The organism is Roseateles aquatilis (assembly GCF_002205645.1).
Lineage (GTDB): Bacteria > Pseudomonadota > Gammaproteobacteria > Burkholderiales > Burkholderiaceae_C > Roseateles > Roseateles aquatilis.
Map to the genome: position 1 here is coordinate 284,483 of NZ_NIOF01000001.1, position 57,671 is coordinate 342,153.

General features: G+C 69.7%; 44 protein-coding genes, 2 tRNA genes and 1 riboswitch (2 of these 47 running past the window's edge). Of the genes, 20 read left to right on the top strand and 26 right to left on the bottom strand.

The annotated features are described in order from the left end of the window. A protein-coding gene (fliF, locus tag CDN99_RS01210) for a flagellar basal-body MS-ring/collar protein FliF (protein ID WP_088382297.1) crosses the window boundary here: on the bottom strand, positions 1-1,432 show its 5' portion. The gene continues 407 nt to the left of window position 1, outside the view; only the first 1,432 of its 1,839 coding nucleotides appear in the window; the start codon lies at positions 1,430-1,432; its stop codon lies off the left edge, out of view. Between the two features lie 19 nt (positions 1,433-1,451). Continuing rightward, positions 1,452-1,691, bottom strand: a complete 240-nt coding sequence (fliE, locus tag CDN99_RS01215; RefSeq protein ID WP_375134412.1) for a flagellar hook-basal body complex protein FliE — start codon at positions 1,689-1,691, stop codon at positions 1,452-1,454. A gap of 663 nt (positions 1,692-2,354) precedes the next feature. Then, positions 2,355-2,459, bottom strand: a riboswitch (cyclic di-GMP riboswitch). A 433-nt stretch (positions 2,460-2,892) separates the two neighbouring features. Between fliE and CDN99_RS01220 the strand changes: the two genes are divergently transcribed. The 8 genes from CDN99_RS01220 (at position 2,893) to garD (ending at position 11,091) form a co-directional block, all read left to right on the top strand. After that, positions 2,893-3,840, top strand: coding sequence for a FliM/FliN family flagellar motor switch protein (locus CDN99_RS01220; protein ID WP_088382299.1), 948 nt, complete (start codon positions 2,893-2,895; stop codon positions 3,838-3,840). Positions 3,841-3,846: 6 nt separating this feature from the next. Then, a complete protein-coding gene (locus CDN99_RS01225; protein WP_088383274.1) occupies positions 3,847-4,191 on the top strand; it encodes a FliM/FliN family flagellar motor switch protein in 345 nt (114 codons plus the stop codon). Next, entirely contained in the window at positions 4,188-4,991 is an 804-nt protein-coding gene (gene fliP / locus CDN99_RS01230) for a flagellar type III secretion system pore protein FliP (RefSeq protein WP_088382300.1), read from the top strand. Before CDN99_RS01225 ends, fliP begins: the two co-directional genes overlap by 4 nt. Next, positions 4,988-5,257 (top strand): flagellar biosynthetic protein FliQ, encoded by a 270-nt coding sequence (locus CDN99_RS01235; protein WP_088382301.1) that lies wholly within the window; start codon positions 4,988-4,990, stop codon positions 5,255-5,257. Before fliP ends, CDN99_RS01235 begins: the two co-directional genes overlap by 4 nt. Before the next feature lie 25 nt (positions 5,258-5,282). Then, positions 5,283-6,080, top strand: coding sequence for a flagellar biosynthetic protein FliR (locus CDN99_RS01240; RefSeq protein WP_088382302.1), 798 nt, complete (start codon positions 5,283-5,285; stop codon positions 6,078-6,080). Beyond that, positions 6,073-7,221: a flagellar type III secretion system protein FlhB gene (gene flhB, locus CDN99_RS01245; protein WP_088382303.1), complete on the top strand. Its 1,149-nt coding sequence runs from the start codon at positions 6,073-6,075 to the stop codon at positions 7,219-7,221. The genes CDN99_RS01240 and flhB overlap by 8 nt, the downstream gene beginning before the upstream one ends. Continuing rightward, on the top strand, positions 7,218-9,347 hold the full coding sequence (locus CDN99_RS01250) for a flagellar biosynthesis protein FlhA (RefSeq protein ID WP_088382304.1): 2,130 nt from the start codon (positions 7,218-7,220) through the stop codon (positions 9,345-9,347). Before flhB ends, CDN99_RS01250 begins: the two co-directional genes overlap by 4 nt. Before the next feature lie 154 nt (positions 9,348-9,501). Next, a complete protein-coding gene (garD, locus tag CDN99_RS01255; RefSeq protein WP_088382305.1) occupies positions 9,502-11,091 on the top strand; it encodes a galactarate dehydratase in 1,590 nt (529 codons plus the stop codon). 63 nt (positions 11,092-11,154) lie between these two features. Here the strand turns inward: garD and CDN99_RS01260 are convergent, their stop codons facing one another. From CDN99_RS01260 to CDN99_RS01275, 4 genes are all read right to left on the bottom strand, one after another. Further along, a complete protein-coding gene (locus CDN99_RS01260) occupies positions 11,155-11,742 on the bottom strand; it encodes a PAS domain-containing protein (RefSeq protein WP_158218723.1) in 588 nt (195 codons plus the stop codon). 143 nt (positions 11,743-11,885) lie between these two features. Beyond that, a complete protein-coding gene (locus CDN99_RS01265) occupies positions 11,886-12,839 on the bottom strand; it encodes a flagellar hook-length control protein FliK (RefSeq protein WP_088382307.1) in 954 nt (317 codons plus the stop codon). A gap of 129 nt (positions 12,840-12,968) precedes the next feature. Then, entirely contained in the window at positions 12,969-13,847 is an 879-nt protein-coding gene (locus CDN99_RS01270; protein ID WP_088382308.1) for a flagellin N-terminal helical domain-containing protein, read from the bottom strand. A 327-nt stretch (positions 13,848-14,174) separates the two neighbouring features. Further along, entirely contained in the window at positions 14,175-15,515 is a 1,341-nt protein-coding gene (locus CDN99_RS01275; protein WP_238139310.1) for a class I SAM-dependent methyltransferase, read from the bottom strand. Between the two features lie 313 nt (positions 15,516-15,828). Here CDN99_RS01275 and acnA point away from each other — a divergent pair, with 313 nt between their 5' ends. Continuing rightward, positions 15,829-18,552 (top strand): aconitate hydratase AcnA, encoded by a 2,724-nt coding sequence (gene acnA / locus CDN99_RS01280; protein ID WP_088382309.1) that lies wholly within the window; start codon positions 15,829-15,831, stop codon positions 18,550-18,552. 178 nt (positions 18,553-18,730) lie between these two features. On the opposite strand, the gene CDN99_RS01285 is transcribed toward acnA, so the two are convergent. The 4 genes from CDN99_RS01285 to CDN99_RS01300 all read right to left on the bottom strand — a co-directional run bounded on the left by CDN99_RS01285 (position 18,731) and on the right by CDN99_RS01300 (position 21,700). Next, positions 18,731-19,714, bottom strand: a complete 984-nt coding sequence (locus tag CDN99_RS01285; protein WP_088382310.1) for a CsgG/HfaB family protein — start codon at positions 19,712-19,714, stop codon at positions 18,731-18,733. A 79-nt stretch (positions 19,715-19,793) separates the two neighbouring features. Then, positions 19,794-20,180: a hypothetical protein gene (locus tag CDN99_RS01290; RefSeq protein ID WP_088382311.1), complete on the bottom strand. Its 387-nt coding sequence runs from the start codon at positions 20,178-20,180 to the stop codon at positions 19,794-19,796. 445 nt (positions 20,181-20,625) lie between these two features. Next, the gene (locus CDN99_RS01295) at positions 20,626-21,315 is read right to left on the bottom strand and encodes a riboflavin synthase subunit alpha (RefSeq protein ID WP_088382312.1); all 690 of its coding nucleotides are present in this window, start codon (positions 21,313-21,315) and stop codon (positions 20,626-20,628) included. Between the two features lie 37 nt (positions 21,316-21,352). Next, positions 21,353-21,700, bottom strand: a complete 348-nt coding sequence (locus CDN99_RS01300; protein ID WP_088382313.1) for an ArsC family reductase — start codon at positions 21,698-21,700, stop codon at positions 21,353-21,355. Between the two features lie 23 nt (positions 21,701-21,723). On the opposite strand from CDN99_RS01300, the gene aat reads away from it, so the two are divergent. From aat to CDN99_RS01320, 4 genes are all read left to right on the top strand, one after another. Continuing rightward, on the top strand, positions 21,724-22,560 hold the full coding sequence (gene aat / locus CDN99_RS01305) for a leucyl/phenylalanyl-tRNA--protein transferase (RefSeq protein WP_088382314.1): 837 nt from the start codon (positions 21,724-21,726) through the stop codon (positions 22,558-22,560). A 2-nt stretch (positions 22,561-22,562) separates the two neighbouring features. Then, positions 22,563-23,288, top strand: coding sequence for an arginyltransferase (locus CDN99_RS01310; protein ID WP_088382315.1), 726 nt, complete (start codon positions 22,563-22,565; stop codon positions 23,286-23,288). 718 nt (positions 23,289-24,006) lie between these two features. Next, positions 24,007-26,616 carry a chitinase C-terminal domain-containing protein gene (locus CDN99_RS01315; RefSeq protein WP_088382316.1) on the top strand — a complete coding sequence of 870 codons (2,610 nt, stop codon included), beginning with the start codon at positions 24,007-24,009 and terminating at the stop codon, positions 26,614-26,616. Positions 26,617-26,663: 47 nt separating this feature from the next. Next, entirely contained in the window at positions 26,664-28,697 is a 2,034-nt protein-coding gene (locus CDN99_RS01320; RefSeq protein WP_202820209.1) for a glycosyl hydrolase family 18 protein, read from the top strand. Positions 28,698-28,886: 189 nt separating this feature from the next. Here CDN99_RS01320 and CDN99_RS01325 read toward each other — a convergent pair whose 3' ends face one another. Next, positions 28,887-30,008: an NAD(P)/FAD-dependent oxidoreductase gene (locus tag CDN99_RS01325; protein ID WP_088382317.1), complete on the bottom strand. Its 1,122-nt coding sequence runs from the start codon at positions 30,006-30,008 to the stop codon at positions 28,887-28,889. Positions 30,009-30,182: 174 nt separating this feature from the next. Further along, entirely contained in the window at positions 30,183-30,950 is a 768-nt protein-coding gene (locus tag CDN99_RS01330) for an NUDIX hydrolase (RefSeq protein WP_158218724.1), read from the bottom strand. A gap of 296 nt (positions 30,951-31,246) precedes the next feature. Between CDN99_RS01330 and CDN99_RS01335 the strand changes: the two genes are divergently transcribed. Then, a complete protein-coding gene (locus CDN99_RS01335; RefSeq protein WP_141100587.1) occupies positions 31,247-31,624 on the top strand; it encodes a hypothetical protein in 378 nt (125 codons plus the stop codon). A 66-nt stretch (positions 31,625-31,690) separates the two neighbouring features. Here CDN99_RS01335 and CDN99_RS01340 read toward each other — a convergent pair whose 3' ends face one another. Genes CDN99_RS01340 through CDN99_RS01355 form a run of 4 tightly spaced genes read right to left on the bottom strand, consistent with a single transcriptional unit; the run spans position 31,691 to position 42,924 of the window. Beyond that, complete coding sequence (locus tag CDN99_RS01340) at positions 31,691-32,338, bottom strand: hypothetical protein (protein ID WP_088382320.1); 648 nt, start codon at positions 32,336-32,338, stop codon at positions 31,691-31,693. Between the two features lie 13 nt (positions 32,339-32,351). Beyond that, positions 32,352-33,053 (bottom strand): hypothetical protein, encoded by a 702-nt coding sequence (locus CDN99_RS01345; protein WP_088382321.1) that lies wholly within the window; start codon positions 33,051-33,053, stop codon positions 32,352-32,354. Next, a complete protein-coding gene (locus CDN99_RS01350; RefSeq protein ID WP_141100588.1) occupies positions 33,050-41,209 on the bottom strand; it encodes a beta strand repeat-containing protein in 8,160 nt (2,719 codons plus the stop codon). The genes CDN99_RS01345 and CDN99_RS01350 overlap by 4 nt, the downstream gene beginning before the upstream one ends. Before the next feature lie 5 nt (positions 41,210-41,214). After that, entirely contained in the window at positions 41,215-42,924 is a 1,710-nt protein-coding gene (locus CDN99_RS01355) for a ShlB/FhaC/HecB family hemolysin secretion/activation protein (RefSeq protein WP_088382323.1), read from the bottom strand. A 141-nt stretch (positions 42,925-43,065) separates the two neighbouring features. Here CDN99_RS01355 and CDN99_RS01360 point away from each other — a divergent pair, with 141 nt between their 5' ends. Next, the gene (locus CDN99_RS01360; protein WP_088382324.1) at positions 43,066-43,791 is read left to right on the top strand and encodes a response regulator transcription factor; all 726 of its coding nucleotides are present in this window, start codon (positions 43,066-43,068) and stop codon (positions 43,789-43,791) included. After that, entirely contained in the window at positions 43,788-45,749 is a 1,962-nt protein-coding gene (locus CDN99_RS01365; protein ID WP_088382325.1) for a sensor histidine kinase, read from the top strand. The genes CDN99_RS01360 and CDN99_RS01365 overlap by 4 nt, the downstream gene beginning before the upstream one ends. A gap of 61 nt (positions 45,750-45,810) precedes the next feature. Here CDN99_RS01365 and CDN99_RS01370 read toward each other — a convergent pair. The 6 genes from CDN99_RS01370 to CDN99_RS01395 all read right to left on the bottom strand — a co-directional run bounded on the left by CDN99_RS01370 (position 45,811) and on the right by CDN99_RS01395 (position 49,891). Continuing rightward, positions 45,811-45,885: transfer RNA gene (locus CDN99_RS01370), tRNA-Val, on the bottom strand. 53 nt (positions 45,886-45,938) lie between these two features. Next, positions 45,939-46,013, bottom strand: a tRNA-Val gene (locus CDN99_RS01375). 114 nt (positions 46,014-46,127) lie between these two features. Continuing rightward, on the bottom strand, positions 46,128-46,865 hold the full coding sequence (gene dnaQ, locus CDN99_RS01380) for a DNA polymerase III subunit epsilon (RefSeq protein ID WP_088382326.1): 738 nt from the start codon (positions 46,863-46,865) through the stop codon (positions 46,128-46,130). Between the two features lie 29 nt (positions 46,866-46,894). Next, complete coding sequence (gene lgt / locus CDN99_RS01385; RefSeq protein ID WP_088382327.1) at positions 46,895-47,710, bottom strand: prolipoprotein diacylglyceryl transferase; 816 nt, start codon at positions 47,708-47,710, stop codon at positions 46,895-46,897. Between the two features lie 102 nt (positions 47,711-47,812). Next, entirely contained in the window at positions 47,813-48,856 is a 1,044-nt protein-coding gene (locus CDN99_RS01390) for a tetratricopeptide repeat protein (protein WP_238139311.1), read from the bottom strand. A 141-nt stretch (positions 48,857-48,997) separates the two neighbouring features. Then, positions 48,998-49,891 carry a LysR family transcriptional regulator gene (locus CDN99_RS01395; RefSeq protein ID WP_088382329.1) on the bottom strand — a complete coding sequence of 298 codons (894 nt, stop codon included), beginning with the start codon at positions 49,889-49,891 and terminating at the stop codon, positions 48,998-49,000. Positions 49,892-49,992: 101 nt separating this feature from the next. Here CDN99_RS01395 and ilvD point away from each other — a divergent pair, with 101 nt between their 5' ends. Further along, positions 49,993-51,690 carry a dihydroxy-acid dehydratase gene (ilvD, locus tag CDN99_RS01400; protein ID WP_088382330.1) on the top strand — a complete coding sequence of 566 codons (1,698 nt, stop codon included), beginning with the start codon at positions 49,993-49,995 and terminating at the stop codon, positions 51,688-51,690. Positions 51,691-51,717: 27 nt separating this feature from the next. Here ilvD and CDN99_RS01405 read toward each other — a convergent pair whose 3' ends face one another. Next, the gene (locus CDN99_RS01405) at positions 51,718-51,966 is read right to left on the bottom strand and encodes a TIGR04438 family Trp-rich protein (RefSeq protein WP_088382331.1); all 249 of its coding nucleotides are present in this window, start codon (positions 51,964-51,966) and stop codon (positions 51,718-51,720) included. A 150-nt stretch (positions 51,967-52,116) separates the two neighbouring features. On the opposite strand from CDN99_RS01405, the gene CDN99_RS01410 reads away from it, so the two are divergent. After that, positions 52,117-52,428, top strand: coding sequence for a c-type cytochrome (locus tag CDN99_RS01410; RefSeq protein WP_088382332.1), 312 nt, complete (start codon positions 52,117-52,119; stop codon positions 52,426-52,428). Between the two features lie 163 nt (positions 52,429-52,591). On the opposite strand, the gene CDN99_RS01415 is transcribed toward CDN99_RS01410, so the two are convergent. Further along, complete coding sequence (locus CDN99_RS01415; RefSeq protein WP_088382333.1) at positions 52,592-53,119, bottom strand: helix-turn-helix transcriptional regulator; 528 nt, start codon at positions 53,117-53,119, stop codon at positions 52,592-52,594. A gap of 277 nt (positions 53,120-53,396) precedes the next feature. Beyond that, positions 53,397-55,367, bottom strand: a complete 1,971-nt coding sequence (acs, locus tag CDN99_RS01420) for an acetate--CoA ligase (protein WP_088382334.1) — start codon at positions 55,365-55,367, stop codon at positions 53,397-53,399. Positions 55,368-55,604: 237 nt separating this feature from the next. Between acs and CDN99_RS01425 the strand changes: the two genes are divergently transcribed. Continuing rightward, positions 55,605-56,213: a TIGR00645 family protein gene (locus tag CDN99_RS01425; protein WP_088382335.1), complete on the top strand. Its 609-nt coding sequence runs from the start codon at positions 55,605-55,607 to the stop codon at positions 56,211-56,213. 72 nt (positions 56,214-56,285) lie between these two features. Here the strand turns inward: CDN99_RS01425 and nhaA are convergent, their stop codons facing one another. Then, positions 56,286-57,452 (bottom strand): Na+/H+ antiporter NhaA, encoded by a 1,167-nt coding sequence (nhaA, locus tag CDN99_RS01430; RefSeq protein ID WP_238139312.1) that lies wholly within the window; start codon positions 57,450-57,452, stop codon positions 56,286-56,288. 218 nt (positions 57,453-57,670) lie between these two features. On the opposite strand from nhaA, the gene CDN99_RS01435 reads away from it, so the two are divergent. Then, a protein-coding gene (locus CDN99_RS01435) for a fumarate hydratase (protein ID WP_088382337.1) crosses the window boundary here: on the top strand, position 57,671 shows a 1-nt sliver of it. Its footprint extends 1,541 nt past the window's final position; only 1 of the gene's 1,542 nt is visible here; its start codon straddles the right edge of the window (only 1 of its three bases is visible, at position 57,671); its stop codon lies off the right edge, out of view.

The following is a 57,671-nucleotide window of genomic DNA, read 5'->3' on the forward strand; positions in this document are numbered from 1 at the left end:
GCAGGTATCCGAGCAACGCGGCCACCGCGTAGGCGCCCCAGCCGCCGAACTCGACGAGCGTGTCGCGCTGCTGGTACCAGGGCTCGGCGACGGGCGCCGTCGGGAACGCGAGCGACGACACGCTGAGCTTGTCGCCGCGCGTGGTGTCCATGCCTAGGCCGCCACCGAGCAGGCGCTCGATCTTGGTCAGGTCCGCGGGCGTCCATTCCTTGGCGCCGCCCGGCGCCGCGGCGGTGTTGAGCAGCACCGCCACGCTCAGGCGCTCCAGGCGGCCACGGCTCTTCTTCACCTGCGTGATGCTGCGGTCGTAGGCGTACTGGCGCGTCGCGGCGTTCTTGCGCGCGGTGCTGTTGTTGCCGCCGGCCGGATCCTCGCCGCGCGCGGCGGAGGCAGCGGCCGCGGCCAGCGCCGCCGGCGGCCGGTTGCTCAGCGAGCCCGGCACGCCCAGCGCGATGCGCTCGCGGTCCTGCTCCTCGCGCATCGCCTCGTTGGTCAGCTTGGGCGCGTCGCCGTACTGCTCGCGCGTTTCCTGCACGCGGTCGTTGTTGACCTCGGCGGTGACGCTGAGCCGGTAGTTCTGCTCGCCCAGCACGGGCGCCAGCAGCTCGTGCACGTTGCGACGCACCTCGTCCTGGATGCGGCGCTGGGCTTCGTTGCCCTGCGCGCCGCCGTCGAAGCCTTCGCTCATGTCGACGCGCGCCGACAGCAGGTTGCCTTGCTGGTCCACCAGGCTGACGCGCGACGGGTCCAGGCTGGCCACCGATCCGGCCACCAGGTTGATCGCGGCGGCGATCTGCTCGTGGTTGAGCGAGCGCCCCGGCTTGAGCGCCAGCACGACCGACGCGGAGCTCTTCTGCCCGTCGTTCAGCACGAAGGAACTGCTCTTGGCGATGGACAGGTGCACGCGCGCCGACTCGACCGCGTCCAGCGTCATCATGCTCTGCGCCAGCTCACCCTCCAGGCCGCGACGGAAGCGGATGTCCTGCACGAACTGGCTCACGCCCAGCGGATCGTTCCGGTCCATCAGCTCCAGGCCGGCCGGCAGCTTGGCGACGACGCCCTTGGCCGCCAGCAGCATGCGGGCGCGGCCCAGGTCGGACTCGGGCACCAGCACCTGGCCGCTCTCGGGATGCAGGCGGTAGGCGATGCGTTCCGCGTCCAGCACCGACAGCACGTCGGCGGTGGGCACATGCTCGCGCTGACCGAAGACGGGCTTGTAGCCGGCCTGGTCGCGCCACAGCAACATCAGCACCAGCGCCGTCACCACGGCGGCCAGCACCAGCAGCGGCGCCGCGCCGCGCAGGCCGGCACCCGCCGCCGGCGCGGCCTTGCCCAGGCCGCTCCATGCGTCGCCCAGGCGCTGGCGCCAACCGGCGGCGCCGGTGGGCGCGCCGTCGGGCCGCGTGGCCGAGAGAGTCTGCAAGTCGTTCATCGCGTGCGTCCCGGCGGCCTCACAGCTGCAGCTTGATCAGCTCGTCCACGGCGCCGGCCACCTTGTTCCTGACCTGCATCAGCATCGAGAACGACAGGCTGGCTTCCTGGCTGGCGAGCATCGCGCCGACGAGGTCGTCGCTCTCCCCGCGCTCGACCGCCTCCATGCGGGCGGCGGCGGCCTGATCGCGGTCGTCCACGCGTCGCAGCATCTGCTCGAAACCCGGCATGGCTGGGTTATCGCCCAGGCCCACTTGCATGGACTGCGCGTCACGCTGCAAGCGCACGGCATCCTGCTTCAACAGCGATTCCATCGCCGACTGGCCGACGGCGGCATTCAGGGTCGTGATCGACATACCTCTGTTCCCTCCAATATCAGGCCCGGCCACGCATGCTCGCGCCGCCGTCCCCGGGACTATTCGTTCACCTTATCCGTCCATCACCCGCGGTGATCGGATCGGCTTCGCTCTTGATTTCCTCCGCCACCCCCGGGGATTCCCCTTGGGACAAATGTCGGAGTTGAGTCAAATCCTCGTCGGGTCGTCTATTCAATTAACGCACTGCGCCGCCGATTTATCACCCGACAGATGTCCTATTGTTTACAGATCGTTTCATTTCGACAATTCAGGACAAGGCAATCCCTCGCACCCGTGCGGCGGCGATATATTTGAATGCGAATGTCGGAAACCCTGGCCAATACCCACGGCTGCGCAGCCGCGCGGATATCCGCTGGCGCCGTCGGAACCACGGCGGCGCCGGCCTGGATCGGGTCAGGGAATGAAAAGCTGTGCGTGAATGACCATGTCCGTCCTCTCTCTGACGGGCACCCCTCGGCGGGAATCGTGCAGGGTCACAACAGGCCCGGATGAGGCCTGGCAGGCGAGCGCCTTTAAACCACGCGTCACGTGGCTCGCAGACTCAGGTCTGGCAACCCCGCTATCTTGATCCGCGCCCTGTATGACGAGCGCCGGACGGTAGACCGGAGGCTTTGCGACCCCGGCTTTCGCTCGGGTGTGCCCTGATGTGTCGGACTGTAGTCGGTGTGTTCGTCCGCAACAAGAACCGTTTGTGCACTGCGTCAAACGAGGTTTGGCGACCGTGAAGTAGTTCACGGCCGACATCGCAAACCCTGATGGTTTATGACAGTCAAAAGTCGGCTTTGTATCGAGACTGATAAATCTGAAAATCAGGATGGCCGTACTTTCCAGCCAGATATGACGACACCTTCGAAGCCGACCTTAAACAGTTGGCGTTCGGCTCGTGCGATTCGCGGTTGTCGGTTTGTGATTTATTCCCTGACCGTGCGATTGAGCCGGTTCAAATGCTGGCTTAAACCGCCGTCGATTCCTAGAATTCGGCGGTTATGGCATGACCATTCATGACAATTGGATTAAATCCGGTCGTCATCCAGGAGAGCCTCTCCTGGGGAATGCCACCCGCCCATTCTTCCTGGATCCACGGATGACCTCCCAGCCCAGTCCCGCCACCGCCCTGGAGCCCCGGCCCGTCGCGCTCGACCCGCGCAGCCTCGGCCGTCCGGTCCACCTGTTGCCGCTGGTGGCGCAGCGCCTGCGCGAGGCGCTACAGCGCACGCTGGTGCAGCCCTGGAACCGCCGCTACCGCAGCCGCTATGAACTGCAGGTGCTGAGCTTGCAGCCGCTCGGCGTCACGGCCATGTCGGCCCGGGTGGACGGCGACGGCGCCGCGGCCGGATGGCTGCGCGCGCAGGGGCCCGCCGGTCCGCTGGCCTGCCGCATCGATCGCGCACTGGTGCTGACGCTGATGGCGCGGCGGCTCGGGCTGGGCGCCGACCCCGTCGACGATGACCACGCCGCGCCGCCGACGGCGACGGAGGAGCGGCTGCGCCATCTGCTCGCCGGCCAGTTCGCCGGCCTGTGCCTGCAATGGCTGGCGCAGCGCGCGGGCCAGGATGACGAGTCCGGGCAAGACCTGGCCCCGCCGGAGGATGTGCCGTCGCTGCGGGCCGGCGCCCTGCCCGCCTTCGGCCCGGATGCGTGGGTGCTGAGCGTGTCCATGCGCGACGTGGCCGGTGGTGGCGCGGAGTCCTCGGACGATGCCGGCACCGCGCCGGACATGACGCTGCGCCTGGCGCTGGACGGCGCCTACCTGCAACCGCTGCTGCGGCGGCTGTCCGGGCAGCACCGGCCGGCGCGCCCCGCCGCGGCGCAGACCCAGCCGCTGGCGCGGCGCCTGACGCTGACGCTGCAGGCCCGGCTGCTGGAGCGCGAGCTGGACCTGGGCACCGTGCTGGACCTGCGGCCCGGCGCGCTGATCCCGATCCGGATGGCCGACGCGACGGTGCTGGTGGATGGCTCGGCGCTGATGAGCGCGGCCGTCGCCGAACACCAGGGCAAGTTGTGCCTGACCTCTTTCCAAGACCTGGAGTGATTGATGATGAGCGATACCGACCTGATCGCGGGCCTGCTGGACGACCACGCGCTGACGCAGGACCTGCCCGTGGCGGACGCCCGGCCCGCCGGCCGCGACCTGCCCGCGCTGATGCGCAAGATCCCCGTGACGCTGACGCTGGAAGTCGGCGAGGCACGCCTGTCGCTGCATGACCTGGCGCAGTTGCAGGCGGACAGCGTCGTCGAGCTCGACACGCTGGCCGGCGCGCCGCTGGTGATCAAGGTCAACGGCACGCCGATCGGCCATGCCGAGGTCGTCGTCAGCGGCGACAGCCACGCGCTGCGCGTGCTGGACCTGGACGGCCTGGACCTGGACCGGCTCGGCTCATGAGCACGCCGGGCATCCTCGATCGCGTCGGCGCCGTCCCGCGGCACCGGGGCGCGAGGATCGCGGCGCTGGCCGGCCTGGCGGCCGTGGGCGTCGCCGCCGTCGTCGCGTCGCCGCCCGCGATGGCGGCGATCCGCATCGCCGGAGCCGGCGCGGGGGGCGGCGACTTCACCTTGAAGACGCAGGTGCTGGTCATCATGACCCTGCTCGGGCTGTTGCCCGTGCTGGTGCTGATGATGACGTGCTTCACGCGCTTCGTGATCGTGCTGTCGCTGCTGCGCCAGGCGCTCGGCCTGCAGCAGGGCCTGCCCAACCGGCTGGTCACCGGCGTGGCGCTGATCCTGACCATCCTCGTGATGCGCCCCATCGGACAGCAGGTCTACGAGCAGGCGCTGCAGCCCTACGACGACGACAAGATCACGCTGGTGCAGGCGCTCAGGATCGCGGAGAAACCGATCTCGCGCTTCATGCTCGCGCAGACCGGCAAGAGCGCGCTGGCGCAGATCGCGCAGCTCGCGGGCGAGACCGACGTCGTCAAGCCCGAGGACCACAGCTTCCCCGTCAAGCTGGCCGCGTTCACGCTGTCGGAACTCAAGACCGCGTTCCAGATCGGCTGCATGCTGTTCATCCCCTTCCTGGTGATCGACCTGGTGGTGTCGTCGGTGCTGATGGCGATGGGCATGATGATGCTGTCGCCACTGGTGATCTCGCTGCCGCTGAAGCTGCTGCTGTTCGTGCTGGTCGACGGCTGGACGCTCACGGTCAACACGCTGGTGTCCAGCGTGCGCGGGGTGGCCGGATGAGCCCCGAGATCGCGACCGACCTGATCGGCGAGAGCCTGCAGCTGACCATGCTGCTGGTGCTGGTGCTGATCCTGCCGGGGCTGATCGTGGGCCTGATGGTGGCGCTGTTCCAGGCCGCCACGCAGATCAACGAGCAGACGCTGGCCTTCCTGCCGCGTCTGCTGGTCACGCTGCTGGTGCTGGGCGTGGCGGGCCGCTGGATGGTGGGCCTGCTGATGGACTTCTGCGTGTCGATCTTCGAGCGCGCCGCCGCCCTCGTCACCTGAGCCGCGGACAGGAAAGCGCGCCGCCGTGGAGCTCGAATTCAGCCAGTTGACCGCCTGGCTCACCGCGTTGTGGTGGCCGTTCTGCCGCGTCATCGCGATGCTGGCGGCGGCCCCGACGATCGGCGACGCGGGCATGCCGGTGTCCGCGCGCGTGCTGCTGTCGCTGGTGCTGGCGGTGGTGCTGATGCCGGTGTCGCAGGCGACGGCCGCACCCATCCCGGTGTTCTCGATGCACGGCCTGCTGGCCGCCGCCGAGCAGGCAGTGCTGGGCCTGGCGATGGGGCTGACCTTTCATCTGGCGATGGCCGTCATCGGCGTGCTGGGCTTCCTGCTGTCGTCGCAGCTGGGCCTGGCGATGGCGGTGCTGAACGACCCGATCAACGGCAGTTCGTCGGACGTCGTGGGCGCGCTGCTGAACGTGCTGTGCGTGCTGGCCTTCTTCGGCATGGACGGCCACCTGCTCTTCACCGCGGTGATCGGCGAGAGCTTCCGCGCCTGGCCGATCGGCGCCGGGCTGTCGCTGCTGACGCTGCAGAACCTGGCCTATAACCTGGCCTGGGTGTTTTCGGCCGCGCTGCTGCTGGCGCTGCCGGTGGTGGCCGCGACGCTGGTGGTGCAGCTGGGCATGGGCTTCCTCAACCGCGTGGCGCCGGCGCTCAACCTGTTCTCGCTGGGCTATTCGCTGGTGACGCTGTTCGGCCTGTTCATGCTGACGCAGGTGCTGGCGCATGTGCCGGCGCACTACCTGCGCATGACGCAGCAGCTGCTGCGATCGCTGGAGCAGGCGATGCGCGCCACCGGCGACGGAGGCCCGAATGGCTGAGTCCGGCACCGGCGACAAGACCGAGAAACCGTCGGAGCAAAAACTCCGCAAGGCGCGCGAGCAGGGCCAGGTCGCGCGCAGCAAGGACATCGGCGCGGCGATCGGCCTGCTGGTCGGGCTGAAGCTGCTGGTGTGGATCGCGCCGGCCTACCTCGAGGATTTCGGCCGCCTGTTCCGGCTCGCGCTCGCGCCGCTGGACGGGCAGGACGCGTTGGCGGGACTCGACGCCCTGTGGGGCGAGGCGGCGCACGAGTCGCTGTGGCTGCTGGCGAAGATGCTGCTGCCGCTGCTGGCCCTGCCGGCGGCGGTGATCGTGTCGGCGCAGTTGAGCGGCGGCCTGGTTTTCGCCACCGACCTGTGGATGCCGCGTTTCTCGCGGCTCAGCCCGCTGTCCAACCTGTCGCGCCTGTTCACCGCCAAGCATTACAGCGAGCTGGCCGCGACGCTGCTCAAGACCTGCGGCGTGCTGGGCGTGCTGTACTGGGTCACGACGAGCTTCGCCACCGAGTACGTCCAGCTCCAGGCCCTGAGCCTGCCCGACGCGCTGGCGCGCGCCGCGGCGCTGGTGATGGACGCGCTGCTGACGCTGGCGGCGGTGCTGATGCTCTACGCGCTGGTGGACGTGCCGCTGCAGCGCCTGCTGTTCCTGCGCGGCCAGCGCATGAGCAAGCAGGAGGTCAAGGACGAGTACAAGCAGAACGAGGGCCGACCCGAGGTCCGGCAGCGCATCCGCCAGTTGCAGCAGCAGCTGGCGCGGCGCAGCGTCCGCAAGGCCGTGCCGGAGGCCGACGTCGTCATCGTCAATCCGGAGCACTACGCCGTCGCGCTGCGCTATGACAGCGCCAAGGCCGAGGCGCCCTACGTCGTGGCCAAGGGCGTGGACGAGATGGCGCTCTACATCCGCTCGCTCGCGCGCGAGCACCAGGTGCAGCTGCTGGAGCTGCCGCCGCTGGCGCGCGCGCTCTACAACACGTCGCAGGTGCAGCAGCAGATCCCGGCCTCGCTGTACCAGGCGGTCGCGCAGGTGCTGAGCTACGTCATGCAGCTCAAGGCCTTCGCCGCCGGCCGCCGCGCCACCGAACCGCGCCTGGCGCCCGACCTGTCGGTGCCACGCCATCTCTCCGACCCGGAATCCCCATGAAGCCGACCCTGCCCCCCTCCTCCACGCCGGATTCCGGCCTGCAGCGCTTCACGCGGCAGATCCGCGACCTGCGCGTGGCGGCGCCGCTGTTCCTGCTGGCGATCCTGGCGATGGTGATCCTGCCGATGCCGCCGGTGCTGCTGGACGTGCTGTTCACGTTCAACATCGTGCTGTCGCTGGTGGTGATCCTGGTCAGCGTCAACAGCCGGCGGCCGCTGGACTTCTCCATCTTCCCCAGCGTGATCCTGGCGACGACGCTGATGCGGCTGTCGCTCAACGTCGCGTCCACGCGCGTGGTGCTGCTGCACGGCCACGAGGGCACGCACGCGGCCGGCAAGGTCATCGAGTCCTTCGGCAACGTCGTCATCGGCGGCAACTTCATCGTCGGGCTGGTGGTCTTCGTGATCCTGATGGTGGTGAACTTCATCGTCGTCACCAAGGGCGCGGAGCGGATCTCGGAGGTCTCGGCGCGCTTCACGCTGGACGCGCTGCCCGGCAAGCAGATGGCGATCGACGCCGACCTCAACGCCGGCCTGATCAACCAGGAGCAGGCGCAGAAGCGGCGCCAGGAGGTCGGCACCGAGGCCGACTTCTACGGCGCCATGGACGGCGCCAGCAAGTTCGTGCGCGGCGACGCGATCGCGTCCATCCTGATCCTGCTGATCAACCTGATCGGCGGCGTCGCGATCGGCGCGTTCATGCACGGCCTGAGCCTGGGCGAGGCGATCCGCCAGTACGGCCTGCTGACCATCGGCGACGGCCTGGTCGCACAGATCCCGGCGCTGCTGCTGTCGGCGGCCGCGGCGATCATCGTCACGCGGGTCAGCGACTCGGGCGAATTCGAGCAGCAGATCAGCGAGCAGATGCTCGCCTCGCCGCAGGTGCTGTACAGCGCGGCGGGCGTGATGGGCGTGCTGGCGGTGATCCCGGGCATGCCGTGGATGGCATTCAGCGCCTTCGCGCTGGCGCTGGCGTATTCGGCATGGCGCATGGGCAACCGCGCGAGCGGCCGCATCCAGCCGGCCGCGCCCATCGAGAGCGCGCTGGTGGCCGGCGCGCCGCCGGAGATCGACTGGCGCGCGCTGCCCGTCGTGGAGCCGGTGTCGGTGAGCCTGGGCTACAAGCTGGTCGGCCTGATCGATCCGGCGCTGGGCGCACCGTTGCAGGCGCGGGTGCGGGGCATGCGGCAATCGATGAGCGAGTCGCTGGGCGTGCTGCTGCCGACGCTCGCGGTGCGGGACGACCTGTCGCTCAAGCCGAGCCAGTACGCGATCTCGCTCAGCGGCGCGGTGGTGGCGCAGGCGGACATCTATCCGGACCGGCTGATGGCCATCGCCTCCGGCCAGGTCTGGGGCGACCTGGACGGCGTGCCGGGTTTCGATCCCGCCTACGCGATGCCGGTGACCTGGATCGCGCCGGAGGACAAGGCGCACGCGCTGGGCCTGGGCTACCAGGTCGTCGACGTGGCCAGCGTCGTGGCGACGCACGTATCCAAGGTACTGCGCGAGCAGTTGCCGGAGCTGCTGAAGTTCGACGACATCGCGGCGCTGCTGGAGCGCCTCAACGCCATCGCGCCCAAGCTCGGCGCGGCGCTGGACAAGTCCTTCGGGCACGCGCAGTTGCTGAAGGTGATGCGGCTGCTGCTGGCCGAGGGCGTCGCGGTGAAGGACATCCAGACCATCGCCTCGACGCTGGTCGAGAACGCGGAGGCGACGAAGGACCCGGTGCTGCTCGCCGCCGAGGTCCGCTGCGCGCTCAAGCGCCAGATCGTGGCGCAGTTGCAGGGGCCGCAAGGCGCGCTCGGCGCGTTGCGGGTCTTCAACCTCGGCAGCGAGCTGGAGAACCATCTGCTCAACGCGCTCAATCAGGCGCGGGCCGGCGGCGCGAAGGTGCAGCTGGACAGCTATCCGGTGGACCCGCAGTTGCTCTCCCAACTGCAGCAGCACATGCCCGGCGCGCGGGACCAGATGAAGCAGCTGGGCACGGCGCCGGCGCTGCTCGTCATGCCGCAGGTGCGGCCGTTGCTGGCCCGGTATGCGCGCCTCTTCGCGCCGGGGCTGGCGGTGCTCTCGTACAACGAGGTGCCGGATCAGAAGGAAATCGCGGTGGTGGGGACGTTGGGGTGACTTGAACCCCGCCGCGCTCCCCGCTACCATCCACGCTGACTTGGTAGCGGTACCATGATGTTCACGCCGCCAGGTTCCCTGGCGGTTTCCGCGTTCCACGACGCGCGGATCACGCCCACCGCTTCCCTTCCCCTCCCCGCATCCAGGCCCTGCCATGACCGCCCCCAAGACCCCGCTGACCATCCAGATGCACGAGGCGGACAACGTCGCCATCGTCGTCAACGAGGGCGGACTGCCCGAGGGCACGGTGCTCGCCTCGGGCGTGGTGCTGAAGGACCTTGTGCCGCAGGGCCACAAGGTGGCGCTGGTCGACCTGCCCGCGAACGCGACGGTGCTGCGCTACAACGTGCCGATCGGCTACGCGGCACAGGACATCGCGGCCGGCAGCTGGGTCCATGAACGCCTGCTGCGCATGCCGCCGGCCCGCGCGCTGGAAGGCCTGCCCATCGCCACCGTCAAGGCCGCGCCGCTGCCGCCGCTGGAGGGCCACACCTTCCAGGGCTACCGCAACGCCGACGGCTCGGTCGGCACGCGCAACATCCTGGCGATCACACAGACGGTGCAATGCGTCGCCGGGGTGGTGGACTTCGCCGTCGAGCGCATCAAGGCGGAGCTGCTGCCGAAGTACCCCAACGTCGACGACGTCGTCGCGCTGTCCCACACCTACGGCTGCGGCGTCGCGATCGACGCGCCCGACGCGGTGATCCCGATCCGCACGGTGCGCAACATCAGCCTCAATCCGAATTTCGGCGGCGAGGTGATGGTCGTGAGCCTGGGCTGCGAGAAGCTGCAGCCCGAGCGGCTGATGCCCCCCGGCGCCATCCCGATCGCGGACCGGCGCGGCGAGCCGACGGTCGGCGACGCCGCCGCGGACAGCGGCCTGGACGTCGTCTGCCTGCAGGACGTCCAGCACGTCGGTTTCATGTCGATGATCGACTCGGTCATGAGGCAGGCCCAGGCCCACCTGGAGCGCCTGAACGCGCGGCGCCGCGAGACGGTGCCGGCGTCGGAGCTGGTGGTGGGCGTGCAGTGCGGCGGCAGCGACGCGTTCTCCGGCGTGACCGCGAATCCGGCGGTGGGTTTTTGCGCCGACCTGCTGGTGCGCGCGGGCGCGACGGTGATGTTCAGCGAGAACACCGAGGTGCGGGACGGCATCGCGCAACTGACCGCCCGCGCCGGCACGCCGGAGGTGGCCGAGGCGATGATCCGCGAGATGGCGTGGTACGACGCCTACCTGCGGCGCGGCAGCGTCGACCGCAGCGCCAACACCACGCCGGGCAACAAGAAGGGCGGCTTGTCCAACATCGTCGAGAAGGCGATGGGCTCGATCGTCAAGAGCGGCAGCGCGGCGATCTCGGGCGTGCTCTCGCCGGGTGAGAAGCTGGCTCGGGACCAGCGCGGCCTGATCTACGCCGCCACGCCGGCCAGCGACTTCATCTGCGGCACCTTGCAGTTGGCGGCGGGCATGAACCTGCATGTCTTCACGACCGGCCGCGGCACGCCCTACGGTCTGGCGGAATGCCCGGTGATCAAGGTCGCGACGCGCAGCGACCTGGCGCGCCGCTGGCACGACCTGATGGACATCAACGCCGGTCAGATCGCCGACGGCGAGAAGTCGATCGCGGAGACGGGATGGGAGATGTTCCGGCTGATGCTCGACGTCGCTTCGGGCCGCAAGACCTGGGCGGAGCAGCACGGGCTGCACAACGCGCTGGTGCTGTTCAATCCGGCGCCGGTGACTTGAGGGCCGGACGCGAAGAGACGGGCGCGCCTCGGCCGCGCATGCCCCGATCGCGCGCCATGCCCTTCAGGCCGTGCTCATCACCTGCTCCAACGACCGCGCCATGATCTCCGCCACCTGATCCAGCAGCTCGGCGGTGTCGTCGTCGGGGATCAGGTCCTGCGCCGGCACGAGCGCGCCGGTCAGGCTCAGCAAGGTGTGGAACGGCGTGCGCCCCCCGGAGCCCAGCGGCGCAACATCGCCCATGAAGCGGTCGTCGAAGGGCGTCACCGGGCGCGCGGTCAGGTCGACCATCGTGCCCAGCATCCGCAGCACGTCGCCGCGATGGTCGCGCTGCACCACGCGGCCGCGCGACAGCACGGTGCGGTAGCCCGAGCCGTTGCTGCGCAGGCGGAAGCGCTGCTCATACCCGTCGGTGAAGCCGTCGAAGTGCGCGCGCAGCGACAGCATCATCGGCTCCAGGTCCTCGGGATGCACCCGGCAGCGCCAGAAGGCGGTGCTGTCCGGCTGATCCGGATGAGGAAAACCGAGGTGCTCCTTCCAGCGCGGCGAGTAGTGCACCACCTCCAGCTGCGGGCTCAGATCCCACACGCCGAAGGCACCGCTCTCGACGGCGCTCCGCCAATTCCTGACTTCATGATGACGGATACCCATGGCGATGCATCTTGCGCGCCGCATCCCGGCCGGTCAACGCCGCCAGCCGCCTTCCGTGCGCGCTTTGCCGCCACACCACACATCGTTCACGAATCATTCATCCGCAAGTCGACCCGGCCCCGCTCGGCGCGGCGCTGCGCGGCTCAGCTCAGCGCCGCAACCAGCTCCGCGGCGGCCGTCAACAGCGCGGGCTCCGACCGCATCGCGGGGAACGGGTCCACCGGCACCCACAGCGGCTGCCGGCGCCACCCCAGGCGCTGCAGCCGGAAGCCCACCCGCACCAGCGCCGCGACCAGCCGCGGCAACTCCGCGCGCAGCGCCGTCAGGATCTGGTCGTTTTCCGCCAGCAGCGTGATCGACAGCGCAGTCCGCGTGCCCTGAAGCTGCACGCCGATCGCCTCGCCGCGCCAGCGCAGCAGCAGGCTCAGCGCGGCGTCCTCGGACACGGCCGCGGGCGCGGGGGCACCCGACCCGGAGGACGCCTCGTCGTCCGGCGCGCCACCGCGCCGGTCCGCGCGAACCCAGTACGGCAGCGGCAACAGCCACAGCGGCTCGCCGCCCGGCCCGACCGGCACCTGCCCATGCGCCAGCGCCAGGGTCCAGGCGGACACCAGCGCCGCCGGGGTCCGCATCGCCGGCTCTGGCACCAGCGTGGTCAGCAGTTGACGGCGCCATTGCGCCAGATCGACCCGCAGCGCGGCAAGCTGCCCCCAGCCGCTGTTGCCGCCGGCGCCCATGTCGGCGCGGCCCGAGCCCGGCCGATCCCATGCGCCGGCTGGCCCGTCGCGGCCGCCGCCGGCGCGCCGCTCGATCACTTCGAGTTCCACGCGCGGCGCCACCGCCCGCACGCGCAGCAGCACCTCGTCGCCCGGCAGCAGGTCGTCCAGCGGCGGCTCGATCAGCGTCATCACCCGGCCGCTGTCCAGCGATTCCAGGCGCCAGCCGGCGCCGGGCCGGTCCGCGCCCGCCAGGCGCAGCACCGCGCCGGGTGCCAGGCCCGGCAAGCCCCCCAGGTCCCGCAGCAGCGGCTGCAGGCGCGACGACGCGGTCACGGCGCCGACCGCGCCGACGTTGCCATTCGATGTCGATCCCGCCATGTCTGCGCCCGATCCTTCGCGGTCCTGAAAGCGACAAGGGCCGGACGTCGCCGCCCGGCCCTTGCCTGTCGCGTGTCGATGCCCCGGGGCGCGCCGCGAAGCGCGCCCCGCGTCATCGACGCGGCGTCATCAGCCCAGCAGGGACATGACCAGGCCGGACATGCTGTTGCTTTGCTTGAGCATGGCGGTGCCCGACTGCATCAGCATCTGCTTCGTGGTCATCGTGGACGACTCGGCGGCGAAGTCCGTGTCCATGATGCGGCCCTTGGCGGCCGACGTGTTGGTGCTCATGTTCTGCAGGTTGTTGTAGACATGGTCCAGGCGGTTGGCCGCGGCGCCGAAGGAAGCGCGCAGTTCGCCGACCTTGTCGATCGCGCCGCCGATGGTCGTCAGCATCGTGTTGGCCGTGGCGGACAGTTCCGCGCCGGCGGCCGGCGTGGCGTTGTACTGCTTGGAGACATTGCCCAGCGCCGTCGCCAGCGCGGTCAGCTGGCCGCTGACGTCCACGCTCATCGATTCACCGGCCGACGCGCCGATCTGGAAACTCATCGCGGTGGACATCTTGCCGCCGGCGCCGGTGATGAGGGCGCCGTCCGAGAACAGCTGCGTGCCGCCGAAGGACGTGTTCTTGATGATGTTGGTCAGCTCGGTGCCCAGCGCGTCGTACTCGCCTTGCATGGCGGTCTTGTCGGTCGCGGTCGACGAGGCCGAGAAGGCTTCCGTGGCCAGGTCCTTCATGCGCAGCAGGATGTTGCTGACTTCGTTCAGCGCGCCTTCCCCGGTCTGCAGCATCGAGATGCCGTTCTGCGTGTTGCGCTGGGCGACGGCCATGCCGCGGGTCTGGGCGTCCAGGCGGGTGGCGATCTGCAGGCCGGCGGCGTCGTCCATCGCGGAATTGACGCGATAGCCGGTACCCAGGCGGGTCATCGAGGTGGCCAGGCTCTTCTGCGACGAGCTCAGCGAGTTCTGGGTCGACAGGGCCGCGGCATTGGTGTGCAGGCTCAACATTTGATTCGCTCCTAGAGAGTGGTCTTGCGCTTGTTGGGTGAGGAGCAATCAACTGCCCTCCCCACCACAGGACGACCCCGCGACGGAACGACTTAAATCCCGCGAGAAAGATTTATTCGCCCCCCCACCACCCCCACGTCAACCACCACGCATCGGCGGCGCGCTGTCACGACGAGCACGCCGAGCCGGGGCCCTTTTCCGGAAGTAGAGAAGGGAATTCGCCACCCGGGAGGGTGGCGAAGGAATGACATGGAGGAAAAGGGCCCCGGCTCGGCGTGCGCGCGCTCGGTCACCGCAGGAATGGAAGAGGACAGCGAGAACGAGCCCTCAGCGCTTCTCGTACATATAGCGCCGGGTCAACGGCACAGGTGCCGGTCCATGATCGCGCTTGCTGGCCAGGATCTGATAGAGCCCGAGCTCTCCGGTCTCGAACTCCAGCGCCGAAGCCGCCATGTACAGACGCCAGATCCGGTAGTGGGCCTCGTCGACGAATGCCAGCGCCTGTTCATGCGCCGCTTCCAGCCGCGCGACCCAGGCCCGCAGCGTGCGGGCGTAATGCATCCGCAGGCCTTCCACGTCGTGCAGTTCGAACTGCTGCTGCTCCATCACCCGCATCACGTTGCTGGCCCGATCGAGCTCCCCATCGGGGAACACGTAGCGGTTGATGAAGCGGGACGACAGCGCCTGCCCCCACCCCTCCTCCTCATGGGTGATGCCGTGGTTCAGGAACAGCCCGCCCGGCTTGAGCAGCCGGTTCACCGCGCCGAAGTAGGTGGGCAGGTTCTTGAGCCCGACGTGCTCGAACATGCCGACGCTGGAGACCTTGTCGAACTGGCCGGTCATGTCGCGGTAGTCGCACAGGCGGACCTCCACCTGGCCCTGCAGTCCGGCGGCGGCGTTGCGTTCCTTCGCCAGTGCGAGCTGTCGCTCCGACAGCGTGATGCCCACCGCCTTCACGCCGTAGTGGCGCGCCGCGTGCATCACCAGCGCGCCCCAGCCGCAGCCGATGTCGAGCAGCTCCTCGCCCGGTTGCAGGTGCAGCTTGCGGCAGATGTGGTCCAGCTTGGACCATTGGGCCTGCGCCAGCGAGGTGTCCTCGGTCTCGTAATAGGCGCAGGAGTAGACCATCGCCGGGTCCAGCCAGAGCGCGTAGAAGTCGTTGGACAGGTCGTAATGGAAAGCGATCGCGGCCTTGTTCTCGGCCCGTGTGTGCTGGCGGACGCCGGCCGAGCGCAACTCTGCGTCGGCGGCGCCCGGCGGGGGCGCGAGCAGCCGCACCGCCAGGCGCAGGCGGTCGCTCCAGGACAGCGTCAGGTCCGGCAAGTGGTCCTTGAGCTGGAGGGCGGCGAAGAAGTCACCCTCGACATCGATCTGCTGGGTGAAATAGGCCTCGGCGAAACGCAGCGGGTCGCGCCCGAGCAGCAGGCGGCGCAGCGCGGTGGGCTCGTTGAGCACCAGCGTGAAGTCCGGCGGCAACTGGCTCTGCTGGCCGAGCCGGGTCGACCAGTTGCCCAGCCGCAGGCCCATGCTGCCCGGGTAGGCCGAGAACAGCCGCTGCAGCAGCGTCAACCCCGCCGGCGGCAGCGGCGGCGTACCCGCCGTGCCGGCGACGACCTGCGCCGCGCGGGCGGCAGCGGGCGACGTGGGGGACAAGAGTTCCTGATCCATGCGATTCCTCGCCCATACAGCCACGAAAGCATGTGGGTCGGCAGCGTCCGAGGGTCAGTTCTTGCCCGACCTGACGCTGACGGCCCATGGTCTTCGGTCGATATTAGCGAATGCCCCACCCCCTTGGGGCCCCCCTGCCCGAGCCACCCCCGCCCGGATTGGGGACATTGGGCGCCTGTCGCCAAAAGCGTCCGTTGCGCCCCCGCACCGGCCGCGCCGGCCTTCGCCCAAAGGAGTCATCACAGCACGGCCCCATCGCGCCACAATCGTCCCCCAACGATCAGCCCGCAAGCAAAAAGCCAAGGAGTGAGCCATGCCGCACGCGTTTGCCAACACCGTCGCCAGCTTCAAGACCGCCTCCGGTAAGAGCGGCAAGTACTACTCGCTGCCCAAGCTGGCGGCGAAGTTTCCGAATGTGAACCGCCTGCCGGTGTCGATCCGGCTGGTGCTGGAATCCGTCCTGCGCAACTGCGACGGCCAACGCGTCACCGCCGCCCACGTCGAGCAGCTCGCCCATTGGCAGCCCAACGCCGCGCGCAACGAGGAGATCCCGTTCGTCGTCGCCCGCGTGGTGCTGCAGGACTTCACCGGCGTGCCGCTGCTGGCCGACCTGGCGGCGATGCGCAACGTCGCCGCCGCCCAGGGCAAGGACCCCAAGACCATCGAGCCGCTGGTGCCGGTGGACCTGGTGGTCGACCACTCGATCATGATCGACCACTTCGGCACCAAGCAGGCGCTGGACCTGAACATGAAGCTGGAGTTCGAGCGCAATCGCGAGCGTTACGAGTTCATGAAGTGGGGCATGCAGGCCTTCGACACCTTCGGCGTCGTCCCGCCCGGCTTCGGCATCGTCCACCAGGTCAACCTGGAGTTCCTGGCCCGCGGCGTGCACAAGGCCGGCGGCGGCGCCGACACGGTCTACTACCCCGACACGCTGGTGGGCACCGACAGCCACACGACGATGATCAACGGCATCGGCGTGGTCGGCTGGGGCGTGGGCGGCATCGAGGCGGAGGCCGGCATGCTGGGCCAGCCGGTGTACTTCCTGACGCCGGACGTGGTCGGCTTCGAGCTGAGCGGGCGCCTGCGCGAGGGCGTCACCGCCACCGACCTGGTGCTGACCGTCACCGAGATCCTGCGCAAGGCCAAGGTGGTGGGCAAGTTCGTCGAGTTCTTCGGCGAGGGCACCGCCTCGCTGTCGGTGCCGGACCGGGCCACCATCGGCAACATGGCGCCCGAGTACGGCGCGACGATGGGCTTCTTCCCGGTCGACGAGCGCACCGTCGATTACTTCAAGGGCACCGGCCGCACGCAGGATGAGATCGAGGCCTTCGAGGCCTACTTCCGCGCGCAGGGCCTGTTCGGCGTGCCGCGCGCCGGGGACATCGAGTACAGCCAGGTGGTGTCGCTGGACCTGGGCACCGTCGTGCCCTCGCTGGCCGGCCCCAAGCGCCCGCAGGACCGCATCGTCATCACCGACCTGGCCAAGACCTTCACCAGCCTGTTCAGCAAGCCGGTGGCGGACAACGGCTTCAACCAGCCGGCTGCCAAGCTGGCCAGGAAGTTCCCGCTGGGCGGCGCGCAGCAGGGCCTGTCCATCGCCAACGGCGACGTGCTGATCGCGGCGATCACCTCCTGCACCAACACCTCCAACCCCAGCGTGCTGCTGGCAGCCGGCCTGCTGGCCAAGAAGGCGGTCGAGGCCGGCCTGACGGTGCAGCCGCACATCAAGACCTCGCTGGCGCCGGGCTCGCGCATCGTCACCGAGTACCTGGAGAAGGCCGGCCTGCTGCCCTATCTGGAGAAGCTGGGCTTCACCGTCGCCGCCTACGGCTGCACGACCTGCATCGGCAACGCCGGCGACCTGACGCCCGAGATCAACGAGGCGATCACCGGCAACGACCTGATCTGCGCGGCGGTGCTGTCCGGCAACCGCAACTTCGAGGCGCGCATCCATCCCAACATCAAGGCCAACTTCCTGGCCAGCCCGCCGCTGGTCGTGGCCTACGCGATCGCCGGCAACGTCACGCGCGACCTGATGACCGAGCCGGTCGGCCACGGCACCGGCGGCAAGCCGGTCTTCCTGGGCGACATCTGGCCCAGCAGCGACGAGATCTACGCGCTGCTGAAGCTGGCGCTCAATCCCGACGCCTTCCGCGCCAACTACGCCAAGGTGAAGTCCGAACCCGGCAAGCTCTGGGAGAAGATCAAGGGCGGCAAGGGCCAGGTCTACGGCTGGCCCAAGAGCACCTACATCGCGCAGCCGCCGTTCTTCGGCCGCTTCACGCAGGTGCCCGGCGCGCTGGAAGCGGGTGTGCAGGGCGCGCGCATCATGGCGCTGTTCGGGGACTCGATCACGACCGATCACATCTCCCCTGCGGGCGCCATCAAGGAAGCCTCTCCGGCCGGCAGCTACCTCAAGGAACAGGGCGTGCTGAAGGCCGACTTCAACAGCTACGGCTCACGCCGCGGCAACCATGAAGTCATGATGCGCGGCACCTTCGCCAACGTCCGGATCAAGAACCTGATGATTCCGGCCAAGCCGGACGGCGCCCGCGAGGAAGGCGGCGTGACGCTGTACCAGCCGGGCGGCGAGCACATGTTCATCTACGACGCCGCGATGCGCTACATCGCGGCCGGCGTGCCGACGGTGATCTTCGCCGGCGAGGAGTACGGCACCGGCTCCAGCCGCGACTGGGCCGCCAAGGGCACGCAGTTGCTGGGCATCAAGGCGGTGGTGGCGAAGAGCTTCGAGCGCATCCACCGCTCCAACCTGGTCGGCATGGGCGTGCTGCCGCTGCAGTTCCGCCCGGGCGATTCCTGGGAAAGCCTGGGGCTCCAGGGCGACGAGGTGATCGACATCGTGCTGGCCGACGAGATCCGTCCGCAGTCCGAGGCGACGCTGGTCATCCGCGCCGCCGACGCCGCGGAGCGCCGCGTGCCGCTGATCCTGCGCATCGACACGCCGATCGAGGTCGAGTACTACCGCCACGGCGGCATCCTGCCGTTCGTGCTGCGGCAGTTGCTGGCGGCCTGACGGCCGTCGTCTTGTCGCGGGCCTGGCGCGGGCCCGCGCCAGGCCAAACAGCCACGGAAAACGCAGAAGGGGCCGACAGTCGCCTGTCGAGCCCCTTCTTCACGTCCAGCGATCGTCGCCGTCCTCCTGGAAAGGTCCATGGACCTTCCCTTGGGGACGCGCGGGAGCCGCTGGCGTTTTACTTCGAGGTGCCGGTCCCGGTGGCCGGGGGCGTGGTCGAGGTGGTGGTCGCCTTCTTGGGTGCCGGCTTGGCAGCGGGCTTGGCGGCCGGCTTCGGCGCGGCGGTGGTCGCGGCGGCGCCGTCGACGTCCTTGGACGCGGCGGTGGAGCCGCCCTGCACGCCCAGTCGGCCGCCGGTGCCCAGACCACCCTTGACGGTTTGCGCCTTGTAGTTGCGCAGCGCCTTGACCATCTGGTTGTACGAGTCCGCGAACGCGGCCGTGATCACCTTGCCGGCCGGCGTCTTGGCATACGCGCCACCGGCGACGGCGCCACCGCCGAAGAAGCTGGCGGCGCCGAAGCCGAAGTCGAAGTTCTTGGCCGTGCCTTCGGCCGCCGAGATCTGCACGCCCGAGCGGTTGTCCACCAGCAGCAGCGTCGTGGACGCTTCGTTCTGGTTGATGTTGGCCGCCACCGCGGTCAGCAGGCCGATGGCGCCGGTCCCGATGCCGCCGCCACCGCCGCCGGTCTTGCCGGAGAACTGGATCTCGGGGCTCATCGTGTAGTCGGCGGCGACCATCTGGCCCTGGCCGAAGTTGCTGCCCGAGCGCACTTCACCGGACTGCATCAGCGCGCGCTCGCGCTCCATGTTGGCGAAGGCCTTGCCGCGCTCGACGATCACGAAGCAGTTGCTCTGCTGCACCATCAGGCGCAGCACCGGCAGGGTCGAGCCGAGCTGGCGGTCGCGCAGTTGCGACCACCACGGGGCGTTGGTGTCCTCGAAGATCGCCAGCGTGCCCAGCGTCTCGTCGCAATGCTCCAGCTTGCTGTTCTGGTTCTCGGCCGTCGCGCCGCCGGCGGCGCCGGAGACGGTGCCCTTGTTCTCGCCCATCGTCGGCGCGGTGGCCAGGCAGCCGGCCAGCAGCAGCGGCGACAGCAGCAAGGTGGACTTCAGGACGGCGCCAACGAGACGACCGGGAGCGAGGGTGGGAGAGGCAAGCATGGAATCCTCCAGTTTTTCTAGGAACGGGCGAGAACAGCCAGGCCGGAGGGATCCGGCACGGTCAGCGGGAAAAGTCGAATCAATCGGCCGGGGTGGCGGGCGCGACGCCGTAATAACCGCCGACCACCTGGCCATGCGGGTTGCCGATCCAGATGCTGGTGCCGAAGACGTCGGTGCAGCCGCCCCAGGCGACCTCGAGCGCGCGGGGCTCCTCGTTGCGGGTTTGCGCGTAGACGGACACGGTGCTGTCGGACGGGCCGATGGTGTAGCAGAGCCGCACCCAGGCCGGGCGGGGGGCGGAGGTCAGCACGGACGCGGCGCCTTCGGTGTTGCCGTCGGAGGCCTTGGCCATCCACTTGGTGCCGCGGGTCGGGCCCGGGTTGTAGGTGAACACGTAAGGCACCTGCGCCAGCGTCGCGATCGACGCAGCCAGCAATCCCGCCGCCATCAGGCCTTTGGCCACCATGTCTTCACTCCCGCTCAAATGTTCTGATCAGATGAATGCGGCGGATTGTTAAGGCTTGGCGTCGAAAAGGCGAGGCCCCCATCGTGGTGGATTCCACGGAACCCCAGTCGTGGGGATGGCGCATCGGGTTGTCCCGGAGCGGTATCGAGCGATGGCCGCACACGTGGTCGTGAGAAACGGTGTACGACACGACCTGACCCCGCGATCGCGCGCATCGGCGCGGGTTGGCCGGCAGCGGCACCGACGGCCGCGAACATCGATGACCAGGGCCTTCGACATCGCTGAGCGGCGCGCGGCGCGGGACTGGCGACCGCTCCCGCGGTCCGGCCGGTGTCTCGCGTCCCCTGCTCCGGCTTCATCCGCCGCGGCGTGCGCTGCACGGATTGACTTTGGTCATGCGGTGTTGCGGCGATGCTGAAGCCATCAGGCCCACATCACAGCCGGCTCACTCGATCCCCAACTCCAACCCCCGCTCCTTCGCGAACATTTTCAACGCCGGCATCAGCGCCCCAATCTTCTCGGCGACCGCGTCGCGGATGGTGTCGACCATCACCTGCGTCTGGCGCTCGATCTCGATGTGCAGCGCAGCGTCGACGCCCTTGTCACCGAAGGTGGTCATGCGCAGCGTCTCCGGGATCAGCCAGACCTCGAACCAGCCGGATCCGTCGGCCTCGCGGCCGGCCTCGGCGACCGTCAGGCTGGCGCCGTTCACCGCGATGTAGCCCTTGGCGAAGATGTAGCGCATCCACGGCGCCGGCACGGCGATGCGGATCACGTGGTTGTTGGCCGGCTGGCGGATCGCGGCCACCGTCGCCATGAAGTCGACGTGGCCCGAGAGCGGATGCCCGCCGATCTCCGCGCCGTCGCGCGCGGCGCGCTCGACGTTGATGCGGCTGCCCGTCCGCAGCTGGCCCAGCGTGGTCAGGTTCAGGCTCTGCAGCATCACGTCGAAGTCGGCCTGCGTGTCGCCCTTGAGCGCGGTGACGGTGAGGCAGACGCCGTCGCAGGCGACACTGGCGCCGATCTCCAGGTCCTTGCAGAACCCGGGCGGGAAGTCGAGGGTGAAGCTGCGCAGGCCTTCCTTGTCGGTGATCTGCGCGACCTGGGCGATGCCTTGCACGATGCCGGTGAACATGTCCGAATCTCCTGTGATCTGTGGGCCGGCCCGCGCGTCAGCGGTGCGACTCGAACAGCTCGGGCGAGAAGCCCAGGCTCAGCCGCCCGTCCGCCCACTCGACGATCGGGCGCTTGATCACGCTGGGCTGCGCCACCATCAGCGCGGCGGCGCTGGCGGCGTCGATCACCGCGGCCTTGGTCGCGTCGTCCAGCTTGCGCCAGGTGGTGCCGGCGCGGTTCAGCACCTTGTCCCATCCCAGCGCGCTCATCCAGCCCGGCAGCTTGCCGGCGGGCACGCCCTGTTTCTTGTAGTCGTGGAACTGGTAAGCCAGGCCGTGTTCGTCGAGCCACGCGCGGGCGCGTTTCACGGTGTCGCAGTTGGGGATGCCGTAGAGGGTGATCATCCCGTCACGCTACCATGAAGCGGATGATCCCCTGGCTAGACGACGACTCCCTGGACTTCCCGCCGACGCAGCGCGCGCTGGGCCCGCGCAGCGACGCGCCGGGACTGCTCGCGGCCGGCGGCGACCTGCGGCCCGCGCGCCTGCGCGCCGCCTACGCGCGAGGGATCTTCCCGTGGTACGGCGAGGGCCAGCCCATCCTCTGGTGGACGACCGACCCGCGCATGGTGCTACGCACCGAGGACTTCAAGGTGTCCCGTTCGCTGCGCAAGACGCTCGCGAAGTTCCGCCGCACGCCCGGCTGCGAGATCCGCGTCGACGCCGCCACCGAGACCGTCCTGAAAGCCTGCGCCAGCACCTCGCGCGACGGCCAGGACGGCACCTGGATCGTCCCCGAGATGCAGCAGGCCTATCTGCAGCTCGCCCGGGAAGGCACCGTCCACAGCGTCGAGACCTGGATCGACGGCGAGCTCGCCGGCGGGCTCTACGGCATCAACCTCGGACGTATGTTCTTCGGCGAATCGATGTTCATGCGCAGGACCGATGCGTCCAAGATCGCCCTCGCCGCGCTGGTGTGCCTGTGCCGCGAGTTCGGCATCCCCTGGATCGACTGCCAGCAGCAGACCGGTCACCTCGCGTCGCTGGGCGCGGCACCGGTCACGCGCGGCGCGTTCGAGGCGCATCTGGCGGCCCATGTCGGCCTGCAAGCCCCCGGGGATTGGACCTATCATCCGCGGCTGTGGGCCCGGCTGGACCCGCATGACAACGCGGACGGCGCCGATGGCGCCGAGAAGGCCGACCCGTCCGCCGCCACCGACGCTCCCGACCCGAACGCACCGCTCGCAACGTCCGACAGGCCCTGACCGTGACGCACCCCAAGGAACTCCCGCTGGCCGAGCTGCAGTTCTACGCGACCGCGCCGTATCCCTGCAGCTATCTCTCGGACCGCCAGGCGCGCTCGCAGGTCGCCACGCCCAGCCACCTGATCCACGCCGACGCCTATTCCAGCCTGGTCGCCGCCGGCTTCCGGCGCAGCGGCATGTTCACTTACCGCCCCTACTGCGACGGCTGCAGGGCCTGCGTGCCGATGCGCATCCCGGCGGCGGAGTTCCGCGCCAACCGCAGCCAGCGCCGCGCCTGGGCGCAGCACGCGGACCTGCAGGCGCGCGTCATGCGGCTGGGCTACAGCGACGAGCATTACCAGCTCTACCTGCGCTACCAGGCCGGCCGGCACAGCGGCGGGGGCATGGACCACGACAGCGTCGACCAGTACACGCAGTTCCTGCTGCAGAGCCGCGTCAACTCGCGGCTGGTGGAGTTCCGCGATGCCGGCGGCGCGCTGAAGATGGTGTCCATCCTGGACATCCTCAGCGACGGCCTGTCCGCCGTGTACACCTTCTACGAGCCCGAGGCCGGCGCCAGCTACGGCACCTACAACGTGTTGTGGCAACTGCGCCAGACCACCGAACTCGGGCTGCCCCACCTGTACCTCGGCTACTGGATCGCCGAGAGCGACAAGATGGCCTACAAGGCCCGCTTCCTGCCGCATGAGCTGCTCCGGGAGGGGCAGTGGTCGCGCGTCGCGCGCTGAGCGCCGGCCGTCGATAAGCAAGCGTCCGCGCGACCGGACGTCCACCCGTGTCTTCGCGGCCCCGCCGCCGGGCCTCGCCACGCCGCGACACAGGAGCGGCATCCCCAGGTCGCCCACTGTCGCGACGCCGCCACCGGCAAAAATTGGTCCCACACTGGTTCTTCCTGCATTGCTGCCATCAGCGGACAGGGAAAGTCTTCAATTCGCCTCAACTGACGCCGGATCACGGTTACAGCGACATCATTACGTCACGTTACTGGATGCCCGAGGGTTAACCTGAGTGATACAGATTCGAGTGGTATCTACATTGCATACCACTATGAGATCACCAGCGGTACCGATCTCCTAGCCGCAGCGGGCGGCGCCCACCAGCGATTGCAGACCAGCGATCGACAGGGACGACACAGCCCGCGGACAGCACGTCGATCGCGAGGAATGACTTCCATGCCTGCACGCGCCCTTCCCCGGACCGCCCTCACCGCGGCGTACCGCGCCCCGCCCCGCTCAGCACCCGAATGGCCGGCGTGACGCTCGCGCGTCCGGCCCCCTTCGCCGGCTGACACCTCCGGCGCCTTTTCTTCCCGAGACCGACTGTTTCCGCCGCGCTGCTCCGGCAGACGCGCGGCGCGGCCGTGCTCATCCCCGCGAACCGCCGTCCCGGTGTCCGCCGCGGCGCTCGCCCCCTCACGAAGTACGACAACAACTCAAGGAGACATTCATGAGACTTCGACCCTGCGCGCACCCCGCCTGGCCCCTGATGCTGCCGTTCGCGCTCGCCGTGTTCGGCGGCGGCGCCTCGGCCTACGACTGCACCGGCGTGGCCGAATGGACCGCGACCGCGGCCTACGGCGGCAACGCGATCGTCAAGCAGACCAACACCGCCTACCAGGCCAAGTGGTGGACCCAGAACAACTCGCCCGCGACCAACTCCGGGCAGTGGGACGTGTGGAAGGTGCTGGGCGCCTGCGACACGGGTGGCGGTGGCACGAACAAGCCGCCCACGGTGTCCCTGAGCTCGCCGGCCCCCGGCGCGAGCCCCACGGCGGGTGACGTGGTCACCCTGTCGGCCAACGCCGCCGACAGCGACGGCAGCGTCGCGAAGGTCGGTTTCTACGTCAACGGCGCGCTGGTCGCCGAGGACACCACCGCGCCCTTCTCCATCAGCTGGACGGCGCGCGCCGGCGTCGCCGACATCGTCGCCCGCGCCACCGACGACAAGGGCGCCACCACCGACAGCGCCGCGGTGCGCATCACCGTGCAGGGCCAGGTCACCGGCGACGAGCGCTGCCGGCCCGAGGGCCTGACCACCAGCGCCGGCACCGCGCCCGCCTACTGCAAGGTCTACGACGACCAGGGCCGCGAAAAGATGGGCGCCGACAAGCCGCGCCGCATCATCGGCTACTTCACCAGCTGGCGCACCGGCAAGACCGGCCAGCCGGCCTACCTCGCGCACCAGATCCCCTGGACGCAGGTGACGCACATCAACTACGCGTTCGCGCACGTCGACAGCGCCAACAAGCTGTCCGTGGGCAACACCGCCGACGCGGCCAATCCCGCCACCGGCCTGACCTGGCCCGGCGTCGCGGGCGCCGAGATGGACCCCGCGTATCCGTACAAGGGCCACTTCAACCTGCTGAACAAGTTCAAGAAGCAGTACCCCAACGTCAAGACGCTGATCTCGGTCGGCGGCTGGGCGGAAACGGGCGGCTTCTACACGATGACCACCAACGCGGACGGGTCGGCCAACACCGCCGGCATCAACGCGTTCGCGGATTCGTCGGTGGCCTTCCTGCGCCAGTACGGCTTCGACGGCGTCGACATCGACTACGAGTACCCCACCAGCATGAAGGACGCCGGCAACCCGGTCGACTTCACGATCTCCAACGCGCGCCGCGCGTCGCTGATGAAGAACTACGTCGTGCTGATGCGCACGCTGCGCGCCAAGCTCGACGCCGCCAGCCAGGCCGACCAGCGCCATTACCTGCTCACGATCGCGGCGCCCTCCTCGGGCTATCTGCTGCGCGGGATGGAAGCGTTCCAGGTCACCCAGTACCTGGATTACGTGAACATCATGAGCTACGACCTGCACGGCGCCTGGAACCAGTTCGTCGGGCCCAACGCCGCGCTCTACGACGATGGCAAGGACGCCGAGCTGACGGCCTGGAACTACTACTCCAGCGCCCAGTACGCCCGCATCGGCTACCTCAACACCGATTGGGCCTACCACTACTTCCGCGGCGCGATGCCGGCCGGCCGCATCAACATCGGCGTGCCGTACTACACCCGCGGCTGGAAGGATGTCGTCGGCGGCACGAACGGGCTGTGGGGCCAGGCACCGCAGGCCGACCAGAGCAAGTGCCCCGCCGGCACCGGCGGCGGCACGGTGCAGAAGTGCGGCGCCGGCGCGGTCGGCATCGACAACCTCTGGCATGACCTCGACGTGTCGGACAAGGAAGTGCCCGCCGGCTCCAACCCGCTGTGGCACACGATGAACCTGGCCTCGGGCCGCCCCGGCAGCTACCTCGCCGCCTACGGCCTGAACCCGGCGACGAACCCGGCCGATCAGCTGGTGGGCAGCTACGTCCGCAACTACGACGCGACGCTGGTGGCGCCGTGGCTGTGGAACGCGCAGAAGAAGGTGTTCCTGAGCATCGAGGACGAGCAGTCCCTGGGCGTGAAGGCGCAGTACGTGGCCGATCGCGGCATCGGCGGCGTGATGTTCTGGGAGCTCGCCGGCGACTACGCCTTCGACACCGCCCGCAACGAGTACTTCATCGGCAACACGCTGACGAACCTGCTCTACACCAAGCTGAAGACGGCGGCGCCCTACGGCAACCGGCTGACGTCGGCGAGCCTGCCGGCGGAGACGCTGGCGATCTCGTACGCGCTGGACGGCTTCGCGCTGGGCGACAGCAACTACCCGATCACGCCCAAGCTCACGCTGACCAACAACAGCACGATCACGCTGCCCGGCGGCACGGAGTTCCAGTTCGACGTGCCCACCGCGATCCCGTCGACGGTGAGCGACCAGAGCGGCTTCGGGCTGACGGTGATCGGCAACGGCTCCAACCCGGCCGGCAACAACGTCGGCGGCCTGCGCAACGACTTCCACCGCGCCAGCTTCAAGCTGCCCGCCTGGCAAAGCCTGGCCCCCGGCGCCAGCGTGACCGTCACCATCAACTACTACCTGCCGATGCCCATGCCCAGCAACTGGACCGTCACCGTGAACGGTCGCAGCTATGCGCTGGCGCAGGAGGCGCGCCGCGGCGCGGTGCCCGCCGCCGCTTCGGCCAGGGCGACCCCGGCCGCCACGGCCGCGCGCAAGTGATGACCCGGACCTCCCGCCCCCACCAACCCCGAACCAAGGAACTCGACATGACGAACCGATTGGCCCGACTGCGCTGGACCGCCCTCGCCGCCGCGATGGCGGCGGGCAGCGCCCACGCCTACGACTGCAGCAACGTGCCCGAGTGGAGCGCCTCGGCGGTCTACACCGCCAACGCGCTGGCGAAGCAGAACAACACGGCCTTCCAGGCCAAGTGGTGGACGCAGAACAACTCGCCGGCCACGAACTCCGGCCAGTGGGACGTGTGGAAGTCCCTGGGCGCGTGCGACGGCGGCGGCACCGACGTCACGCCGCCCAGCGTGCCGTCCGGCCTGAGCTCCAGCAACATCACCACCAGCAGCATCACGGTGAGCTGGTCCGCGTCGACCGACACCGGCAGCGGCGTCAACAACTACGAGGTGCTGCGCGGCGGATCGCTGATCGCGTCGCCGACGGCCACGACCTACACCGACACCGGCCTGACCGCCGCCACGTCGTACAGCTACCAGGTGCGCGCGAAGGACAAGGCCGGCAACGTCTCGGCGCTCAGCGCCGCGCTGCTGACCAGCACCGCCAGCGGCGCCTGCGCCGCGGCGCCCGCGACGCCGGGCGGCCTGACCTCCCCGTCCAAGACCGCCACCAGCATCAACCTGGCCTGGAACGCGGTCGCGGCCGGTCCGAACTGCACCGTGCAATACCGCGTCAACCAGGGCACGGCCCAGGTCGCGCAAGGCCCGGCGACGAACGCCAGCGTGGCCAACCTGTCGGCCGACACGAACTACACCTTCACCGTCTCCGCCTTCAACCAGGCCGGCAGCTCGCAGCCGTCCGCGCCCATCACCGTGCGCACCAACACGCAGACCGGCGGCAGCAAGATGCTGCTGGGCTATTTCGCGCAGTGGGGCATCTACGGTCGCAACTACCAGGTGAAGAACATCGACACCAGCGGGTCGGCGGCGCAGCTCACGCACATCAACTACGCGTTCGGCAACGTCCGCAACAACCGCTGCGAGGTCGGCCTGACCGTGGCCAGCGACCCCAACACCGGGGCCGGCGGCGATGCGTTCGCCGACTACAGCAAGGCCTTCCCGGCCGCGCAGAGCGTCGACAACGTGGCCGACACCTGGGACCAGCCGCTGCGCGGCAACTGGAACCAGCTCAAGAAGCTCAAGGCCAAGTACCCCAACCTGAAGGTGCTGATCTCGCTGGGCGGCTGGACCTGGTCGCGCGGCTTCTCCAGCGCGGCGCGGCCTGAGAACCGCGTGGCCTTCGTGCAGAGCTGCGTCGACGCCTACATCAAGGGCAACCTGCCGGTGACCGACAACGCCGGCGGTCCGGGCGCGGCGGCCGGTGTCTTCGACGGCATCGACATCGACTGGGAGTACCCCAACGCCTGCGGCCTGGCCTGCGGCCAACCGGAAGATCGCGCCAACTTCACCGCCCTGCTGGCCGAGTTCCGCAAGCAGCTCGACGCGGTGCGCCCCGGCCTGCTGCTGTCCATCGCCTCGGCGGCGGGCGTGGACAAGGTGCGGCAGTTCGATCCGGATCAGATCCATCCGTACCTGAACTTCATCAACGTGATGACGTACGACTTCCACGGCGGATGGGACACGATCACCGGCTTCCACTCGGCGCTCTACGGCTCCACCGCGGATCCGTCGACGGGGGACGTGCGCTCGTACAACACCAACGCAGCGATGCAGGCCTTCCTCGACAAGGGCGTGCCGGCGGCCAAGCTCAACGTGGGCATCGGCTTTTATGGCCGCGGTTGGACCAACGTGCCCAACGTCAACAACGGGCTGTACCAGAGCGGCACGCCCGCGCCGGGCACGTACGAGGCCGGCAACGAGGACTACAAGGTCCTCAAGGCGCTGACCGGGTACACCAGCTACACCGACAGCCAGAGCCGCGCGCAGTGGATCTTCAACGGCAGCACCTTCTGGAGCTTCGACACGCCCGCGACGATCGCCGAGAAGATGACCTACGTGAAGTCCAAGGGCTTCGGCGGCGCGTTCTTCTGGGAGTTCTCCGGGGACGACGCGCAAGGCTCGCTGGCCAAGGCCATGGGCAACGGTCTGAAGTAATCCGGCCGACGTCGATCGGCCGAGGGGAATCGACCGGATCCCCCGGCCCGGCCTGACGGGCCGGGGCGACCTGGCCGGCCCCCCGCCCTCGGGCCCCGCCGCCGATCCTCGGCGCGGGGCCCGTTTCATTGGCGCGCTGCCGTCCTCATGCGTCGGAACAACGATCGACCGCCCTCGGCGCGTGGTCCTTCATTGGTGCGATGACAGTTGCGGGAGCCGCGCGAGCGCCTCCTCGGCGATCTCCAGCGCGCTCGTCAGTCCGGGCGATTCGATGCCCATCAGGTTGAGCAGGCCCGGCACGCCGTGCTGCGCCGGACCGTCGATGCGGAAGTCCGGCGCGGGCTGATCGGCCGCATGGATCTTCGGACGCACGCCGCTGTACGCGGGTTGCAGCGCGCCGTCGGGCAACGCGGGCCAGTAACGGCGCACGTCGGCATAGAAGACGTCCGCGCGCGACGGGTCGACCTCGTAGTCGATCTGATCGGGCCGCGTCACCTCGTCCAGCCATTGGGCGTCGGGACCGAAACGCGCCTGCCCGCCGAGGTCCAGCGTCAGATGCACGCCCAGCCACGCGTCCTGCGGCAGCGGATAGACCAGCCGGGAGAACGGCGCCCGCCCCTGCAGCGAAAAGTAGCAGCCCTTGCTGAATCGCGCGGCCGGCGGCGTCGGCAGGCCCTCGATGTTGGCCGCGAGCAGCGGCGCGCTCAGCCCGGTCGCGTTGACGACGACGCGAGCACCGAGTGCCATCTCCGCGGTCTGCACAACATGTCCCACGCCATCGCGACGCACCGCGGTCACCTCGGCGCCGAACGCGATCGCGCCGCCGTGACGTTCCAGGTCCCCCTGCAACGACAGCATCAGGCCGTGGCTGTCGACGATGCCGGTGGACGGCGACAGCAATGCCGCCTCGCAGCGCAGTTGCGGTTCGAGCGCCTGCGCTTCGTCGCGCGTCAGCCATCGCAGATCCAGCACGCCGTTGGCCGCGGCCTTGGCCTGCAACGCGCGCAGTCCGGCGATCTGGTCGGCGGAAGTCGCCACCACCAGCTTCCCGCAGCGCCGATGCGCGACGCCGTGCGACTCGCAATGCGCGTAGAGCAACGCCTTGCCGCGCACGCACAGGCTCGCCTTCAGCGATCCGGCGGGGTAGTAGAGCCCGGCGTGAATGACCTCGCTGTTGCGCGAGCTGACGCCGGTGCCGATCGCATGCTCGCGCTCCAGCACCAGCGTCTCCAGGCCGCGCCGCGCGAGCGCCCGTCCGATCGCGAGGCCGACGACGCCCGCCCCGATCACCACTGCATCGACTTGATCCATCCGGCGATTGTGCCGAGGCCCCACTGCGACTCGCCACGGAGATCCCGTCGCGTGTCGACGCACGGGCGATTGGTCGATCGATTGGCCGGGTGATCAACGATCAACGATCGATGCCCTCGCCACCGACCGACCGATCGACCGATCGATCGTTCCAGCGATCAAGCGATCCAGCGATCAAGCGCGCAGGTCGCCGAGCGCCTGCGCATGCTGAAGCCCGAACGCGCTCACCGCCGCCGCGTCGTGGCTGAACTCGCCACCGGCCAGCCGCTGGGCGAGGCTTTCCAGGTCGAGCGTCAGGAACTCGCTCACCTCGCCGTCCCCATTGCGCGGCACGAAGCCAGCGGGCAGTTGAAGGCTGAACACATGCAGCACCTCGTCGTGCAGTCCTTCGGGCTCCATGCGCAGGCTTCGCAGCGAGCCTCGCGACTGCACGGCGGCGCTCACCGACATCGGCACGCCCGCCTCCTCCCTCAACTCGCGGCGGGCGCAAGCAACCAGGTCCTCGTCCGCCGCCAACCCGCCCGCGGCGAGGTTGTCCAGCCTGCCCGGATCGGTCGCCTTCGTCATCGCCCGCCGTCCGCAGACGAGGCGTGCGCCCGGCAGGAACCCGTTGACATGCACCGCGCGGCTCATCAAACCGAAGAAGCGGAACGCGGCCCGCTCCAGGCGGAACAGGACGTCGCCGCGCTGATCGCAAGGGTCGCTCGTGGGGCGCTCGCACGCATAGCGCTCATCGCGCCAGCCGGTGATCACGCCGCGATCCCGTAGCGCCCGCGCCACTTCACCGATGCGATCGGAACGCTCGTCCACGGACAGCGAAGCCGCATCCCATCGCAACACGCCGTCGTGCAATTCGAGCTCCGGCCACACGTCCTTCAACACCGCCTGCCGCATCGGATGCAGCCGCCCGATGGGGACGTCGCCGAGCCGCAGCGGCAGCAAGCCCTTGGGCAGCGGCTGCCGCGCCTGTTGCAGGCAACGCGGGATCGCCGCGACGAGCGAAGGAGGGAGCAGGGAAAGCATCGCGCGATTCTCGATCAATCCCCCGCGGTGGGGTCCTGCAGCCATCGTCGTGCGCTGGTTTTCACTCGAAACGCGTAGTCAAACGACAGCCGGAAGTCATTGATAAATCGCATGGTTCAGTTGACCACGGCTATTCGTTGAATTGGCCTTGGCCTAGATTGCCCCCCATGCCACCGAGCCACCCGCAAGACCTGTCACCGCAGAAAGGAACCCCCATGAAACTTGCATTGCACAAGGCGCTCCGCAAAGTCGGAGCCACGGACGAGGATGCACACGAAGCTGCGGAATCCATCGATCACGCCCTGGATCGACGCATCGACGAGAAGCACCGCCACTTCGCCACCAAGAGCGACATCACGGCGGTGCAAGGCGAGATCGTCGGCCTCAAAGGCGACATCGCCAACGTGAAAGGTGAAGTCGCCAATCTGAAAGGCGACATTGCCAATGTGAAGGGCGAGATTGCCAGCGTGCGAGGCGAAATGGCCCACATGAAATCAGAGCTGATCCGGTGGATCGTGGGCGGCCAACTGACTACCGTCGCGCTGATGAGCTCACTGGTCTTCGCGGTGGCGAGGATGCGCGGCGTCGCATGACATACATCGCGCGACGAGTCCCACCGAAAGAAGGACACCCGCCGGCAGTGGCGCCGACGGGTCCGCTCAGAAGCTCCCCTGCTTCACCGGCGCCGCCACGTCCTGCTTGCCGATGGTCGCCGCATAGGCGACCCGCAAGCGTGCCGGGCCGGTCGGCGCGGGCGCGGAGGCCCCGGTGATCGCCACGCCGGTCAGGCGCACCTCGACGAGGGCGTTGTTCGGATCGATGCCCGCGAACAGCACCAGGCCGTTGGGACCGCTGGGCACGGCGGTCGTCACGCCGTCGGGCTTCCAGGTCTGCTGGCGAAAGTAGTGGGTCAGTTGCAGGCCCGCGGCGGCGATCTTGGCGCGCTCGTCGTTGCTGGGCTGGTCCGGCGAGGACCACATCACGTTGACGTGCATCAGCTTGCGCGACGTGGCGCCCAGGATGTAGGACACGCTGGCCGGCCCAGGTCCGGGCTCCAGCGCCGGCAGCGCGACGACGACGACGCGCGTCTTCTCGACGTCGTTGTCGAACTCCCGCACCGCGTCGGGCCCGACCTTGAAGTCGTGCTGGATGGCGGCCCGCACCTGGTCCGCCGTCATGCCGAAATGGGCGCTGCGGAAGCCCTTGATCTGGAACGGCGCGGGGGCGGCCCTGGCGGCCGGCGCATCGGCGGCCACGGCGCCCAGGGACAGGGCGAGGAGGCAAAGGGTTCGCAAGGTCTTGTGCATGGGGTGTCGCTGGTCAGAAGGCGCCGCTCGGGATGCGGTAGACATCGGGGCTGTCGATCTTGGCCACGATCGAATAATGAAGGCTCGCCGGACCCGCGGGCGCGGGCCGGCGGTCCGGGGCGCCGCGGCGCTCGACGTCGAAGGCCATGCCGGTCAGCCGCACCTCGACCGCGGAGCCGGACGCATCGCGCCCGGTGAACAAGGTCAGCGCGCCCGGGCCGGTGACCAGGCCGCGGGTGGTCGCCAGCAGCGGCCATTGCCAACCCGACAGATCCGCCACCAGGGCCGATCCCGCCTTCAGCAGCTGGGCCCGTTCCTCGTCCGTCGGTTGGCCTTCCAGCCGCCAGGCCACGTGCACCGCGACGAGGGTGCGGCTGGTCGCGCCGAAGACATAACTGATCGTCGCGGCACCGCCGGCGGGTGGCAGCGCCGGCACGACGAAGGCCATGCCCAGGGTGCGATCGACGGGGTCCACCGCCTCCTTCAGCGAGGCCAGCGCGGCCGGGTACTCCGCCGCGATCAACGCGCGCGCGGCTTCGGGCGACAGGCCCCAGACGGCTCGGCCGAAGCCGGTCGCGCGGTAGGGCTCGTTGTGGATCAGCCAACGCGTGGGCTGGCCGGTCAGGGACAGCTCGGGAACCGGCGTCTGGGCCATCGCGGAACTCATGAAAGTGAGCGCCAGGCCGGCGAGCAGGGTGTGCAGCAGAGGTTTCATGGCGACTTGATGAAGTTGAGCGCGCCGTCGATGGCCGCCATCCGGACCCCGACGCCCCAGCCCATGACCGTCAATTCGTTCATCGTGCGGGACTGGCGCAAGGCATTGCCGCGCAGATAGTCGGCCGCCCCCTGCGGGTCGGTCTTGACCATCTCCAGGAAGGTCGCCTGCACTTGCGCCTGCTCGCGCTGGGTCGCCGCCGTGCGGTCCACCAGGGCCTTGTAGTTGTTGTAGAAGGTCACGCTGCCCTCCGCGTTCGCATACGGCGATTCCATCCATTTCGGGTTCGCGGTCATGAAGGCGAACCGCGCCACCGGGTCGTTCTTGAGTTCGGCGGCCCGTTCGGCCAGGCGGTTCGGCGACGGATCGACCGAGCCGAAGATCGCGCCCGCCAGCGCGCCGATCGCGGCGTGTGGATCGATCGTGAAGTTGAAGCTCAGGCGCAGGCCGCCGAGGCCGATCGCGGCGCCCAGGTCCAGGCCCACCGTCAACGCGCCGTTGGAGATGCCGCCGGTCCAGCGGGCCGCGAAGCCGAGCGAGCCCGGCGAGTACAGCGTGGCGCCCCCCTCGATGGCGCCGACGCTGCCGCTCAGGCCCGCCGATCCGCCCACCGACGCGCCCACCCCGACCTGCTGCTCGCTGGTCAGCGTCAACGCGCCGTCGACCAGGCCGTAGCGGTTCTCCGCGCGGGCATAGGCGAAGGTGCCGGTGGTGACGTCGATGGTGCCGGTGCCGGCGCCGCCGAGCGCGCCCGCCAATCCCGCGTTCGCGTAGATGCCGGCCGACGCGTCGGCCGTGACGGCCACGCCGTTGCGATCCAGCCGCACCAGGGCACCGGCTTCGGCTTGCGCGCCGTAGGTGATGTGGCCGGGCCCGAACTCCATGCTCACTTCCAGATGCGCATTGGCCTCGGCCTCGATGCGCACGCCGGTGACGCCGAAACGCGCGAGCGCGTCCACCGTCGCGCCGGCCTGCGCCGACAGGTCCACGCCGCCCACGTTCACGCTGGTGCCGGTGGCGCCCGAGGCCGAGCCGGTCAGTTCGACATTGGTCCGGTTCACGGTCACGCCGGCTTCCGCGCCGGTCTCGGTCGTGACGCGTTCGAAGTCCAGTGCGCCGGGTTCCTCGCCGCGCCGCACGGTGACGTCGAGGCCGTTCCCGCCCGTGGTCGGCGCGGCGGCGACGGGCGGCGGCGCGACGGCAACCGGCAAGGTCGGCGTGGGGGCCACGCCGACCAGGTTCATGCCCAGCCGCGTGTCCGCGAAGACCTCCAGCGCACCGACGGAATTGATCGCATAGCCGGCGCCCAGGAAGCTGTCCTTGAGCACGCGGTAGTTGCCGGCGTCCTTGCCGAACAGGCCGGTCACGCGGAACTCGATGGTGCCGACCTGCAGCTGGGAGAAGTCCGTCACCTCGGCGCCGGTCATCCGGTTGCGCGCCGTCACGACGGCGTACACCTCGGGACCGCTCAGCGCGCCGTCGGCGCCCCGCAGCGTCGGCACGCCGGGATTGCCGACCAGCCCCAGGCCAGGGATGAACACCGCGTTGCTGGTGCTGTAGCTGATCCAGGCCGGCGTGATCGTCATCAGGCCGGGGATGCTGCCGGTCTCGGCGATCTTGTAGTTCTTCGCCGACGCGCCCGTCAGTCCGGTCACGACCTGCAGGTAGGCGCCCACCGGCGTCCTGCTGTCCAGCGGTACGACGGCGCCTCCCTTGAAGTCCAGCATCGCCACGCTGCCGCCGACCTGGTCGCCCACCATCAGGTTGTCGAAGTTCACCTGCCCGTAGTCGATGCCGACCTGCCAGGGATAGCAGCGCACCAGCTCGCAGGCCTTGTAGTTGCCGTACTGCCCGGACGCGTTGTCCACGGCGTACCGAAGCTCGCGCTGGGCCACCGCCAGTTGACCGCTGGCCACCGTCGCGCCGCCGTCCAGCGCGGCCACGCGGTAGTTGCCGCTCTTCGTGCCGACCAGCGCATCGGTGGCGACGCTGTAGCCGTAGCTGCCGACGTCCAGGCGGCCGGTGTAACCCAGCGTGCCGTCGGCGCCCAGCGTCAGCCGCGCCGACGGCATCTCCGCCGTGCCGCCGGTGCGCAGGCCGATGTCGTCGTTGAACAGCACGCCGCTCAGCTTGCCGAGATTCGCGGTGTTGCCATAGGTGCTGTTGGTCGCCGAGGGCATCGTCAACGTCAGCAGCTTGGGCGCGATCAACAGTTGGCCGCCGACACTGCCGGCCACGTCGAACACGTAGTTGCTCGATCCGGGTCCGGAGATGGCCGTCACCCGGTCGGTGTAGCGACCCGCGTCGCTGCGTTCGGTGTAGGTCGCGACGGCGCCGGTGGTGTCGTTCGTCGCCGTGTAGACGGGGATCACCGTCTGGCCCGGCACGAGGTTGTCGAACACCGGCTGCCCCGCCACGTAGCTGCCATAGACGGTGTTGCGCGTGGGCAGCGACACCACGCTCAGCGGGCGCGGGCTGACGGTGATGCCGCCGAAGAACGGCGCCACCAGCGGGTCCCTGAGCGGCAGCGCGTAGTTGCCGGCCTTCGACCCGGTGAGGTAGCCGGTGTACCAGTAGCTGCCCACGTCCAGCAGCGTGCCCGCCGCGTTGATGTTCTGGCTCGGGTCGCGCGGCACGTTGAGCGTCGTGCGGGCCTGACCGATCACCGACACGTCGTCGCCGAACAGCACGCCGCCCAGGGTGAGGCCGGGGAGGTAGTTGCCGTAGACCAGGTTCAGCCCGCGCGGGTCCACCTCCACCGACAGCACCCGCGGCTGGATGGTGACCCTGCCGGCGCGCATCGGGGGCTGGTCGGACGGCCGGTCGGTCAACACGTAGTTGCTCGCAGCGCTGCCGGTGATGCCGGTGGCTTGCACCTCGTAGATCCCGACCGGCGTGCGACCGTTGAGGTCGATCTTGTCGCTGCGGAACCAGGCCTGCCAGGTGGCCGCCAGCGTGTCGCCGGCCACCACACCGCTGACGGTGACGGCGGGCGGGAAGCCCTCGCCGTAGCTCAGCACGCTGTCGGCGATCTGCACCGTCACCGGCTTGGGCACCACCGTCAGCGGCACCTTGACCAGCCGCGCCACGTAGTTGCCGGCATCCGCGCCGGTCAGGCCGCCGACCAGGCCGATGTCATAGGTGCCCACCGGCGCGCGCGTGTCCAGGCCCGGCTGAGCGCCCTGGCTGGTGATGAAGGCCGCGCTGACGTTGACCTGCTCGCGCCCACCGCTGCTGGTCATCAGCGGCGTCACCACGGCGGTGGGCAGCAGGGTCGCGGCGCCGCCGTAATTGACCTGCGGCACGATCTGGCCGGTGAAGATGCTGCGCGCATACAGCGACACGTCCAGCGGCCGCTGCGCGATGGTCAGCAAGCCATCGGTGTTGCCGGTGCTGGCGAGCACGTAGTTGGACGCGACCGAGCCGGTCAGCGTGCCGCCGGTCCAGCGGTAGGTGCCGGCGCTGTAGAAGCCGCCGGTGGACGTCGTCAGGCTGGGCGCGGTCACCGAGAGCCCCACGTCGTCGTTGCCGACGACGCCGTTCAGGGTGGTCCGAGCCGTCAACCGCAAGTCGCCGCCGCTCTGGTACAGCTCGCCGTAGGTGCGCGTGTCGCCGGTCGCCGCGCGCAGCCACCACGGCGTCAGCGTGTAGGTTAGTTGCTTGGGATCGATGCGCAGGCTGCCGAAGACGGAGCCCGCGGACGTGACCTCGTAGTTGGCGGCATCGGTGCCGCTCAGGGTGCCCACCGCCAGCAGGTAGTGCCCCGCCGCCTGCTGCGCGCCCGGCACCGAACCGCCCGCCAGCACCGTGGCGCCGGCCGCGACGCTGTCGCCGGCCAGCACGCCGCTCAGGCTGCCGGTGGCCAGCGACGGCGCCGTGCCGTAGGTCGTGACGGTGCTCGCGGCGCTGGTGTCGAAGCTGACGGGCTTGCGGGCGATGGCCAGCACGCCGTCCGCGTTGCCGCCGCCGGCCAGCACGTAGTTCGGATTGCCGGTCAGCGCGGTGACGGTCTCGGTGTAGAAGCCGGCGGCGGTGCGCGGGCCCAGCGTGACCGAACCCGCGCCGGAGCGCACGTCCACCACCGCGCCCACCGTGTCGCCAGCCAGCACGTTGCCCAGCGTGGCGGCGCCCGCCACGGCCTGCGTGCCATAGACCGCGCTGACGTTCGCGACGCTGAACGTGACCGGCCGCGGCGTGATGCTCACCGTGCCCGCGGTGTTGCCGCCGGACGCGAGCACGTAGTTGACCGCATCGACACCGGACAGCGCCGAGACGCCGGCCGCGTGGCTGCCCACGCCGGGCCGCGAGATCGCCGCGCCCAGGCCGTCGAGCGCGGACACCGTGGGCCGCACGTCGTCGCCGAAAACGAGGTTGGACAGCGTGGTGACGTTCGTCAGCGTGTTGCCATAGACGGCCGTGCCGCTGCCCACCTGCCAGTTCACCAGGCGCGGCGCGACGGTCAGCGTGCCCGCGCTGTTGCCGGTGGCCGCGATCGTGTAATTGCTGGCGTCGATGCTGACCAGCGAGCCCACGCCGAGGGTGTAGGTGCCGGCCGGGGTGCGGTAGGTGTGGTTCTGCGCGCCGCCGGCATCGAACGCCGTGGGCACGGCGAGGACCAGATCCCCCGGCACGACACCGGACAGCGTGACCGAGGGCAGCACGGCGGTGTCGCCATAGACGCTGCTGGCCGAGCCCACCTGGAAGGTGAGCGGCTTGGGCGTGACGGTGACGCGGCTGGCCGAGCTGTCGGCGCGATTGATGGTGTAGTTGCCGGCGTCGGCGCCGGTCAGCGCGGCGACATCGACGCGGTACTGCCCCACCGGATAGGCGTTGCCGCTGCCGACGATGGTCGTGTACTCGACGGTCACCTGCGGCGTGGCGCCCACCTGGTCGCCGAAGAGCAGGCCGCTGAGCGTCGGCGTGCCCATCGCGGTGCCGTAGACCTGGCTGACGTTGCCGCCGAGGTAGGTGATGGCCTTGGGCGCGATCGTCAGCACCCCGGCCTGGTTGCCCGAGCCGGCGAGCTGGTAGTTGCCCGCTGCGCCGCCGGTCAGGCCGGTGACGGTCTCGGTATAGGTACCGGCGCGGGTGGCGGCGGTGAGCGGGCCGCCGGACGACTGGCCGACGACGGCGGTGACCGCGTCGCCGGACAGCACGCCGTCCAGCGTGGCGGCGCCCAGCGTGGTCAAGGTGCCGTAGGTGCCGGCCGCGTTCGCGACCGACCAGGTCAGCGCCTTCGGGCTGACCGTGAAGACGCCGCTCGTGTTGCCGACGGTGCCGATCTCGTAGTTGCCGGCCGCCGCGCCCGTCAGCGCGGCCACGCTGGTGACATAGCTCCCGGCGTTCATGCGCGCGTCGCGCGTCGTCGGCGTGCCGGCCAGGCTGAAGCCGGCGACCGCCGTCACCGCGTCGCCGCCGACCAGTCCGGTCAGATCGATGGCCGGTGCCGCGCCCAGCGTGCCGTAGGTTTGACCGCCGCCATACACGACGTAGGACAGCGGCTTGCGCGCGATCGTCAGCGTGCCGCTGTCGCCGCCGGCGAAGTCCAGCACGTAGTTGCCGGCCGCCGCGCCGGACAGGCCGGTCAGCGTGAAGGCCGAGCTGCCCGCGTGCTGCGTGGCGCCGAAACCGAAGCCGCCGCCGTTGGCGGTCATCGCCACGCCGCCGGTGCCGTCGAGCGTGGCCAGCGGCGTGAGCACGTCGCCGTTGACGAGGTTGGTCAGGCCGACCACCGCGCCGGGCGTGCCATAGACATAGCTGCCGTTGGACACGGTGGCGGTGACATGGCGCGGCGTGATCGTCAGCGGCGCGGTGCCGTCCCGCATGTCGATGAAGTAGCCGCCCATCAGGCCCGGCACGAAGGAGGGGTTCGCGCCGGCGGACAGCGTCAGCGTCGCGCTGCCCACGGACGCCGTGGCGCCCGGGCCGGCCACCGTGATCGAGCCCGGATTCAGGATGGCGTCGAGCGCCGCGCCCGCGGTGCCCGACGTGACATGCAGTTGCGACGTGCCCAGGCCGGCGGCATTGGGGTTGGCGTCGCCATAGGTGTGGGTGACGGCGGTCGTGCTGCCCAGCGCCAGGCGCGCGGCGTCGCTGCCGTTCATCAGGCCGAAGCGGGTCAGCGCGCCGGCCTCGACGAACTTGATCGTGCCCTCGCCGAAGAGGGAAGCGCTGGCCTCGTTGGTCCAGTTCACGCTGCCGCCGCTCAGGGTGACGGGGCTCACCACCTGGATGTTGCCGCTCAGCGTGATGGCGTTGGTGACGGACACGTCCGCCGGCAGCAGCCGCGGACCGAAGGCCAGCCCCGTGGCGGTGGGCGAGATCGTCGCGGTCAGCGCATCGCCCTGGAAGCGCGGCAGGCGGATCGCGCCGGCGTCGCGATAGGTGTTGCCGGCACCGTCGCCCATCGTCAGCGACAGCCGCCCGTTGTTGTTGATGAATTGCGCGCCGCTCAGGTCCAGCTCCGCCACGCCCGCGCCGCGGTCGGCATCGATCACGCCGCGCGCCGCGGTGTCGTTGGCCACCAGGGTCCAGTTGCCGTCGGCGGTGGTCAGCACGCCGGTCAGCGTGATGGAGCGCCCGGCCGACAAATTCATGTCGCCGGCCTTGGCCGCGCCGGGCTGGGTCACCGTCGCGATGCCGGCCGACCAGCGGATGTCCTGGCTGGCCTGCAGGCTGACGTCGGTGCCGGTGCTCAGCAGCGCGATCAGGTCGGCCGAGCGCAGCCGCGTCTCGGTGCCGGGATTGCTGCCGTAGCCGATGTTGCCGGCCGGATCGGTGGGCGTGCCGCCGTCGATGACGATGTCCTGCGGGTCGAGCAGCAGGCGCCCGCCCTTGCCCAGCAGCAGCCGGTCGAAGGCGATCGTCTGCACCTGCGTGGCCGACGAGACCTCCACCGCGCCCGCCGACTTCGCGCCGCGCGCGTCGATCGCGCCGGCCGCGGTGGTGGCGCGGTCGCTCCACAGGATGGTCGTGCCACCGACGCCGTCGGCGCCGGTGGCGGACACGTCGATGCGGCTGGCGGCGTCGACCTGGGTGGTCCGCGCATTGAGCAGCGGCGTCAGCGCGCCGAAGCGGTGGGCGAAGACCTGCGCGTCGGCACTGCCCGCCGACTGCGGCTTGCCGCCCTGGAAGGCGCCGCCGATGCGTACCAGGCCCCCGCGTTCACTGCCGGTGGCGCTGAGCGTCGCGCCGGCCAGCGCGATCTGCTGGCCGCTCACGTCGATGCGGCCGCCCTGGCTCGCGCCCTCGCCGGCCGATACGTCGAGCGTGCCCGACACCCGCATCCGACCGCCCTCGCCCGCTTCCAGCACGATGGCGCCGTCCCGGCCCGACACGCCGCGGGCCCGGATCTCGCCGGGCACGTGCACGGCGTCGCGCAGGGCCTCGCGCACGGTGGACGCCTTCAGCATCACCGTACCGCCGTCGGCCTCGATCACGCCGCTGTGCGTCACCAGCGCCTGGCCATCGGCGGTCGTGGCGTCCGCCGGCAGCACCACCTGCAGGAAGCCGTCGCCCGACAGGTCCAGCGTGGCGACCTGCGCCGAGCCCAGCGCCACCTTGCCCAGCGGCGCGCGGATCAGCCCTTCGTTGGCCACCGTGCCGCCCAGCAGCGCCACGTGACCGCCCGGGCCGGCGAGGATCTGCCCACGGTTGACCACCGCCCCGCCCGGGCCTGCGAACACGTCGCGGCCGGCCATGAAGTCCTCGTCCTTCATGCCCAGCGTCGACGCCACGAACCCGGCGCGCACGTCGACCAGGCCGGTCGGCGTGATCGCGATGCCGTTGCGATTGATCAGGTAGACCGAGCCGTTGGCCTTCAGGCTGCCGGCGATCGTGGACGGCGCGGAGCCGTCGACCACGTTCAGCGTCGCCGCGCCGGCATTGGGCTGGACGAAGGTGACGCTATTGCCCTGGCCGACGCCGAAGCCCGACCAGTGGATGACGGCGCGCTGGCTGCCCTGCTTCACCGTCAGGGCATTGGGCGCGGGCGTCGAGATCTGCGCCTGGCCGGCGCTGACCTGGCCGCCGCTGGGCAGGGCCTGGGCATGGATCGCCATCGGCACGAGCGGCAGCGTGGCCGCGATCAGCGGCCAGACGACGGTGCGACGCAGCCGGAACGGCAGGTCCAGCACCAGGGAGAGGGTCTTTTGCACGGGCTTCAAAACTGCACCTGTCCCTTCAAGAACGCGCGGTCTTCATTGACGCCCGCGATGCGCCGGCGTCCGTACTCCACCGACAGGCTGGCGCCGCGCCATTGCGTGCGCAGTCCCAGGCCGTAGGACGCGGCCAGGCCGCGCGTGGCGGCGCCTTCGATCCGGGTCGTCACGCGCCCACCCGCCGCGAAGGCATAGGGCGACAGACCCAGCGCCGCGCCGCCGATGTCCCCCCCCATCGGCCGCGAGACCTCCTGGCGCAACGACCAGCCGCCGTCGTCCGAGATCGCGCCGGCCACGAAGGTCGACAAGGCGTCCTCGCCGTCCAGGCTGAACAGCTCGGCGCCCGGCATCACGCCCTCCAGGGCCCACTGCGCGCGCGCCACGCCGCGCGCCTGCAGGCCCCAGGGCAGTGGGCCGCTGTCGAAGCTGGCGGTCATCTCCAGGCGCTTGAAGCTGGACTTGGCGCCCAGGCGCGACATCGGGATGCCCGTCGCCTCGATCTCCACCGGGGTGCGGGCGCCCAGTTCGGTGAAGCCTTGCGAGTAGGTGGACGACACGCGCAACCGGCCCGCCTGCAACGGCCGGGTCCAGTCGACCGTCAGTCGCGCGACGCGCAGCGCGTCGATGTCGAGGACGTAGTTGAAGTCGGGCAGCGAATCGGTCTGCCGGCTCGCGTCCAGCGTGCCGGTGAGGGTCAGTTCTTGCTGGCGGTCCAGGATCAGCGGATAGATCAGCCGCAGCGTGTATCGCTCCAGCTGGCTGCGCGACAGCGGCGCCAGGGGGGCCGGCGTGGGTTTGGTGTCGGAGACCGTGAACTCGGGGTTGAGGCTGAGGCCGCTGTCGCCCAGCGGCACGATCACGCCGCCGCCGCCGACACGGCGCCGCGCGTCGGTCTGGAACATGCGCGCGACGTCGGCCCCGCCGGAGACATAGAAATACAGCTGCTCGCCGCGTTGCCCGAGCTGGTTCAGCCGCACCTGCACCGAGCTCTGCCAGGGCCCGAGCGCGGCGGACGAGCGGTCATCGGCGGACAACGAGACCACCACCGGCTCATGCTCGCCTTCCAGCACCAGCACCGTGCCGCCGGTGGCCTGGCCCGCGCCCAGCGCGCTGCGCAGGCTCAGGCCCGGTCCGCGGCCGGCCAGGGTCAGCGCGCGCTCCAGCGCCGCGCTCGTCAGGCGTCGCTGGCCCACCAGCGGGGCGAGCGTCGCCTGGACCTGCCGGCGCGCCCGCTCGGGCACGGCGGCCAGGTCGATGCGCTCGACGAAGCCGTCGATCAGCGTGAACGTCAGCGTGCCGCCATCCTTCAGCGATTGCGGCGGCACGACCACGCGCACCAGCGCGTAGCCGGCGGCGCGGTACTGGTTTTCGATCTCGTCGGCGAGCCGGTACAGGTCAGCGACCGACCTGCGCTGGCCGCGCAGCGGCGCGATGAGCGCCTGCGTGGTCGCGGTCAGGTCGGGAAAGGCGCCGACCAGGGTGATGTCGCCCACCACCACGAACAGCGTCTCGGCCTTGCCGGGCACTGCCTGCGGCGCGGGCGCTGGCAAGGCGGCGGGGGGCCGTGGCGGCGTCTCCGGACGCAGGTCGCGCGGCGTCACCTGTGGGGCTTGCGGGGCCTGCTGGCCCGCGGCAAGCGCCGGCAGCAGACACACGCCCGTGATGAGCAGGCGTTGCGCCAGGACGGAAAGGGAGCCGGGATGGGGGTTCAACGTGGGGTTCTTTTCTTGGGCAGGCGGACGCGGGCGATGGCTTCATCACCGCGGGTCGGATGCTAGGGAGCGGCGCCCGCCTTGTCGGTAGAACGAACGCGCTACAAGGGCGACGTGAATTCCGCACACAATCCCCCCGCGATGACCCTGGACGCCCTTGCCCCGCCCCCCGAGCCGCCGCCGCTGCATGTCGTGATCGTCGAGGACGACCCCGACTTCGGCGAGGCGCTGAGCCGCGTGCTCAGCGAGGCGCCCAACCTGCGCCTGGCCGGCCGGGCCGGCACGCGCGCCGAGGGACTGGCGCTGCTGGACGGCCCGCCCGCCGACGTGCTGCTGGTGGACCTGGGCCTGCCCGACGGCTCGGGCATCGACGTGATCCGCGCGGCCGTGCGGCAATGGCCCAGCTGCAGCATCATGGTCAGCACGAACTTCGGCGACGAGATGCACGTGATGCGCTCGATCGAGGCCGGCGCGGCCGGCTACCTGCTCAAGGACAGCTCGCCGACGCGCATGATCGACGAGATCCGCAGCCTGGCCAGCGGCGGCAGCCCGATCAGTCCCATCATCGCGCGCCAGATCCTGGCGCGTTTTCGCGAAACGGTGCCCGCCGAGCCCGCCGCCGGGGCCTCCGCCGACCCGGTCTGCGCCGCCGCCTCGGACCCGGAGGCCTCGCCCCTGTCGATGCGCGAGAAGGAAGTGCTGGTCTACATCACCAAGGGCTTCACGGTGAACGAGATCGCGCGGCTGATGTCGCTGTCCCACTTCACCGTGCGCAGCTTCGTGCGGCGCATCTACAGCAAGCTGAAGGTGACCTCCAAGGCCGAGGCCATCTACGAGGCGCGCACGCAAGGGCTGCTCGCGGAATGACATCGGCCGACGCACGACGCCGCGCGTCGCCGCTGGCCCTCCTGGTGCTGCTCGGATCGATCGGCGTGCTGGCGGCCATGGGCGCGGTGCTGGCCGGCGCGATGGGACTGCACCTGCCCTCCTCCGGTCTGCACCTGGTCCAGGCCGAGTGGCAGGAAGCCCCGGCACCGGCGTTCACCGCGCCCGCGCCCGCCATCGACAGCCGCGCCCTGCCCGCGACCTGGCAGCCCGTGTCGCTGCCGCTGGCCCTGCCGGCCGCGCTGCTGCAGCAGGCCAGGGCAGCCGAGACCGCCCCGCCGCAACCGACGGTGCTGGTCACGTGGTTGCGGGTCGCGGTGCCGCCCGGCGCGCCCGCCAGCGGCCCGCTCGCGCTGTACGGCGCGCGGGTGAAGACCGACGGCACCGTGGCCGTCTACATCGACGGTCGCCTGGTGCATCGCGCGCAGCAGGACGGCCCGCTGTGGAACAGCACGCGCACGCCGCTGTGGGTAGAGCTCGGGCCGGCGCAGGGCCGGCCACCGGCGCGCGAGATCCTGTTGCGCCTGGAGCATTCGAGCAAGAGTCGCGTCGCGCTGTCCTCGCTGTGGCTGGGCGACGCCGGGCTGCTGCAAGGGCGGCGCCAGGTGCGTCAATGGCTGCAGCAATCGCTGCCGGCGGCGCTGGGCGCGGCCTTCATGGTCATCGGCGTGTTCTCGCTGTTCGTGTGGCTGCGCCGCCGGCACGAGATCGGTTATCTGCTCTTCTTCAATCTCGCGGCCACGTCGTGGCTGCGCGGGCTGCACTTCCACCTGAGCCTGCCCATCGCCAACGACGGCTTCGCGTGGCTGACCGTCAACGCGCTGTTCTGGCTGGTGATGGTGGTGCACTTCTTCCTGCGCCAGTTGCACGGCCGGCCGCTGCGCTGGCTGACGCGCGTGGTCGTCGCGACCACGGTGATCATCGGCGTGCTGACGCTGCCGCCGGTCGGCGTGCTGCTCAACACGCCGCGTGTCACGCCGCTGCTCTACGCGGTGGCCGCGCTGATGGGCGCGACCGTGGGCCTGGTCGGCGGCCTCTGCGCCTGGCGGGAGTCCCGCGAGGGCCGCTCCGTCGCCGTCGGCATCGGCCTGTGCACCTTGCTGGGCATGACGGACTGGCTGCTGCAGAACAACTTCGTCAGCCCCGAAGGCTGGTACCTGGGCGTCTACGTCAACGCGGTCGCGCTGAGCGTCTTCGGCAGCCTGATCTATCGGCGGTATGTCGACGCCATCGCGGCCGTGGAGCGCGTCAACGCCGGCCTGGAGGAACGTCTCGCGGCGCGCGAGGCCGAGCTGCAGGCCAGCCATCGCCGCCTGCGCGAAGTGGAGATGCGCCAGACCATCAGCGACGAACGCCAGCGCCTGATGCAGGACATGCACGACGGCCTGGGCTCGTCGCTGATCAGCGCGATACGGTCGGTGGAGCGCGGCGGGCTGGGTGACGCGGCCGTGTCGCAGGTGCTCAAGGACTGCCTGGACGACCTGAAGCTCACCATCGATTCGATGGAGCCCATCGAGGCCGACCTGCTGCTGCTCCTGGCCACGCTGCGCTTCCGGCTGGAGCCGCGCCTGGAAGGCACGGGCGTCACGCTGCTGTGGGAGGTGCGCGAGCTGCCCGCGCTGCCCTGGCTGGACCCGTCCAGCGGCCTGCACATCCTGCGCATCGTGCAGGAGAGCATCGCCAACATCCTGCGGCACACGCGGGCCACGCAGATCCGCGTCAGCACCGCCGTCGTCGAGGACGGCGTCAGCGTGAGCATCGAGGACAACGGCCTGGGCTTCGATGCCGACGCGGCGCTGGCGCAGCCGTCGTCCGGCCGCGGGCTGCAGAACCAGCAGCGCCGCGCGCAGGCGGTGCGGGGCCGCGTGGACTGGCGGTCCGGCGCCACGGGGACGGTCTTCACGCTGTGGTTGCCGCGCGAGCACCCGCCGCATCCTTGACGCGCCAGGCGCGCCGAAAGCAAAAACGGCACCACGCTTTCGCATGGTGCCGTCTGGCTTTTGGTGGGCGGTGCAGGGTTCGAACCTGCGACCCCTGCCGTGTGAAGGCAGTGCTCTACCGCTGAGCTAACCGCCCGGTATGGGGACCGGGTTTTCTTCCGACTTTTCCTGGGGCCTCGACAAGAGACTTGGTGGGCGGTGCAGGGTTCGAACCTGCGACCCCTGCCGTGTGAAGGCAGTGCTCTACCGCTGAGCTAACCGCCCGGTCTTGTCGTCCTGAACGCTGCTTTTCAGCGGCATCCGGACTACCCGGGAAAGTCGAAGATTATGCCATGAGAATTTGACGCGATTCAAGAACTGTTTATCGTCAGCTCGTCGTCACGCCGCGGCGGCCGTTTCCGCGGCCGCGGGAACCTGCCAGATGCGCTTGCCGCCGCTGGCCTTGTCCAGGTCGGCCAGCGCCTTGTCGTGCGCGGCCAGCTCTTGCGCGGTCGGCAGGATCACCGGCAGGTCGAACGCGCTGAAGTCGATGGCGGCGACTTCCGCGTCTCCGCCCTGCCCCGGCGACTGCGTCGCGCTGTCGTCGATGACCAGCGAATCCTGGCCGCGCGTCAGGCGGATGTAGACCTCCGCCAGCAACTCCGCGTCCTTGACCGCGCCGTGCAGTCCGCGGTTGCTGTTGTCGACTTCCAGGCGGCGGCACAACGCGTCCAGCGAGTTGGCCTTGCCCGGGAACATGTCCCGCGCCATCAGCAGCGTGTCGCGCACGCTGTCGACGCATTCATGCAGCGGCGCGCGGCGGCAGCGCTTGAGCTCGGCGTTGATGAAGCCGACGTCGAACGCCGCGTTGTGGATCACCAGTTCGGCGCCGCGCATGAACTCCAGCAGCTCGTCGACGACCTCGGCGAACTTGGGCTTGTCCGACAGGAACTCGCTGCTCAGGCCGTGGACGCGGAAGGCCTCTTCCGGCATGTCGCGCTCGGGGTTCAGATAGAAGTGCAGATGGCGGCCCGTCAACTGGCGGTTCACCATCTCCACGCAGCCGATGTCGACGACGCGGTCGCCGGACTCCGGATTCAGGCCGGTGGTTTCGGTATCGAAGAAGATCTGTCTCATGGGTCGGGCTCGGATCGAAGGGCGCGGCGTCAGGCCGCGGCAAGGCGCGCGGCGCGGCGGTAGGCCCAGGCCATCATGAGCGCGCCGCCGACGATCATCGGCACGCTCAGCCACTGGCCCTGGCTCCAGCCCAGCGCGCGCAGGCCGAGGAAATCATCGGGCTCGCGGAAGTACTCGGCAACGAAACGCGTCACGCCGTAGCCCAGCAGGAACAGCCCCGACACCGCCGCCATCGGCCGCGGCTTGCGCGCGAACAGCCACAGCACGATGAACAGCAGCAGGCCCTCGCCGAGGAACTGATACAGCTGCGACGGATGGCGCGGGATGCCGCCGTCATGCGCCTGCGGGAAGATCATGGCCCACGGCAGGCTCGGGTCCGCCGGGCGGCCCCACAGCTCGCCGTTGATGAAGTTGCCCAGCCGGCCGGTGGCCAGCCCGGTGGGCACGCAGGGCGCGACGATGTCGCCGACCTCCAGGAACTTGAAGCCGCGGCGCCACGCGAAGATCGCCATCGCGACGATCACGCCGAGCAGCCCGCCGTGGAAGGACATGCCGCCGTGCCAGACCTGCAGGATCTCCAGCGGGTTCTTGAGGAAGTCACCCGGCTTGTAGAAGAACACGTAGCCGAGCCGGCCGCCCAGCACCACGCCCAGCACGCCGTAGAACAGCAGGTCGTCGATGTCGCGGCGCACCCAGCCGCGCGCCGCGTTCCACGGGCGCGAGACCACGCGGTTGCCCAGCCACAGGAACAGGCCGAACGCCGCCAGGTACATGAGGCCGTACCAGTGGATCGGCCACTCCCAGATGTGGAAGGCCACCGGGTCGAACTTGGGATGCACCAACATGAGAGAGATCGTCCTGGCGGGAAATGGGAATCGCGCGGCGCGCTCGCCGATCGGGTCGATCGGCCGGCGGCGCCGCAAAGGCGCGAATCATAAATCGGGCGCTCAGCCCGACGCGCCGAGCGAGGCCAGCCGCTTGCGGCAGTCGTCGATGTCCGCGGCGCTGCCGCGCCGGTTGTCGATGCAACGTTGCAGCACCGTGCGCGCCTGCGCCACGTCGCCCTTGGCCTGCAGCGCGCTTCCCAGGCGGCGTTCCAGCCCGAGCTGCTCCACCCCGGTCAGGCCGCGGGCGCGCTCGAAGGCCGCGACCGCGCGGTCGTACTGCCCCAGCGCGTCGTAGGCGCGGCCCAGGCCGTAGGCGCCCATCGCCTGGGTCGGCTGGCTCTTGAGCAGTTCCTCGAACCAGGGCACGGCGCGTTCACGTTGGTCGCTGTACATCAATTGCCGGCCGTAGTCGCTCCACAGCAGGCGCAACTCCAGCAGCAGTTCCGGACGCTGCGTGCGCACCGCGCGCAACTCCTTCTCCATGCCACCCCAGTCCTTCTTCGAGGCGGCGACGCGGGCGCGCATCAGGCGCAGCTGGTTCTGGTCCTGCACGCCCTGCTCCAGCGCGCGGGCCTTGGACTCGCCGCCACCGATGAAGCTGGGCAGCGCGAGGTAGTACTGCTGCAACGCGCTGCGCGGCTCGGGCGCCTCGGGCAGCAGCGTCATCGCGCGCTGGGCCAGCTCGCTGACGCGGCCCAACGAGCCCAATGCCTTGAGCTTGCTGCCGCCGCGCGCCTGCATCACCAGGGCCAGCGCCAGCGCGTAATGGCAGGCGCCCTCGTCGGGCGTGCGCTGCACGCATTGCTCCAAGCGCTGCATGTTCTGGCGCAGCGGCGCCGGGTCGGCCAGATCGAGCTGCGACAGCGCCAGCGCGGCGACCGCCTGCGCGTCCTCCGGACTGGCCTTGAGGCGCTGGCCCGCCAGTTGCTCCAGGTCGTCGGCGCGGCCGGCGTCGAGCAGCGATTGCAGTTCCGCGTCCTTGAACACGGCGGCCCGCGCCGGCGCGGCCAGTGTGGCGCCCACCAGCAGCGTGGCGCCGATCGCCATCACGGCCGCCCAGGCTCGTCGACGGGCCGGGCCCGATGCAGTCATCGTGTGTGTCACCGTACTTCCTTTCATCGATGCGCTTGCCGCCGATCCTCGCAGAACTCGATGGCCCTTGCTGGCACGGCGTGCGCCCTTCATTGGCGATTCACTCGCGGTTCACCTGGCATTGACTGGATATTCATCACCGACGCTCGGCGATCATCCCTTGACCTGCTCCCGCACATGCGCGACGAAGCGCCGCACCACCGGCGACGCGTCGGCGCGCCAGATCAGGCTGGTGTCGCACGAGGGCACCTGCGCCCGAGGCCAGGGCCGATAACGCACCCCAGGGCGCTGCAACGCGCAGACCGACGCCGGCACCCACGCCACACCCATGCCGCCCGAGACCAGGTTGACGATGGTCTGCATCTGGATCGCCTCCTGCACGATGTGCGGCGTCGCGCCGTGCGCGCGGTAGAACCCGAGCAGCGCGTCGAACAGCGACGGCGCGATCTCGCGCGGGAAGACCACCAGCGGCTGTCGCAACACCTCCGCCAGCGACACGCGCGTGCCCTGCCCCAGCGCCCAGTCCTCGGCATGCGCCAGCACCAGCGGCTCGCGCGCCACGATCAGGCGCTCGAAGCCGGCGGGCTCCGCGCCCGGCGCATGGATGACGAACCCGGCATCGAGCACGCCGGTGTCGAAACCGTGCAGCTGCACGTCCAGCGTGGCCTCCTTCAACGCGAGCTGCACCTCCGGCAACGCCTCGCGGAACAGCCGCAGCCAGCGCGGCATGTCGCCGTAACCGACCGTCGACACGAAACCCAGGCTCAGCCGGCCGGCCTCGCCGCTGGCGGCGGCGCGCACCCGCGCGGGCACCTGGTCGGCCTGCTCGACCAGCCGCGCGCCCGCCTCCACCAGCGCCTGCCCGGCCGCCGTCAGCGCCACCGCGCGCTTGCCGCGCTCCAGCAGCGTCACGCCGAGCTGCGCCTCCAGCTTCTGCACCGCCAGGCTCAGCGGCGGCTGCGTCATGTGCAGCCGCTCGGCGGCGCGGCCAAAGTGCAGTTCCTCGGCCAGGACGAGGAATTGACGCAGGGGTCGGAGCTCGATCATCGATACATGCCACGAATCAAAACGACTCAAACTATATATTGGACCCGAGAATCCTCGAGACGCATACTGCGGCCTCCAAGCAGCCTGCCAGGACGCGAGCCATGACCGACCCCCGAGACACCGCCGCCAATCGTCGTTCCAAGAACATCACCGAAGGCGTCGCCCGCGCGCCCAACCGCTCCATGTATTACGGCATGGGCTATCAGGAGAGCGACTTCGGCAAGCCGATGATCGGCGTGGCCAACGGCCATTCGACGATCACGCCCTGCAACTCCGGCCTGCAGAAGCTGGCCGACGCGGCGGTGATCGGCCTGAAGGCGGCCGGCGCCAACGCGCAGCTGTTCGGCACGCCGACGATCTCCGACGGCATGGCCATGGGCACCGAGGGCATGAAGTACTCGCTGGCCTCGCGCGAGGTGATCTCGGACTGCGTCGAGACCTGCGTCGGCGGCCAGTGGCTGGACGGCGTGATGGTCATTGGCGGCTGCGACAAGAACATGCCCGGCGGCATGATGGGCATCCTGCGCGCCAACGTGCCGGCGATCTATATCTACGGCGGCACCATCAAGCCCGGCCACTACAAGGGCCAGGACCTGAACATCGTCAGCGTCTTCGAGGCCGTCGGCCAGTTCAGCGCCGGCAAGATGAGCGAAGAGGATTTCTGCCAGATCGAGAAACGCGCCATCCCCGGCAGCGGCTCCTGCGGCGGCATGTACACCGCCAACACGATGAGCTCGGCCTTCGAGGCGCTGGGCATGTCGCTGCCCTACTCGTCCAGCATGTCCAACGTCGAGGACGAGGTGGTCGAGAACGTCAAGAAGGCGTCCGCGCTGCTGGTGCAGGCCGTCAAGGCCGACCTGAAGCCGCGCGACATCGTCACCCGCGAGTCCATCGAGAACGCCGTGGCGGTGATCATGGCCACCGGCGGCTCGACCAACGCCGTGCTGCACTTCCTGGCCATCGCCCATGCCGGCGAGGTGGACTGGACCATCGACGACTTCGAGCGCATGCGCAAGAAGATCCCGGTGCTGTGCGACCTCAAGCCCAGCGGCCGCTTCCTGGCGGTGGACCTGCACAAGGCCGGCGGCGTGCCTGCGGTCATGAAGGAGCTGCTCAAGGCCGGCCTGCTGCATGGCGACTGCATGACCATCACCGGCAAGACCGTCGCCCAGAATCTGGCCGAGGTGCCCGACCTGTCGCCCGGGCAGGAGGTCATCCGCCCGGCCACCGCGCCGATCTACGAGCACGGCCACCTGGCCATCCTCAAGGGCAACCTGTCGCCCGAGGGCTGCGTGGCCAAGATCACCGGCCTGAAGAATCCGGTCATGACCGGCCCGGCGCGGGTCTTCGACGACGAGCAGTCGGCGCTGGCCGCGATCATGGCTGGCCAGATCGTCGCCGGTGACGTGATGGTGCTGCGTTACCTGGGGCCCAAGGGCGGCCCGGGCATGCCGGAGATGCTGGCGCCGACCGGCGCGCTCATCGGCCAGGGCCTGGGCGAGAGCGTCGGCCTGATCACCGACGGCCGCTTCTCGGGCGGCACGTGGGGCATGGTCGTCGGCCACGTCGCGCCGGAAGCCTACGAAGGCGGCGCCATCGCACTGGTCCAGGAGGGCGACCGCATCACCATCGACGCCCATCAGCTGAAGTTGCAACTGCTGGTCGACGACGCCGAACTGGCGCGCCGCAAGGCGGCCTGGCGGCAGCCCGCGCCGCGCTACACGCGGGGCGTGCTGGCGAAGTTCGCGAAGTCCGCCTCCAGCGCCAGCTCGGGCGCGGTGCTGGATAAGTTCGAGTGAACGTCGGGACGGGCCACGGCGGCGGCCTCAGCGCCGCTTGCCCGGCTTGTCGCCCTGTCCGAGCGCGTTGAGCGATTTTTGGCGGCGCGCTTCCTTGCGCTCGTCCATGCGGTCCATCGCCCGGCGCTTGGTGTAGCCGGACTTGTCCGCGAACTCCCACCACACGACCGCCAGCGCCAGGGGCGACAGCACCCACCACCAGCTCAGGCCGGCGATCGGGCCGACTTCCGCCAGCTTGAGCAAGATCAACAAGACGCCGATCACCAGAAACCACATCGCTGTTCTCCTCGTGCCGCACGTCTTCGGGCAGCTCCCAACACTACAATCGCGCGAGCCCGGACACTCCCAGCCGATCCATCGCCGCCTCGCGCGGCGTCATGGGTTCAGGGCGTTCCGAATCATCTCGGCAGGATCTGAAAGGATGCCATGAAAAACGCCTTGCTCGCCTGTGCGGCCCTCGCCGCCGCCTTGTCCGCGCCCAGCGCCTTCGCCAACCAGGAGCTGGCGCAGAAGAAGAACTGCATGGCCTGCCACGCGGTCAGCAACAAGCTGGTCGGCCCCGCCTACAAGGATGTCGCGGCGAAGTACGCCAAGGACAAGGACGCGGTGAAGAAGCTGTCCGACAAGATCATCAACGGCAGCTCCGGCGTCTGGGGTCCGGTGCCGATGCCGGCCAACACGCAGGTCAGCCCGGCGGAAGCCGAGCAGCTCGCGAAGTGGGTGCTGTCGGTAAAGTGACCGACCGGGGTCTCGACGGCTGAATCGCCGCCCCTTCCCCACCCTTTCGATCGGGGCCCTTGCCGGGCCCTGTTTCGTTTCCGGGCCTGGTTTCGTCGCATGGGCCCCGCGTCATTTCCGGGCCTGCCAACCCTCGACGGCCCATCACGCCATCACGTCGTCGTCACGCCATCACCTGCGCCAGCTCGTTGCGTTTGCGGTCGTCCAGGTGCCGGCACTCCCGCACCAGGTTGACGGCCTTGGCCGCGGCCGAGATGTCCATCACCCGCTGGTCGATCTTGTAGGTGCCGCGCGACTGCATCCAGATCAGCACGTCGATCAGATGCCAGACCGACGAGGAGTTGCCCTCGTGCATCGGCGACGGGAAGGTGGTCGGGTGCGTCAGCATCAGCTTGCGCATGTTCTGGCGCGACACCTTCACCACGTCCGCCACGTCGGTCAGGCCGACCATGTCCGGCCCCGCCTCGATCAGGCGCGCGCCGGGCAGGGCCTTGCGCACGTCCTTCAGCGCCTTCAGCAGCGCCGCGTCGGCGCGGTCGGCGCGGCGGGAGAACGTCAGCATCAGCCGCCCCCGCAGCCCCGCGGTGATGCACGCATCGGTGCAGCCGGCCGCACCCAGGCGGGGTATCAGCGACTCTTCCTCGCAGTCCTGGACGGACATCTGGTACTTGAGCGTGAAGACAAATTCCACAAGCGACTCCTGGTGTGATGGACGAAGCGCCGCCCCGCCCACCGGCGCGGCCGGCCGTCGGGGCCGCCGCGCCACGCGGTGCCGGGCAGCGCGTCATTCTTCGTCCATGCGAGTCGAGGTTCCACTGCCCGAGCAAGTGTCGTTACCGGCGTTTCTGCCTCACCCGAGTCAGCGCGATCCGTGGTTGCTGGGGTCCTGGCAGGTTGTCAACTTGCGCTGACGCAAGAAAAAGCCCCGCGCAGGCGGGGCTCGGAGGAGCACGGGCGAGGGAACCGCGTCAGTACGCCTGCCCCAGTTGCTCGAGGATGGCCGGGTTCTCCAGCGTCGACGTGTCCTGAGTGACGGCCTCGCCCTTGGCCACCGAGCGCAGCAGGCGGCGCATGATCTTGCCGCTGCGGGTCTTGGGCAGGTTGTCGCCGAAGCGGATGTCCTTGGGCTTGGCGATCGGGCCGATCTCCTTGGCCACCCAGTCGCGCAGCTGCTTGGCGATCGCCTTGGCCTCGTCGCCGCTGGGGCGCGGGCGCTTGAGCACGACGAAGGCGCAGATCGCCTCGCCGGTCGTGTCGTCGGGGCGGCCGACCACGGCGGCCTCGGCGACCAGCTCGGTGCAGCTCACCAGCGCGGACTCGATCTCCATCGTGCCCATGCGGTGGCCCGACACGTTCAGCACGTCGTCGATGCGACCGGTGATGGTGAAGTAGCCGGTCTGCGCGTCGCGGATCGCGCCGTCACCGGCCAGGTAGTAGCCCTTGAGCTCGGGCGGGTAGTAGCTCTTCTTGAAGCGCTCCGGATCGCCGTAGATGGTGCGGATCATCGACGGCCACGGCTTCTTGACGACCAGGATGCCGCCCTGCCCGTTCGGCACGTCGTTGCCGGTCTCGTCGACGATCGCCGCGGTGATGCCGGGGAACGGCAGCGTGCAGGAGCCGGGCACCAGCGGCGTCGCGCCGGGCAGCGGGGTGATCATGTGGCCGCCGGTTTCCGTCTGCCAGAAGGTGTCGACGATCGGGCAGCGGCCGCCACCGACGTGCTGGTGGTACCACTCCCAGGCCGCCGGGTTGATCGGCTCGCCGACCGATCCGAGGATGCGCAGCGAGCTCAGGTCGTAGTTGCGCGGATGGACCGCCGCGTTGGTTTCGGCCGCCTTGATCAGCGAGCGGATCGCCGTCGGCGCCGTGTAGAAGATCGTGACCTGGTGCTTCTGGATCATCTGCCAGAAGCGGCCGGCGTCCGGATAGGTCGGGATGCTCTCGAAGACGACCTCGGTGCCGCCCAGCGCCAGCGGGCCGTAGGTGATGTAGGTGTGGCCGGTCACCCAGCCGATGTCGGCCGTGCACCAGAAGATGTCGGAGTCCTTCAGGTCGAAGGTCCACTTCGTCGTCAGCGCCGCGTGCAGCAGGTAGCCGCCGGTGCTGTGCTGCACGCCCTTGGGCTTGCCGGTGGAGCCGGAGGTGTAGAGCAGGAACAGCGGGTGCTCGGCCTCGACCCATTCGGGCTCGCAGGTCGGTGCCTGGCCGGCGACGGCGTCGTGCAGCCATTCGTCGCGGCCCTCGACCCAGCCGATCGCGCCGCCGGTGCGCTTGTAGACGATCACGCCGCGGATGGTCGGGCAGCTGTTGTCGGCGAGCGCCTCGTCGACGATGGACTTCAGCGCCAGCGACTTGCCGCCGCGCTGCTGCTCGTCGGCGGTCAGGATCAGCACCGCGCCGGCGTCCTGCACGCGGTCGCGCAGCGATTGCGCCGAGAAGCCGCCGAACACCACCGAGTGCGTCGCGCCGATGCGCGCGCAGGCCTGCATCGCGACCACGCCCTCGACCGACATCGGCATGTAGATGACGACGCGATCGCCCTTCTTCACGCCGCGCGCCTTCAGCGCGTTGGCCAGTTGCACGGTCCTGGCCAGCAGGTCGGCGTAGGTGACGCGGGTGACGCTGCCGTCGTCGGCCTCGAAGATCACCGCGACGCGGTCACCGCGGCCGGCCTCGACGTGACGGTCCAGGCAGTTGTAGGAGACGTTGAGCCGGCCGTCCTCGAACCACTTGAAGAACGGCGCGTCGCTGTCGTTCAGCACTTGCGTGAAGGGCTGCTTCCAGCTCAGCAACTCGCGCGCGAGGCGGGCCCAGTAGCCCTCGTAGTCGGACTCCGCTTCCTTGCACAGCGCGTCGTAGGCGGCCATGCCGGACACGTGCGCGCCCTGGACGGCGGATTGCGGGGGGGTGTAGATCTTGTCGCTGATCTTGTCGCTCATGGCCTGTGTCTCCGTTGCGGACGGGGTATCTCGTTCGAGGATCGCGCAGAAAGGGTGCGCCGCGACTGTGCGGTTTCACACTGACGATCGCCTTACTCTTGTAGAAGCGCCACTCGGCGCACGCCATCCCACGGCCAGCCGGGGACCCGGCGCGACGCCAAGCTCGCGTCGCCATGCTCTCACTAAAATCGCCCGATTCGGCGGTTCCCGCCGGTTACGACGCAAAGGAAAGACTCGATGTCCGCACGCCCTCCCCGCAAGCTCTCGCCGCTGGCCGCGGTGATCTTCGGCAGCCGCTGGCTGCAACTGCCGCTGTACCTGGGGCTGATCGTGGCGCAGGCCGTCTACGTCTACCAGTTCTGGTCGGAGCTGATCCACCTGGTCGAGGCCGCCTTCGGCAACCAGGAGGCGCTGCAACTGCTGATCAAGAGCGTGGGCTACAAGGCCGAGGCGCTGGGCGACGGCGGCGGCGCCATCAAGCTCAACGAGACCATCATCATGCTGGCCGTGCTGGCGCTGATCGACGTGGTCATGATCTCCAACCTGCTGATCATGGTGATCGTGGGCGGCTACGAGACCTTCGTCTCGCGGCTCAACCTGGAGGACCATCCCGACCAGCCCGAGTGGCTGGACCACGTCAACGCGTCGGTGCTGAAGGTCAAGCTGGCGACGGCGATCATCGGGATCTCGTCCATCCACCTGCTCAAGACCTTCATCAACGTGAACAACCTGGAGGCCCACACGGCGATGTGGCAGACCATCATCCACGTGGCCTTCCTGTTCTCCGCGCTGGCCATCGCCTACACGGACCGCCTGCTGTCCCACGACCAGCCGGCCAAGCACTGACCGGCGCGCCAACAACAACGACAACGGGGCCTCGGCCCCGTTTTTTCGTGGGTCGCGCCGGTCGCGCCGGCGTCAGTTCACCCGGCGCCGCATCAGGATCAGCGTGCCCACGACGCCCGACAGCAGCGAGCCGCCGATCACGCCGAGCTTCACGCGCGTCTCGTAGTCCGGCCCCTGCCCCGCGAAGGCCAGTCCGCCGATGAACAGGCTCATCGTGAAACCGATGCCGCACAGCACGCAGACGCCGAAGAACTGCACCCAGTCGGCGCCGCCCGGCCTGGCCGCCAGGCCGAACCGGATCATCAGCCAGGAACTGCCGAACACACCGATCGCCTTGCCCAGCAGCAGGCCCAGCGCGATGCCCAACGACACCGGGTGCAGCAGGTCGCCCGGATTCAGGCCCAGCAGCGACACGCCGGCGTTGGAGAACGCGAACATCGGCAGGATCAGGAAGGCGACCCACGGATGCAGGCCGTGCTCCAGGTCCTCGGCCGGCGAATGGCCGCGGCCGTCGGTCGAGGGGATGAACAGCGCCGTCGCGACGCCCGCCAGCGTCGCATGGACGCCGGACTTCAGCACGCACAGCCACAGCACCAGGCCGACGACGATGTAGACGTCGACCCGCGTCACCTTCGCGCGGTTCAACGCGAACAGCACCAGCAGGCAGGCCGCCGCGGCACCCAGCATCGTCAGCGACAGCTGGCTGGTGTAGAAGATCGCGATCACGACGATGGCGCCGAGGTCGTCGATGATCGCCACCGCCGTCAGGAAGACCTTCAGCGACGCCGGCACGCGGCTGCCCAGCAGCATCACGATGCCGATGGCGAAGGCGATGTCGGTGGCGGCGGGGATCGCCCAGCCGTGCAGCCCGATCGGATCCCCCCAGTTGATCGCCGCGTAGATCAGCGCGGGCGCCAGCATGCCGCCCAGCGCCGCCACCATCGGCAGCACCGCCTGCGAGCGCTGCGCGAGCTCGCCGCTGACGAACTCGCGCTTGATCTCCAGCCCGACGAGGAAGAAGAACACCGCCATCCACAGGTCGTTGACCCACACCAGCAGCGGCTTGGCCAGCACCAACCAGTCACCGCCGATGCGGACCTCGCCCGGGACGCGCGTGAAGGCGGCGTAGACCTCGCGCCATGGGGAGTTGGACAGGATCAGCGCGGCCACGGCCGCGATCGCAAGCACGATGCCGCCGGCTGATTCGCTGGCGAAGAAACGCTTCAATCCTGGGGTCAAGGCAAGGGCCTCCTGAGTCGACATGGGGGGGAAGCGACGAGCCTACCGCATCCTGACGGCGTCCATGGCGGACATCGACCGCCATCGACGGCCCCGGACCGCGCCGCCGCGGGCCGCCCGTGCGCTGCCCGGCCGCCGGCCCCGCGGCGGCCCAGGGGATTTGAACAACTGGCGGATAATCCGCCCCGTCCCACGAGCCCCCACGCACGAGTACGCCCA

Coding starts and splice junctions, on each gene's coding strand:
- fliE (WP_375134412.1), bottom strand. CDS start 1,691: ATGCAAGTGGGCCTGGGCGATAACCCAGCCATGCCGGGTTTCGAGCAG.
- CDN99_RS01220 (WP_088382299.1), top strand. CDS start 2,893: ATGACCTCCCAGCCCAGTCCCGCCACCGCCCTGGAGCCCCGGCCCGTC.
- CDN99_RS01225 (WP_088383274.1), top strand. CDS start 3,847: ATGAGCGATACCGACCTGATCGCGGGCCTGCTGGACGACCACGCGCTG.
- fliP (WP_088382300.1), top strand. CDS start 4,188: ATGAGCACGCCGGGCATCCTCGATCGCGTCGGCGCCGTCCCGCGGCAC.
- CDN99_RS01235 (WP_088382301.1), top strand. CDS start 4,988: ATGAGCCCCGAGATCGCGACCGACCTGATCGGCGAGAGCCTGCAGCTG.
- flhB (WP_088382303.1), top strand. CDS start 6,073: ATGGCTGAGTCCGGCACCGGCGACAAGACCGAGAAACCGTCGGAGCAA.
- CDN99_RS01250 (WP_088382304.1), top strand. CDS start 7,218: ATGAAGCCGACCCTGCCCCCCTCCTCCACGCCGGATTCCGGCCTGCAG.
- garD (WP_088382305.1), top strand. CDS start 9,502: ATGACCGCCCCCAAGACCCCGCTGACCATCCAGATGCACGAGGCGGAC.
- CDN99_RS01260 (WP_158218723.1), bottom strand. CDS start 11,742: ATGGGTATCCGTCATCATGAAGTCAGGAATTGGCGGAGCGCCGTCGAG.
- CDN99_RS01265 (WP_088382307.1), bottom strand. CDS start 12,839: ATGGCGGGATCGACATCGAATGGCAACGTCGGCGCGGTCGGCGCCGTG.
- CDN99_RS01270 (WP_088382308.1), bottom strand. CDS start 13,847: ATGTTGAGCCTGCACACCAATGCCGCGGCCCTGTCGACCCAGAACTCG.
- CDN99_RS01275 (WP_238139310.1), bottom strand. CDS start 15,515: ATGGATCAGGAACTCTTGTCCCCCACGTCGCCCGCTGCCGCCCGCGCG.
- acnA (WP_088382309.1), top strand. CDS start 15,829: ATGCCGCACGCGTTTGCCAACACCGTCGCCAGCTTCAAGACCGCCTCC.
- CDN99_RS01285 (WP_088382310.1), bottom strand. CDS start 19,714: ATGCTTGCCTCTCCCACCCTCGCTCCCGGTCGTCTCGTTGGCGCCGTC.
- CDN99_RS01290 (WP_088382311.1), bottom strand. CDS start 20,180: ATGGTGGCCAAAGGCCTGATGGCGGCGGGATTGCTGGCTGCGTCGATC.
- CDN99_RS01295 (WP_088382312.1), bottom strand. CDS start 21,315: ATGTTCACCGGCATCGTGCAAGGCATCGCCCAGGTCGCGCAGATCACC.
- CDN99_RS01300 (WP_088382313.1), bottom strand. CDS start 21,700: ATGATCACCCTCTACGGCATCCCCAACTGCGACACCGTGAAACGCGCC.
- aat (WP_088382314.1), top strand. CDS start 21,724: ATGATCCCCTGGCTAGACGACGACTCCCTGGACTTCCCGCCGACGCAG.
- CDN99_RS01315 (WP_088382316.1), top strand. CDS start 24,007: ATGAGACTTCGACCCTGCGCGCACCCCGCCTGGCCCCTGATGCTGCCG.
- CDN99_RS01320 (WP_202820209.1), top strand. CDS start 26,664: ATGACGAACCGATTGGCCCGACTGCGCTGGACCGCCCTCGCCGCCGCG.
- CDN99_RS01325 (WP_088382317.1), bottom strand. CDS start 30,008: ATGGATCAAGTCGATGCAGTGGTGATCGGGGCGGGCGTCGTCGGCCTC.
- CDN99_RS01335 (WP_141100587.1), top strand. CDS start 31,247: ATGAAACTTGCATTGCACAAGGCGCTCCGCAAAGTCGGAGCCACGGAC.
- CDN99_RS01340 (WP_088382320.1), bottom strand. CDS start 32,338: ATGCACAAGACCTTGCGAACCCTTTGCCTCCTCGCCCTGTCCCTGGGC.
- CDN99_RS01345 (WP_088382321.1), bottom strand. CDS start 33,053: ATGAAACCTCTGCTGCACACCCTGCTCGCCGGCCTGGCGCTCACTTTC.
- CDN99_RS01360 (WP_088382324.1), top strand. CDS start 43,066: ATGACCCTGGACGCCCTTGCCCCGCCCCCCGAGCCGCCGCCGCTGCAT.
- CDN99_RS01365 (WP_088382325.1), top strand. CDS start 43,788: ATGACATCGGCCGACGCACGACGCCGCGCGTCGCCGCTGGCCCTCCTG.
- dnaQ (WP_088382326.1), bottom strand. CDS start 46,865: ATGAGACAGATCTTCTTCGATACCGAAACCACCGGCCTGAATCCGGAG.
- lgt (WP_088382327.1), bottom strand. CDS start 47,710: ATGTTGGTGCATCCCAAGTTCGACCCGGTGGCCTTCCACATCTGGGAG.
- CDN99_RS01395 (WP_088382329.1), bottom strand. CDS start 49,891: ATGATCGAGCTCCGACCCCTGCGTCAATTCCTCGTCCTGGCCGAGGAA.
- ilvD (WP_088382330.1), top strand. CDS start 49,993: ATGACCGACCCCCGAGACACCGCCGCCAATCGTCGTTCCAAGAACATC.
- CDN99_RS01405 (WP_088382331.1), bottom strand. CDS start 51,966: ATGTGGTTTCTGGTGATCGGCGTCTTGTTGATCTTGCTCAAGCTGGCG.
- CDN99_RS01410 (WP_088382332.1), top strand. CDS start 52,117: ATGAAAAACGCCTTGCTCGCCTGTGCGGCCCTCGCCGCCGCCTTGTCC.
- acs (WP_088382334.1), bottom strand. CDS start 55,367: ATGAGCGACAAGATCAGCGACAAGATCTACACCCCCCCGCAATCCGCC.
- CDN99_RS01425 (WP_088382335.1), top strand. CDS start 55,605: ATGTCCGCACGCCCTCCCCGCAAGCTCTCGCCGCTGGCCGCGGTGATC.